General features: G+C 66.6%; 59 protein-coding genes (2 of these 59 cut by a window edge). 29 read left to right on the top strand and 30 right to left on the bottom strand.

Translation table 11 applies throughout. The features are described from left to right. The 4 genes in view from LH19_RS01150 to LH19_RS28975 are tightly spaced (at most 37 nt apart) and all read right to left on the bottom strand, a layout consistent with a single transcriptional unit that may run on beyond the window. Nucleotides 1-483 carry the beginning of a mechanosensitive ion channel family protein gene (locus tag LH19_RS01150; RefSeq protein ID WP_054724195.1) on the bottom strand. It extends 717 nt beyond the left edge of the window, so only the first 483 of its 1200 coding nucleotides appear in the window; it begins with the start codon at nt 481-483; its stop codon lies beyond the left edge, outside the window. Between the two features lie 21 nt (nt 484-504). Continuing rightward, a complete protein-coding gene (locus tag LH19_RS01155; protein ID WP_054724197.1) occupies nt 505-1515 on the bottom strand; it encodes a DNA topoisomerase IB in 1011 nt (336 codons plus the stop codon). A gap of 37 nt (nt 1516-1552) precedes the next feature. Continuing rightward, nucleotides 1553-2935, bottom strand: coding sequence for a putative O-glycosylation ligase, exosortase A system-associated (locus LH19_RS01160; protein ID WP_054724199.1), 1383 nt, complete (start codon nt 2933-2935; stop codon nt 1553-1555). Then, nucleotides 2928-3089, bottom strand: a complete 162-nt coding sequence (locus tag LH19_RS28975; RefSeq protein ID WP_167346263.1) for a hypothetical protein — start codon at nt 3087-3089, stop codon at nt 2928-2930. The genes LH19_RS01160 and LH19_RS28975 overlap by 8 nt, the downstream gene beginning before the upstream one ends. 109 nt (nt 3090-3198) lie before the next feature. Here LH19_RS28975 and LH19_RS01165 point away from each other — a divergent pair, with 109 nt between their 5' ends. After that, nucleotides 3199-4422, top strand: a complete 1224-nt coding sequence (locus tag LH19_RS01165; RefSeq protein WP_054724201.1) for a TIGR04063 family PEP-CTERM/XrtA system glycosyltransferase — start codon at nt 3199-3201, stop codon at nt 4420-4422. 47 nt (nt 4423-4469) lie between these two features. Next, nucleotides 4470-5348, top strand: a complete 879-nt coding sequence (locus LH19_RS01170) for a hypothetical protein (RefSeq protein ID WP_054724203.1) — start codon at nt 4470-4472, stop codon at nt 5346-5348. A 4-nt stretch (nt 5349-5352) separates the two neighbouring features. Here the strand turns inward: LH19_RS01170 and LH19_RS01175 are convergent, their stop codons facing one another. After that, nucleotides 5353-5679, bottom strand: coding sequence for a hypothetical protein (locus LH19_RS01175; RefSeq protein WP_082395366.1), 327 nt, complete (start codon nt 5677-5679; stop codon nt 5353-5355). Continuing rightward, nucleotides 5676-5939, bottom strand: a complete 264-nt coding sequence (locus tag LH19_RS01180; protein WP_054724204.1) for a hypothetical protein — start codon at nt 5937-5939, stop codon at nt 5676-5678. Before LH19_RS01180 ends, LH19_RS01175 begins: the two co-directional genes overlap by 4 nt. A gap of 127 nt (nt 5940-6066) precedes the next feature. Here LH19_RS01180 and LH19_RS01185 point away from each other — a divergent pair, with 127 nt between their 5' ends. Then, complete coding sequence (locus LH19_RS01185; protein ID WP_054724206.1) at nt 6067-6735, top strand: S24 family peptidase; 669 nt, start codon at nt 6067-6069, stop codon at nt 6733-6735. Between the two features lie 162 nt (nt 6736-6897). On the opposite strand, the gene LH19_RS01190 is transcribed toward LH19_RS01185, so the two are convergent. Then, nucleotides 6898-7203 carry a hypothetical protein gene (locus LH19_RS01190; protein ID WP_082396182.1) on the bottom strand — a complete coding sequence of 102 codons (306 nt, stop codon included), beginning with the start codon at nt 7201-7203 and terminating at the stop codon, nt 6898-6900. Between the two features lie 175 nt (nt 7204-7378). Between LH19_RS01190 and LH19_RS01195 the strand changes: the two genes are divergently transcribed. Together LH19_RS01195 and aqpZ are read left to right on the top strand one after the other, a co-directional pair. Continuing rightward, nucleotides 7379-8668: a methyl-accepting chemotaxis protein gene (locus tag LH19_RS01195; RefSeq protein ID WP_234716047.1), complete on the top strand. Its 1290-nt coding sequence runs from the start codon at nt 7379-7381 to the stop codon at nt 8666-8668. Nucleotides 8669-8794: 126 nt separating this feature from the next. Next, nucleotides 8795-9520, top strand: a complete 726-nt coding sequence (gene aqpZ, locus LH19_RS01200; protein ID WP_054724210.1) for an aquaporin Z — start codon at nt 8795-8797, stop codon at nt 9518-9520. 40 nt (nt 9521-9560) lie between these two features. Here aqpZ and galU read toward each other — a convergent pair whose 3' ends face one another. The 6 genes from galU to LH19_RS01230 form a co-directional block, all read right to left on the bottom strand. After that, nucleotides 9561-10427: a UTP--glucose-1-phosphate uridylyltransferase GalU gene (gene galU / locus LH19_RS01205; RefSeq protein WP_173585636.1), complete on the bottom strand. Its 867-nt coding sequence runs from the start codon at nt 10425-10427 to the stop codon at nt 9561-9563. A gap of 171 nt (nt 10428-10598) precedes the next feature. Then, nucleotides 10599-11096, bottom strand: a complete 498-nt coding sequence (locus LH19_RS01210) for an OmpA family protein (RefSeq protein WP_054724212.1) — start codon at nt 11094-11096, stop codon at nt 10599-10601. A gap of 22 nt (nt 11097-11118) precedes the next feature. Further along, nucleotides 11119-12348, bottom strand: coding sequence for a diguanylate cyclase domain-containing protein (locus LH19_RS01215; RefSeq protein WP_054724214.1), 1230 nt, complete (start codon nt 12346-12348; stop codon nt 11119-11121). Continuing rightward, nucleotides 12345-12890, bottom strand: a complete 546-nt coding sequence (locus LH19_RS01220; protein ID WP_054724216.1) for a YfiR family protein — start codon at nt 12888-12890, stop codon at nt 12345-12347. The genes LH19_RS01215 and LH19_RS01220 overlap by 4 nt, the downstream gene beginning before the upstream one ends. 131 nt (nt 12891-13021) lie before the next feature. After that, a complete protein-coding gene (gene msrA / locus LH19_RS01225; RefSeq protein ID WP_054724218.1) occupies nt 13022-13558 on the bottom strand; it encodes a peptide-methionine (S)-S-oxide reductase MsrA in 537 nt (178 codons plus the stop codon). Nucleotides 13559-13614: 56 nt separating this feature from the next. Continuing rightward, nucleotides 13615-14604: a M48 family metallopeptidase gene (locus tag LH19_RS01230; RefSeq protein WP_054724220.1), complete on the bottom strand. Its 990-nt coding sequence runs from the start codon at nt 14602-14604 to the stop codon at nt 13615-13617. Between the two features lie 88 nt (nt 14605-14692). Between LH19_RS01230 and LH19_RS01235 the strand changes: the two genes are divergently transcribed. The 4 genes from LH19_RS01235 (at nt 14693) to rpsI (ending at nt 17694) form a co-directional block, all read left to right on the top strand. After that, nucleotides 14693-15745 (top strand): COX15/CtaA family protein, encoded by a 1053-nt coding sequence (locus LH19_RS01235; RefSeq protein ID WP_054724222.1) that lies wholly within the window; start codon nt 14693-14695, stop codon nt 15743-15745. Next, nucleotides 15742-16545 carry a hypothetical protein gene (locus LH19_RS01240; RefSeq protein WP_054724224.1) on the top strand — a complete coding sequence of 268 codons (804 nt, stop codon included), beginning with the start codon at nt 15742-15744 and terminating at the stop codon, nt 16543-16545. The genes LH19_RS01235 and LH19_RS01240 overlap by 4 nt, the downstream gene beginning before the upstream one ends. A 172-nt stretch (nt 16546-16717) precedes the next feature. Beyond that, nucleotides 16718-17197: a 50S ribosomal protein L13 gene (rplM, locus tag LH19_RS01245; RefSeq protein WP_054724225.1), complete on the top strand. Its 480-nt coding sequence runs from the start codon at nt 16718-16720 to the stop codon at nt 17195-17197. Further along, nucleotides 17197-17694 carry a 30S ribosomal protein S9 gene (gene rpsI / locus LH19_RS01250; protein WP_054724226.1) on the top strand — a complete coding sequence of 166 codons (498 nt, stop codon included), beginning with the start codon at nt 17197-17199 and terminating at the stop codon, nt 17692-17694. The genes rplM and rpsI overlap by 1 nt, the downstream gene beginning before the upstream one ends. Before the next feature lie 279 nt (nt 17695-17973). On the opposite strand, the gene LH19_RS01255 is transcribed toward rpsI, so the two are convergent. From LH19_RS01255 to LH19_RS01275, 5 genes are read right to left on the bottom strand one after another with little or no spacing between them, the layout of a single operon-like run. Continuing rightward, nucleotides 17974-18486 carry a hypothetical protein gene (locus LH19_RS01255; protein WP_201258404.1) on the bottom strand — a complete coding sequence of 171 codons (513 nt, stop codon included), beginning with the start codon at nt 18484-18486 and terminating at the stop codon, nt 17974-17976. Next, nucleotides 18483-19526 carry a phosphotransferase family protein gene (locus LH19_RS01260; RefSeq protein WP_054724228.1) on the bottom strand — a complete coding sequence of 348 codons (1044 nt, stop codon included), beginning with the start codon at nt 19524-19526 and terminating at the stop codon, nt 18483-18485. Before LH19_RS01260 ends, LH19_RS01255 begins: the two co-directional genes overlap by 4 nt. Continuing rightward, nucleotides 19523-20611, bottom strand: a complete 1089-nt coding sequence (locus tag LH19_RS01265) for a hypothetical protein (RefSeq protein WP_054724230.1) — start codon at nt 20609-20611, stop codon at nt 19523-19525. The genes LH19_RS01260 and LH19_RS01265 overlap by 4 nt, the downstream gene beginning before the upstream one ends. A gap of 60 nt (nt 20612-20671) precedes the next feature. Next, nucleotides 20672-21520, bottom strand: a complete 849-nt coding sequence (locus LH19_RS01270; protein WP_054724232.1) for a metallophosphoesterase family protein — start codon at nt 21518-21520, stop codon at nt 20672-20674. After that, complete coding sequence (locus LH19_RS01275) at nt 21517-22347, bottom strand: diacylglycerol/lipid kinase family protein (RefSeq protein WP_054724235.1); 831 nt, start codon at nt 22345-22347, stop codon at nt 21517-21519. The genes LH19_RS01270 and LH19_RS01275 overlap by 4 nt, the downstream gene beginning before the upstream one ends. Nucleotides 22348-22586: 239 nt before the next feature. Between LH19_RS01275 and LH19_RS01280 the strand changes: the two genes are divergently transcribed. Both LH19_RS01280 and LH19_RS01285 read left to right on the top strand, forming a co-directional pair. After that, on the top strand, nt 22587-23501 hold the full coding sequence (locus LH19_RS01280) for an alpha/beta hydrolase (protein ID WP_234716048.1): 915 nt from the start codon (nt 22587-22589) through the stop codon (nt 23499-23501). After that, nucleotides 23498-24283, top strand: a complete 786-nt coding sequence (locus tag LH19_RS01285) for a nucleotidyltransferase family protein (RefSeq protein WP_054724237.1) — start codon at nt 23498-23500, stop codon at nt 24281-24283. Before LH19_RS01280 ends, LH19_RS01285 begins: the two co-directional genes overlap by 4 nt. On the opposite strand, the gene LH19_RS01290 is transcribed toward LH19_RS01285, so the two are convergent. The 3 genes from LH19_RS01290 to LH19_RS01300 all read right to left on the bottom strand — a co-directional run bounded on the left by LH19_RS01290 (nt 24262) and on the right by LH19_RS01300 (nt 27312). Continuing rightward, the gene (locus LH19_RS01290) at nt 24262-24951 is read right to left on the bottom strand and encodes a nucleoside/nucleotide kinase family protein (RefSeq protein WP_082395367.1); all 690 of its coding nucleotides are present in this window, start codon (nt 24949-24951) and stop codon (nt 24262-24264) included. The two genes, LH19_RS01285 and LH19_RS01290, sit on opposite strands and share 22 nt — an antisense overlap. 4 nt (nt 24952-24955) lie before the next feature. Continuing rightward, on the bottom strand, nt 24956-25696 hold the full coding sequence (locus LH19_RS01295) for a methyltransferase family protein (RefSeq protein WP_054724239.1): 741 nt from the start codon (nt 25694-25696) through the stop codon (nt 24956-24958). Nucleotides 25697-25779: 83 nt separating this feature from the next. Beyond that, the gene (locus LH19_RS01300) at nt 25780-27312 is read right to left on the bottom strand and encodes a lipopolysaccharide biosynthesis protein (RefSeq protein ID WP_054724241.1); all 1533 of its coding nucleotides are present in this window, start codon (nt 27310-27312) and stop codon (nt 25780-25782) included. Nucleotides 27313-27437: 125 nt separating this feature from the next. On the opposite strand from LH19_RS01300, the gene LH19_RS01305 reads away from it, so the two are divergent. The 4 genes from LH19_RS01305 to zapE are packed head-to-tail and all read left to right on the top strand — an operon-like array spanning nt 27438 to nt 30821. Continuing rightward, complete coding sequence (locus tag LH19_RS01305) at nt 27438-28220, top strand: succinate dehydrogenase iron-sulfur subunit (RefSeq protein ID WP_054586561.1); 783 nt, start codon at nt 27438-27440, stop codon at nt 28218-28220. Then, nucleotides 28220-29200, top strand: a complete 981-nt coding sequence (locus LH19_RS01310; RefSeq protein WP_054724243.1) for an MBL fold metallo-hydrolase — start codon at nt 28220-28222, stop codon at nt 29198-29200. The genes LH19_RS01305 and LH19_RS01310 overlap by 1 nt, the downstream gene beginning before the upstream one ends. Then, the gene (locus LH19_RS01315; RefSeq protein ID WP_054724245.1) at nt 29197-29694 is read left to right on the top strand and encodes a PaaI family thioesterase; all 498 of its coding nucleotides are present in this window, start codon (nt 29197-29199) and stop codon (nt 29692-29694) included. Before LH19_RS01310 ends, LH19_RS01315 begins: the two co-directional genes overlap by 4 nt. Then, nucleotides 29691-30821, top strand: coding sequence for a cell division protein ZapE (zapE, locus tag LH19_RS01320; RefSeq protein ID WP_054724247.1), 1131 nt, complete (start codon nt 29691-29693; stop codon nt 30819-30821). Before LH19_RS01315 ends, zapE begins: the two co-directional genes overlap by 4 nt. Before the next feature lie 226 nt (nt 30822-31047). Here zapE and LH19_RS01325 read toward each other — a convergent pair whose 3' ends face one another. Both LH19_RS01325 and LH19_RS01330 read right to left on the bottom strand, forming a co-directional pair. Next, complete coding sequence (locus LH19_RS01325) at nt 31048-32091, bottom strand: polysaccharide deacetylase family protein (RefSeq protein WP_054724249.1); 1044 nt, start codon at nt 32089-32091, stop codon at nt 31048-31050. 71 nt (nt 32092-32162) lie between these two features. Then, the gene (locus LH19_RS01330) at nt 32163-32714 is read right to left on the bottom strand and encodes a phosphatase PAP2 family protein (protein ID WP_082396185.1); all 552 of its coding nucleotides are present in this window, start codon (nt 32712-32714) and stop codon (nt 32163-32165) included. A gap of 282 nt (nt 32715-32996) precedes the next feature. Here LH19_RS01330 and mdh point away from each other — a divergent pair, with 282 nt between their 5' ends. The 9 genes from mdh to LH19_RS01375 all read left to right on the top strand — a co-directional run bounded on the left by mdh (nt 32997) and on the right by LH19_RS01375 (nt 43802). Further along, nucleotides 32997-33959: a malate dehydrogenase gene (mdh, locus tag LH19_RS01335; protein ID WP_054724251.1), complete on the top strand. Its 963-nt coding sequence runs from the start codon at nt 32997-32999 to the stop codon at nt 33957-33959. A gap of 406 nt (nt 33960-34365) precedes the next feature. Beyond that, nucleotides 34366-35256 (top strand): succinate--CoA ligase subunit alpha, encoded by an 891-nt coding sequence (gene sucD, locus LH19_RS01340; RefSeq protein WP_054724253.1) that lies wholly within the window; start codon nt 34366-34368, stop codon nt 35254-35256. A gap of 84 nt (nt 35257-35340) precedes the next feature. Next, nucleotides 35341-38163: a 2-oxoglutarate dehydrogenase E1 component gene (locus LH19_RS01345; protein ID WP_054732837.1), complete on the top strand. Its 2823-nt coding sequence runs from the start codon at nt 35341-35343 to the stop codon at nt 38161-38163. Nucleotides 38164-38258: 95 nt separating this feature from the next. After that, nucleotides 38259-39503: a 2-oxoglutarate dehydrogenase complex dihydrolipoyllysine-residue succinyltransferase gene (gene odhB, locus LH19_RS01350; protein WP_054724255.1), complete on the top strand. Its 1245-nt coding sequence runs from the start codon at nt 38259-38261 to the stop codon at nt 39501-39503. Between the two features lie 31 nt (nt 39504-39534). After that, nucleotides 39535-39861, top strand: coding sequence for a hypothetical protein (locus LH19_RS01355; protein WP_054724257.1), 327 nt, complete (start codon nt 39535-39537; stop codon nt 39859-39861). Nucleotides 39862-39908: 47 nt separating this feature from the next. Continuing rightward, nucleotides 39909-41306, top strand: coding sequence for a dihydrolipoyl dehydrogenase (gene lpdA / locus LH19_RS01360; RefSeq protein ID WP_054724259.1), 1398 nt, complete (start codon nt 39909-39911; stop codon nt 41304-41306). Nucleotides 41307-41310: 4 nt separating this feature from the next. Further along, nucleotides 41311-42198, top strand: a complete 888-nt coding sequence (locus LH19_RS01365; protein ID WP_054724261.1) for a hypothetical protein — start codon at nt 41311-41313, stop codon at nt 42196-42198. Next, nucleotides 42195-42812 (top strand): trimeric intracellular cation channel family protein, encoded by a 618-nt coding sequence (locus LH19_RS01370; RefSeq protein ID WP_054586574.1) that lies wholly within the window; start codon nt 42195-42197, stop codon nt 42810-42812. The genes LH19_RS01365 and LH19_RS01370 overlap by 4 nt, the downstream gene beginning before the upstream one ends. An 87-nt stretch (nt 42813-42899) precedes the next feature. Continuing rightward, nucleotides 42900-43802, top strand: coding sequence for an alpha/beta fold hydrolase (locus tag LH19_RS01375; RefSeq protein WP_054732840.1), 903 nt, complete (start codon nt 42900-42902; stop codon nt 43800-43802). 28 nt (nt 43803-43830) lie between these two features. On the opposite strand, the gene sppA is transcribed toward LH19_RS01375, so the two are convergent. The 6 genes from sppA to LH19_RS01405 all read right to left on the bottom strand — a co-directional run bounded on the left by sppA (nt 43831) and on the right by LH19_RS01405 (nt 50627). Next, nucleotides 43831-45810 (bottom strand): signal peptide peptidase SppA, encoded by a 1980-nt coding sequence (gene sppA / locus LH19_RS01380; RefSeq protein ID WP_082395368.1) that lies wholly within the window; start codon nt 45808-45810, stop codon nt 43831-43833. Nucleotides 45811-45885: 75 nt separating this feature from the next. After that, nucleotides 45886-46797, bottom strand: a complete 912-nt coding sequence (locus LH19_RS01385) for an NAD(P)H-binding protein (protein WP_234716163.1) — start codon at nt 46795-46797, stop codon at nt 45886-45888. A gap of 2 nt (nt 46798-46799) precedes the next feature. Then, on the bottom strand, nt 46800-47903 hold the full coding sequence (proB, locus tag LH19_RS01390) for a glutamate 5-kinase (protein ID WP_054724263.1): 1104 nt from the start codon (nt 47901-47903) through the stop codon (nt 46800-46802). Between the two features lie 43 nt (nt 47904-47946). Further along, nucleotides 47947-48744, bottom strand: a complete 798-nt coding sequence (locus tag LH19_RS01395) for a MipA/OmpV family protein (RefSeq protein WP_145923320.1) — start codon at nt 48742-48744, stop codon at nt 47947-47949. 50 nt (nt 48745-48794) lie between these two features. Further along, complete coding sequence (obgE, locus tag LH19_RS01400) at nt 48795-49844, bottom strand: GTPase ObgE (RefSeq protein WP_054724267.1); 1050 nt, start codon at nt 49842-49844, stop codon at nt 48795-48797. A gap of 174 nt (nt 49845-50018) precedes the next feature. Then, nucleotides 50019-50627, bottom strand: a complete 609-nt coding sequence (locus LH19_RS01405) for a TetR/AcrR family transcriptional regulator (RefSeq protein ID WP_054724269.1) — start codon at nt 50625-50627, stop codon at nt 50019-50021. 57 nt (nt 50628-50684) lie between these two features. On the opposite strand from LH19_RS01405, the gene LH19_RS01410 reads away from it, so the two are divergent. Beyond that, on the top strand, nt 50685-51575 hold the full coding sequence (locus tag LH19_RS01410) for a metal-dependent hydrolase (RefSeq protein WP_054732849.1): 891 nt from the start codon (nt 50685-50687) through the stop codon (nt 51573-51575). On the opposite strand, the gene LH19_RS01415 is transcribed toward LH19_RS01410, so the two are convergent. Continuing rightward, nucleotides 51576-51965: a hypothetical protein gene (locus LH19_RS01415; RefSeq protein WP_054724271.1), complete on the bottom strand. Its 390-nt coding sequence runs from the start codon at nt 51963-51965 to the stop codon at nt 51576-51578. A gap of 101 nt (nt 51966-52066) precedes the next feature. Between LH19_RS01415 and LH19_RS01420 the strand changes: the two genes are divergently transcribed. The 4 genes from LH19_RS01420 to LH19_RS01435 form a co-directional block, all read left to right on the top strand. After that, nucleotides 52067-52615, top strand: coding sequence for a hypothetical protein (locus tag LH19_RS01420; protein ID WP_234716049.1), 549 nt, complete (start codon nt 52067-52069; stop codon nt 52613-52615). Between the two features lie 31 nt (nt 52616-52646). Further along, nucleotides 52647-53177 (top strand): GNAT family N-acetyltransferase, encoded by a 531-nt coding sequence (locus LH19_RS01425; RefSeq protein ID WP_054724274.1) that lies wholly within the window; start codon nt 52647-52649, stop codon nt 53175-53177. A 72-nt stretch (nt 53178-53249) separates the two neighbouring features. Then, nucleotides 53250-53813, top strand: coding sequence for a hypothetical protein (locus LH19_RS01430; protein ID WP_054724276.1), 564 nt, complete (start codon nt 53250-53252; stop codon nt 53811-53813). After that, nucleotides 53810-54361, top strand: the 5' portion of a protein-coding gene (locus tag LH19_RS01435) for an OmpA family protein (protein WP_054724277.1). The gene runs 48 nt beyond the window's last position; 552 of the gene's 600 nt are visible here — the first part of the coding sequence; its start codon is at nt 53810-53812; its stop codon lies beyond the right edge, outside the window. The genes LH19_RS01430 and LH19_RS01435 overlap by 4 nt, the downstream gene beginning before the upstream one ends.

Here is a 54361-nt window from a genome sequence, read left to right on the forward strand (position 1 = left end):
GATGATGCCCATCGCATTGACGAGCGTCTCGTTATGTCCGTCGGACGCGCGGCGCTGGATCAGCCCGAGAATGATCTCGCGCACCCAGATTGCGACCTGCAACACCACGGCGATGGTGAAGATCGTCTGGATGAGCTGCATGATTACGGCCGGCGGCTGCGCATAGCCCGCGACCGCGCGGATCGCGACGATCGCGAGCACGACCGACTTGGTCTTGTGGATGACGCGCCCGACAATGTCGGTCAGGGTGAATTCGCCCGGCGCCGATTGCGCCCGCTTCAGTGCAAAACGGCGGATCATCGACAGGATGAAATAGATGGCGAGGCCCGCGCCGATGGCGATGCCGATCTGCAGCCAGTGGCTGTTGATCCAGGCGACGCTCGCGTCCCACCAATAGCGGAGGTCGGCGAGTGGATCGGTCGCGGGCCTGGGGGCCGTCTTCGGCGCGGCGGTCTTGGCGGCGGCAAGGATCGAGAAAGTCATGGGGGCCTTTGGGTCCTCGGGTCAGGCGGAACGCAGTAACGCCGCGGCATCGGGCGCGCGTTCGAGATAGGTCAAAAATCCGCGCTCGTAACGCGAAAGATATTTGGTCGCGCGCGGCAGCGGTCCGGCAGCGGATGCGAAGTCGCCGCGTTCCTGCGCCGCGGCGATCATCGCCGGGTGGATATAGGCCTTGCGCGCGATCGCGGGCGTATTGCCGAGCCAGTCCGAGACGTGCGCGAGCAGCATCTTGAGTGTTGGCGGTTCGTCGGCGTCGTAAAGGAAGGCAAAGGCTGCGACGCTGGCAGACCAGGTACGGAAATGCTTGGCGCTGAACTCCTCGCCCATCGCGTCGCGAATGTATGCGTTGACGTCTTCGGAGGCGACCGCGCAGAGTTCGCCGTCATCGTCATATTGGAACAGCTTCTGACCGGGGAGGTCCTGAAGGCGGCGGACGAGCGTGGTCAGGCTGCGGTCGCTGATCGTCACCACCCGCTCGGCGCCGCCCTTGGCGCGGTAATTGAGGCGGAGCGTGCGGCCGGTCAGGCTGGCGTGGCGCTGGCGCAATGTCGTCGCGCCGAAGCTCTTGTTCGCGGTAACATACTCCTCGTTGCCGACGCGCAGCGCGGCGAGGTCGAGCAGCCGCACGACGGCGCCGACGACGCGTTCCTGGCACAGGGTGCGCCGCGCGAGGTCGTCGGCGAGACGCGCACGCAGCAGCGGCAGCGCGTGGCCGAAGGCGGCGCAGCGGTCATATTTGTCGGCTTCGCGCGCCAGCCGGAATTCGGGATGATAGCGATATTGCTTGCGCCCGCGCGCGTCGTAACCGGTCGCGAGGATATGGCCGTTCGGGGCGGGGCAGAACCATGCATCCTCATAGGCGGGGGGCAGGGCGATCGCGTTCAGCCGTGCGATCTCGTGCCGGTCGCGGATGAGCTTGCCCTTCGCGTCGCGATAGCGCCAGCCATCGCCGGCACGTTCGCGGCCGATGCCGGGCAGGCTGTCGTCGACATGGATCAGGCGGACCGCGGACATGGCGCTATAGCGCCCCGGCCGCAAGGAAGGTTCCGCGTCAGCCGGGGTTCGGCGTCGGGTGGCGGGCCGGTACCTGCGCGGGGCGCGCGGTCAGCGGGCGCCAGCCGGCCTCGCGCTCGCGGCGGCGGCAATAGGTCGAAAGCCCCATCTGCAGCGCGAGCATCATGTAGATGAAAGGCTGGAAGGCGATGCCGACGAACAGCGATCCGATCAGATAGGTGACATGGCCGTTTTGCAGCGCGGTCGCGAGCGGCGCGATCCATTGTTCCTCGGCGCGCCGCGTCTTGAGATAGCGATGGCGGAGCCGCTCCATCTGGATCAGCCCGGTGAGGTGGAGGAGGAGCCACATAGCGAGCCCCGGATAGCCCTGTTCGCCGAGCATTTCGAAATAGCTCGAGTGATAGGCGCGCGAATGTTCCTCATAGACCGAGGCTTCGGCGTTTTGCGGCGCATTGGGGTCGTAGGCGGTCGCCGCCTTTTCGACGCGGACGCGGTTCTGGATATAGGCATTGAAGCCGCCGCCGAACGGATTTTCCTTGGCATATTCCCACGTCCACATCCACACCGCGACACGCGTCGAGGCCGACTGGTCCGACTTGTGGTCGCGGATCGTTTCCATGCGCTGCGTGTAGCTTTGTGGCAGGAAGGGGACCGCGGCGGCGGCGAGCAGCCCGGCGCCCGCGATATAGAGGAAGCGGTGCTTCACCGAACGCAGCGACAGGACGGCGAGCACGACGAGGCACACCAGACCCGTCCGCGCCTGCGTCCCGATCGGCAGCAGCGCGCAGGCGAAGACCAGCGCGAAACAGAAGAGCGAGACGCGCCAGTCGGGCGGAAAGATGGTGCCGTGACGCCGGTACCAGAGGATGAGCGGGATGATCGCGATGCCGACGGTCGACATGATCGAGCCTTCGTAAAGCCCGAAATTCTCGTTGAGCAGCAGTTGCAACGTCCCGTAGCCGCCGCCGCCCGCCGCGGTCTTGATTCCGCCCGCGATCGCGATCGATGCGGCGGAGAGCAGCATGATCACGATCAGCGCCTCGATACGCAGCTTGGTGCGCAAGGTCAGCGGCAGGAAGATCGCCCAGACGAGCGCTTTCCACACCCAGCTCCATTTGTCCGCCGCCTCGACGGGGAAATCGGCCTGGATTGTCGTAATCCAGCAATAGATGAGGATCGCGAGCAGCAGGAACTGCCGCCCCGACCACCTTGTATCGCGCTTGTCGTCGATCGCGAGCCAGCCGAAGATCGCCAGCCCGAAGACGATCAGCGAGATCGGAATCGAGTTGATCAGGAAATAGCTGAGACGTTGCGGCGCAACGATATCGATGTAGCAAAAGCACAGCACGAACAGGAACGGCTTGCGAAAGCCGATCCCGATGAAGGCGAAGAGAAAGGCGACGAAGGCAATGTCACGCATCGCCGTCGGCCTCCCGCCTGGCTTCGGCGTCCTTGCGCTGTTGCCACAGCACGCGCGGGCTGACTTCGCGGTCGAGGTCGTCGCGATGCAGCAGGCGCCACAGCGCGATCGCCATCAGCACATGGGTGAGGCCAATCGAGAAATTGTCGACCATTCGGGCCCGACCTTGTCCTTTTCCGGCCCGGAAAGAGGGCCTTGTCACAGGCGCGTTACGATATTGGGGTTGACGCCGCGTTAAGCCTTGTCTGCCAATAGGCCGCATCATGACCCGGATATTGCACGTCCTCGATCATAGCCTGCCCGCGCACAGCGGCTACACCTTTCGCACGCGCGCGTTGATGAAGGCACAGGTCCGGAACGGATGGGAGGTCGCGGGCGTGACCGGCGTCCGCCATCCGGAACCCGGTCCGGACGGCGAGACGGTCGACGGGCTCACCTTCTATCGCACGCCGCCGATCGCGCCGGCGCGTTCGCCGATCCGCGAATGGCGCGAGATCGGCGCGCTGGCCAGACGGGTCGAGGCGCTGGCGCATGACTGGAAACCCGACCTGCTCCACGCCCATTCGCCGGTGCTCGACGGGCTTGCGGCGTTGCGCGTCGGCAAGCGCCTGGGAATCCCCGTAATCTATGAAATCCGGGCTTTCTGGGAAGATGCGGCGGTCGGCAACGGAACGGGGCGCGAAGGCAGCGCGCGTTACCGGCTGACGCGGCAGCTCGAAACCTGGGCCGCGAGGTCGGCCGATGCGGTCGCGGTGATCTGCGACGGGCTGCGCGGCGACCTGATCGCGCGCGGCATTCCCGCCGACAAGATTATCGTGTCGCCGAATGGCGTCGACCTCGACCTGTTCGGCGATCCGCCGCCGCGCGATACCGGCTTGGCGGCGAAGCTCGGTCTGGCGCCCGACGATGCGGTGATCGGCTTTATCGGCAGCTTCTACGATTACGAAGGCATCGACGACCTGATCGCGGCGATGCCGGAGCTGGTCGCGACGCAGCCCAAGGCGCGGCTGCTGCTCGTCGGGGGCGGTCCGATGGAAAGTGCGCTGAAAGCGCAAGCCGCGGCATCGCCGGTGGCCGGCCATATTCACTTCGCCGGCCGCGTTCCGCATGAAGAGGTCGAGCGTTATTATTCGCTGATCGATATCCTTGCCTATCCGCGCAAGAAGATGCGACTCACCGACCTTGTCACGCCGCTGAAGCCGCTCGAGGCGATGGCGCAGGGCAAGCTGGTCGCGGCGTCGGACGTCGGCGGCCACCGCGAACTGATCGAGGATGGCGTCACCGGCAGCCTGTTCGCGCCCGACGATCCGGCCGCGATTGCCACAAATCTGGCCGCGCTGCTCGAAAATCGGGACATCTGGGACGAGCGGCGGCGGACGGCACGTATTTTTGTCGAAACCCATCGTAACTGGTCATCAAACATTTTACGTTACGAGCCTGTTTACCAGCGATTGCTGCAACGGGGCGGAAGCCCGCGCGCAGCATAGCGAGACGGAAGGACGCCGCGCAGCGCGGCGGCGGATTTGGAAGCGATATGGACGACGCCAGCGAAAAGACCGGAAAGGCCGTATGGACCGCGCTGCTGCGCGGGCTGCGCCCCGCCGTGCCGGCGGTGATCGGCGCCGCGGCGCTGACGTTCCTGTTCGCCGCGGTGATGCCGCTCGCCTGGGTCGCGGGAATCAGCTGGAACCTCTACCTCGATCGCCTTTCCGACCTCTTTCTGCCGCCGATCGGCAATGGCGGACGGCTGGCGATGGCGCTCGGCATGGCGGCGATCGCCGCCGTGGTCGCGGGCATCATCGCGCTGATGATCGCCGAGCCCGAAGCGACCGGGGTCGCGTCGCTGCGCCGCCGGATTCGCCGCCGTTCCGAAATCGACGAGGATACGGACGAGGTGTTGCGCCGCCGCCGCGTCGACCTGCACCCCGACGATCCGCCGCGCCCGCCGATCCGCGCCGGGCGCGACCTCCCCGCCGAAGGGCTGGGCCCCGTCGGTGTCCACGATGCCGCGACTGCTGCGGACGATGAAGCGGCGTTCGACCTGTCCTTTGCCGACCGGGCGGTGGAAGAACCGGCCGACGATTTCCCGGCCGGTGACGGCGATGAACTCGTACTTGCCGAACGCGCGCCCGAACCCGCAGCCTATGAATCGACGGGCGACGAGCCCTGGCTGCAGCCCGCCGAGCTGGCCGCGCCGATCATGCCCGACCCCGCCGACAAGAGTCTCGGCGCGATGGTCGCGCGTTTCGAGGCCGGGCTGGCGCGCCGTCGCCAGCCGTTTGCAGAGCCTGTTGCGGTTCCCGGTGCTAGCGTGCCCGGCGCAGCCACAGCCGACGAAGAGCCCGAGGTCGATTTCGCGCTCGAGGCCGCGCTCAGCACCTTGCAACGGATGAGCCGCAGCGCCGTCGGCTGACGGGTCAGTCCTCGACCGTCAAGATCTCGATCCGCAAGGCATCGGCCGCGCCCGCCGGCTCGACCGCGATATCGGCGACGATATGCCCGGCGAGTGCCCATTCGATCGCCGATAGCCGCTCGCGCAGGGCCCGGCAAAGCAGAGGAATGTCGCCCACCGCGGCGATGCATGGAAACAGGTGCCGCGCCCCGACGAAGTTGGCGCTCGCCCACGGCCGCAGCGTCGAAGCGCCGAGCGTCAGGCCGTGCGGCAGCTCGCGGGCGAGCAGGCGGAACAGCCGGCGGTGCGGGCAGCCGGGGCGGGCGGGTGCGGCGGGCGACCAGCGGATCATGCCTGCGCTCCCGGATTGAGGGCGCGAGCGGCGCGGGTGCGGCGATCGCCCTGCGGCCGGACCCGGCCCGCACGGCGCTCGGCGCGCCATTTGTTCATGAAATGTTCCACGCGACACCGGACATCGAGCCCGGCTTCGCGTCCGCCGCGCAGGTCGCTGACCAGCCGCGGATCGTGCACCGCGGCGCGCCCGAAAACGCTCGGCGGCATCGCCGATTCGTGCAGGAAAGCCTCGATCCGTTGCAGCAGGCTGCGCTCCATAATTTCCTCCCTGTTCCGCCCCTCCGAAGGGCGACTCGTCCAATAGGATATTTCCTATCTGAGCAGATTTTTCCTACTTGTCTAGGAAAAATCCTATTGCTAAAGACGAAATAGGAAGGACCAACCAGTGGCCGATTTACCCGACGATCCCCGCGTGGCGCTCGACCGGCTCTTGCAGGAAAAGGGCGTCGATTATGCGCAGCTTTCGGCGCGCATCGGGCGCAACCCCGCCTATATCCAGCAATTTATCAAGCGCGGCTCGCCGCGGCGGCTGGCCGAACAGGACCGCGCGCGCATTGCCGCCTATCTGGGAGTGTCGGAAGCGTTGCTCGGCGGCGCGGTACAGCGCGTCGCGGCGCCGTCGCGCGCGCGCGGTGCCGATATGGTGCTGGTGCCCAAGCTGGCGATCGGTGCCTCGGCGGGCGCCGGGGCCAGCGTCGACGGCGAGCCGGTCGAGGGCGAGGTGGCGTTCGACCCCAAATGGCTGCGCGGGCTCGGCGCCGATCCGCGTGCGCTCAGCATCATCCGGGTCGAAGGCGATTCGATGGCGCCGACGCTGAACGACGGCGACGACATATTGGTCGACGGCGGCGATGCGGCCGGCCGGCTGCGCGACGGCATCTATGTGCTGCGTATGGACGATGTGCTGATGGTGAAGCGCATCGCCCGCGCGCCGGGGCAAGGGCGGATTGCGGTGATCAGCGACAATCCGCATTATCGGAGCTGGGACGACCTGCCGATGGCGGCGGTGCAACTGGTCGGGCGCGTCGTGTGGACGGGACGGCGGGTACGCTGAGTGTTAGCGCCGAGACAGACTTGGCTTCATCGTCACCCCGGACTTGATCCGGGGTCCATGGCCTCGATGCCGCAGTGGAACCCGGATCAAGTCCGGGATGACGAAAATGGGTGGCGCAACGTCCACTCGCCGTTCCCAAAGCGGCTTCGCGACAGGGAGGATTTAATAAGGCGCCGCCATCTCCGCTTCGATCTCGTGGTCGAGCACTTCGGCGCGCTGGCATTGCGCCTGATCGCCGTTCCGGCATTTCTGGGTCGCCTTGTCGCGCTCGCGTGACAGCTTGCCGACGCGCTCCTCACGCTTGCGCAGTTCGCGGCCGCGGTTGCGGTCGGATTCGTCCTGGCTCGTCGTCGACCAGTCGGCGACCTGGCCGACCGCCTTGACCGGCGCGGTAACGACCGATTTGACCGCCCCGACGCAGCCGCCGAGCAGCGGCGCCATCAGCACAGCGATAATCAGGGTGCGCATTTCGTCCTCCTCGGTGTCGGTCGGCCATCGCATAGCAGCGTCGATGTGAACAGGATATTGCGATGAGCAGCCCGCCGCGCCTGCATCTGTCATATCACTGAAACAATTGGTTAAATTTCTGTTTACCAGCAAAGGCTAGGCGGTGTGCGAACCCGTTGCCGCAGACCGAAGAGACATGATGATCCCCGCGCTCCCCGACCTTGTTCCATTTCCCAGTCACAGGACGGCGGTCGGCGTCGATGCGCATCTGTCCGAGGTCATCGACATTTTTCGCGGCAATTCGCAGCTTCGCATTCTGGCCGTGCTCGACAAGGACGATCGGCCGGTCGGTATCGTTCGCGAGCAGCGGGTGCGCGAATTGCTGTTCTGTCCCTATTGGTTCTCGCTGATGCAGAATCCGACGATCGGCGGCTCGATCGCCACGATGATCGAGCCCTGCCTGACCGCGAGCGTTACCGAATCGACGGCCTGCCTGCTGCGCATATCGTCGGGATCGCCCGGGCATGAAGGGTTGGTGCTCGTCGATGACGGCCGCTTCGTCGAGACGCTCGACAGCGGCCAGATCGCCCGGCTGGCGATGCTCCGCGAAATCGAACTGGCGCAGGAACGCACCGCCCGCGCGGGCCGGGTCGGCGATGCCGGACGGCAATTCCAGCAGGAAATCGCGACGCTCACCGATGCGCTTTCCGATATGGCGCGCGAGGCCGAGGCAGTGGCGCTGCACCTGTCCGAACGTGCGCAGCGGACCGGCCGCGATGCGGTTTCGGTCGCGGGCGCCACGGCACAGACATTGGCGGGGCTCAAATCGCTCGGCGAGCGCGGCCATGCGCTCGCGGCGGCGATGGCGCAGATCGTCGACGACGGCCGCCGCGCGCGGGGCGCCCGTCAGGAAGCGCGCATCACCATCGCACAGGCCGGCGACCGCGCCGCAGCGCTCCGGGCGGCGAGCCAGTCGATCGAACAGATGCTGGCGCTGATCGTCGATATGGCGAGCCGGACGAACATGCTGGCGCTCAACGCCGGGATCGAGGCGGCGCGTGCGGGCGATGCGGGCCGGGGCTTTGCCGTGGTCGCGACCGAAGTGAAGACGCTGGCGCGCCAGACGCGGTCGGCGGCGGGCGACATAACCCGATATGTCGATCGCATCCGCGCCGTCATCGACGAGGTGAACGACGGTTTCGACGAGGTCGAAAGGGCGATCAGCGCCAACAACGGCTTTTCCGACGCGATCGACCGCGCCGTCGACGGCCAGAGCGCGACGACGCTGACGATCGCAAGCTATGTCGAGCAAGCGCTGTCGGCGGGCCGCGAAATCGACATCCGGGCGCTCGATATCAGCCGCGGTGCACTTGCCGTGGAAGGCGGCGCCGAAACGCTTGGGCAACTCTCCTCGCGCCTGACGCATGCGGTGCAGTCGCTGCACCAGCGCACGCACCGCTTCATCGACACGGTGGCCGCCGCCTGATCGCTGCGCCCGGCCGCGGCCGGGCCCGAAGGCCTGTCGTTACAAGGGCTTGCCGCCTCGTTTCCTGCTGCTAGACTGCGCTCCGCGCCGGGGGCGCTCATGGCCGCCGGCGGGGAGGAGGGTCATATGACGAATATGCAAAAGGGCTTGGCCGAGTTTATCGGCACGTTCTGGCTTGTCTTCGGTGGCTGCGGCAGCGCGGTGCTGGCCGCCGCTTTTCCCGACGTCGGCATCGGTTTGCTTGGCGTCTCGCTGGCTTTTGGTTTGACGGTGGTCACGATGGCTTATGCGATCGGCCATATTTCGGGCTGCCACCTCAATCCCGCGGTGACCGTGGGCCTGTGGGCCGGCGGGCGTTTCGACGCGCGCGACATCCCGCTTTATGTGGTTGCACAGGTGCTCGGCGCCGTCGTCGCGGCCTTTCTGCTCTTCTATATCGCCAGCGGTACGCCGGGCTATGATCTCGCGACCAATGGCCTTGCCGCCAACGGGTTCGGCGAAGGGTCGCCCGGCGGCTACGACCTCTGGTCGGGTCTGCTGATCGAGGTCTTGCTCACCGCTTTCTTCCTGTGGATCATCATGGGGTCGACCGACGGCCGCGCGCCGGCGGGGTTTGCGCCGATCGCGATCGGGCTTGCGCTGACGTTGATCCACCTGATTTCGATCCCCGTGACCAACACCTCGGTCAACCCGGCGCGCAGCACCGGACCGGCTTTGGTCGTCGGCGGTCTGGCGCTGCACCAGCTCTGGCTGTTCTGGGTCGCGCCGGTGATCGGCGGGCTCGCCGGGGGCTGGCTGTATCGCACCGTCGGCGCGGATCGCTTTCCCAAGCCGAATATCGAAGGCGAGTAAAAGGCGGAGCGCCGGCCGGGCCGTTTCCGGCCGGCGCCGCTTATTTCAACAGATCGATGGCGAAGGCGCGGACGTCGGCCGCCATGTCGGGCCGCGCGAGGGCGACGGCCAGATTGGCCTGGATATAGCCCGCCTTCGATCCGCAGTCATAGCGCGTGCCATCGAAGGTCACGGCGTGGAAGGGCTGTTTGCCGATCATGGTCGCCATCGCGTCGGTGAGCTGGATCTCGCCGCCGGCGCCCTTTTCCTGCCGTTCGAGCACGCGCATCACCTCGGGCTGGAGGATGTAGCGGCCCGAGATGATGAGGTTCGACGGGGCGTCGGCGACTGCGGGCTTTTCGACGAGCCCGGTGACTTCGGTCAGCGCGCCGTCGGCCTTGCCGGGCGCGATGACGCCGTAGCTCGAGACCTGCGCGCGCGGTACTTCGAGCACCGAGATCAGGTTGCCGCCGACGCGATGGTAGGCGTCGACCATCTGTTTCATGCAGCCGGGCGAGCCGTGCATGAATTCGTCGGGCAGAAAGATCGCAAAGGGTTCGTCGCCGACGATGTCGCGCGCGCACCAGATGGCATGGCCGAGCCCCATCGGTTCCTGTTGCCGGACATAGGCGCAATTGCCGGGACCGAGCCGGGTCGGTTCGAGCACCGACAGATCCTTGCCGCGTTCGGACATCGTCTTTTCGAGTTCGAAGGCGATATCGAAATGATCCTCGATCGCGCTCTTGCCGCGGCCGGTGACGAAGATCATCTGCTCGATCCCCGCCTCGCGCGCTTCGTCGACCGCGTACTGGATCAGCGGCCGGTCGACGACGGGCAGCATCTCCTTCGGGATCGCCTTGGTCGCGGGCAGGAATCGCGTGCCGAGACCGGCGACGGGAAAGACGGCTTTGCGGATCGGCTTCAGCATCGACAGCGGCTTAGCCGCGAACGCCGGGCAAGAAAAGGCCGGTGCTTTCGTCGAAGCGGCGCCGGCCCGCTCCCCCACCCGGCCTCCCTAGGTTACTATCGTCGGGGAGGCCCTTCGACGCCACGCGTCGTCGTCGGGCGGTGGGGGAGCGGGCCGGTGCCGAAACGCTGGTTACGGCGTGACGATCACGACGACGCGGCGATTGTCCTGACGCCCTTCGGCGGTGGCGTTGCTCGACAGCGGCAGCGTTTCGCCGCGGCCGACGATCTGGTCGGCGGTCAACTGCATGCCGTTGGCCTGCATCGGTGCCGCGACCGCCTGGGCGCGCGCCTGCGACAGTGTCAGATTATAGGCAGCGGTGCCGACTGAATCGGTATGGCCTTCGACGCGAGCGGTCATGATCCCGACCGAGACGAGCCGCGCCGCCATCGCGCCGATCCGCCGTTGCTGGTCGTCAGAAATGCCGCTTTCGTTCGTCGCGAAGAGCAGTCGCTCGGGCATGTTGAGCTGCCAGTCGAGGCCGGTTTCGACGAAGCCCTCGGACTGGAGCACGGCAATCTGGGCAGGGCTGAAGCCGGTCTGTGGCGGCGTGCTTTGGCAGGCCGCCAGCAGCAACGCGAAAGAAGCAATGAAGAAGAGGCGGATGTTGTACGCAAAGGGGTAAGTCACGATTATACTCCGTTGGTCCCTGTCATCGGATCGAACGATTGGTCAGCTTGTCGGCATACATGGCGGCGTCGGCGGCGGTGAGCAGCGCGGTCGCATCGCTGCCGTTGTCGGGATAGACGGCGACGCCGACGCTGACCGAGGCGCGATACTTCTCGCCGCCCGGCAGCGCGACGGGTTGGGCGACGCAGGCGCGGATGCGCGTCGCGAGGTCGCCCGGAACGGTTTCGCTGTCGAGCGGGTCGATGATGACGACGAACTCGTCGCCGCCGATCCGCGCCGCGAAATCGCCCTTGCGCAGCGTGTCCTTGATGCACGCCGACAGCGCGACGAGCACGGCGTCGCCCGCGGCATGGCCGAAATTGTCGTTCGCGGCCTTGAAATTGTCGGCGTCGATGAAGAGCAGCGCGAAGCGGCCGCCGCGGCGTTCGGCGGCTTCGATCCGCCGCGCGAGCTGTTCGTCGAAGGCCGCGCGGTTGGGCATTTCGGTCAGCGGATCATGCGAGGCGCGGTGCGCGAGAATCGCATGCTCGCTTTCCATATGACCCTGCCACCCCTGTAACTCGTCGAGCAGCGCGTTGATGTCGCTGCCGAGCCGGTCGAGTTCGGCGATGCCGAGCGGCTGGACGCGCTTGTCGAACCGGCGATGGAGGCGGACGTCGTGCGCGACGGTGGCGATTTCGTTGAGCGGCTTCACCAGTTCATATTCGAACCGGCGCGCCAGCGCGATCGTCCCGAAGGCGGTGATGAGGAGGCAGATCAGGCCGGCGAGCAGGCCGATCCGGACATAATCGGTGAGCGTCGAACTGTCGCCCCACACCTCGACCTTGCCGACCGCCGAACCGTTGCGCCGGACCGCGACGGCATAGGGTTCGGGGAAGAAGATGCGCGTCAGCAGCGGCGCCGGATCGTCGGCGGGCGACGTCCATTCGATCAGCGGCCGGCCGCGATCGTCGAGCACGCGCAGCCGGGCGATGCCGGGAATTTGCGTCAGCGGCTCGATCCCTTCGCGGGCGGCCTGCGGATCGTTGAAAATCAGCGCCGGTTCGACGCCATAGGCGCCGAGCTGCGCGGCCAGTTCGATATTGCGGTCCGCATAACCGCGCAGCGCCGTGACCCCGGCAAGCAGGATGGTGATGCCCGACAGCGCGACGGCGAACAGCGTGATGCCGAAGTGAAAGCGCGACAGCAGCTTCTGCAGCGTCGTGCGCGCGCCGATGCGTTCGCCAGTCCGCCCGGGCGTGCGGCCGGTCATGGCGCGCCCTCCCCGTCGCGGCCGATCTTGAGCACGCGCGGATCTATGCGCAGCGGCCCGCGGCCGATCGCGTCGAGGTTGACCGAAAAGCTGAGCCCGGCCTGCCGGCTGGCGAGGCAGAACATGGCGCCATAAACACAGGCGGCGTCGTCGTCGGTGATCGTCAGCGCGGGGCGGCCGCGCACCCAGCCGATCAGCCGCTGGCGATCGGCGACCGGCATGCGCCCGAGGAAGACGATGTCGCAGTCCGCGCCGCTCGTCACGCTATCGACCGTCATGCGGCGGACGGTCACGGCTGGGCCGCCCGGCACGACGGGCGCCATGCGGTGGGTCAGGCGCGGCGCTCCGACAAGGCACATCGTCCTGACCGCGCCGCGCTGGCCGTCGGGCCAACGGGCATAGCCGATGATGCCGCCGAGCATGCGATTGACAGCGCGCGCTGTTCCCCCGGCGCTGTCCTCGACAATCGTCTGGCTGGCGGCCTGGACCGACATCTGCGGCGTCGTGAACAACGAGCCGATCAGAAACAGCGATGCCAGCACCTTGCAGTGACCCCCAACTGCGTGTTCGGGGCCATCCTGCCCCAGCGAGGGGGCGTCCGCTAGTTAAAAGAGTATGAAAGTCAAGGAAAAGTAGCGGCATGCAACCTTATTGCAACACCTGCGGCGAGGCGTCAGCCGGTGCGCAGACGGTCGCTGAAGCCCTTGCGGAGCTTGGCGAGCTTCGGCGGGATGACCGCCATGCAATAGGGATTGCGCTGCCCTTCGCCGTCCCAATAGGACTGGTGGTAGTCTTCTGCCGGATACCAGTCGCTGGCCGCCTCGATCGTCGTGACGATCGGCGCCGGCCAGTCGGCCTGCGCCCGTTCGATACCGGCGCGCGCGGCGTCGCCCTGTGCGGCGTCGAGCGGGAAGAGTGCGCTGCGATACTGGGTGCCGATGTCGTTGCCCTGACGGTTGAGGGTCGTCGGATCGTGCGTCGCGAAATGGACGTCGAGCAGGTCGTCATAGGAAATGGCCGAAGGGTCGAAGACGATGCGGATCGCCTCGGCGTGCCCGGTGTCGCCGCCGCACACCTGCTTGTAGGTCGGGTTGGGAACTGCACCGCCGATATAGCCGCTCTCGACGCTCTCGACGCCGGCGAGCGACTGGAACACGGCCTCGGTGCACCAGAAGCAGCCTCCGGCGAAAATGGCGGTCTCACGGGTCATGGCGTCGATCCCTTTAGAAAAGGAGGAAGATGCCTCCAAAATAGGATGGCGCCGTCCTATTCCAAGGGCGGCGGCGTTGCGATCAACGGCGGATCGAGCGGTTTGCCCGATGCCTCGGCGGTGTGGATCGCCGCGATCTCGGTTTCGAGCGCGCGGACGCGGTCCTGCCAGCGCGGGTGGGTGCCCGCCTGGAACAGCACCGGTCCGTTGCGCTGGCCGAAGCGCTGCCAGAAGCGCACCGCGGCATCGGGGTCGTAGCCGGCGGCGCGCATCAGCCATACCGACAGCCGGTCGGCTTCGACCTCGGTCTGGCGGAACAATTTCGCGCTGCGCCCGAATTGCTTGCCAAGGCCGCGATCGACCCCGGCGGCGTCGAGCCGGGCGCGGTGGCGGAGGATGTTGTGGGCGAGTTCGTGCGCCACCGCCGCCGCCAGTTCGTCGTCGTCCGCCGCAAAGCGCGCGAGCCCGGCGCTGATCAGCACCAGCCGCCCGTCGGCCTGTCCCGCTGCCCGGTCGCGTGCCTCGACGCGAAAGTCGCTGACGCAGCCGGGTACTGGGCGCACCGCGATGCGGCGGCCATCGCCCGGGTCCACCTCGATGGTCCTGGCGGCATCCTGCGCCCCGAGCCGCGTTTCGAGCGCCGCGATGCGGGCGAAGGCATCGCTGCCTTCGGCGGCCGGGACAAAGCCATCGACCGCCTGGACCGCCGTACCGACGCGCAAACCCGCCGTCGCTGCGGGCGAGCCGGGCGCGATCGCGGCGATATAGGGTGTATCGGCATCGCTCGCGCTATAGGCGGCGCGGGCTTCGGTGCGGTTCGATGCGTCATAGAGGCGGGGATCGCCCCAGATCCACCCGAACTGTGGCTGCAGCTTGGCGCAATGGCTCGCATTGGCGGTGGTCAGGCGAAAACCGACTGCGGCAACGCGCGCTTCGAGCGCCGCCAGCACGGCATAAGGCGATGCGTCGGCCGGGGCGGCCGCGGTCGCCGGTGCCGCGAGCAGCGCCGCCATGGCGGCGAGGAACGATCGTGCGAAACGGGGCATTGCGGCGCCCTTATCAAGGCGGACCTGTCGCGGCCATGAATTTTCGGCCTCTTGCCTATCACCGGGCAAGCGCCGATAGGGCAGGGCGATGACCGACGCCTCGACTCTCTCGCCTTCCGTTCATCCTTCCGTGCCGCGCCCCGCCGCCCTTGCGCGCTGGCTCTGGGCAGTCGCGCTGCTCGTGATCGCCGTCGTTGCGGTGGGCGGCATCACGCGCCTCACTGAATCGGGGCTGTCGATTACCGAATGGAAACCCGTCTCGGGCGTGCTGCCGCCGCTGACCGAGGCGGGCTGGCTCGCCGAGTTCGAGAAATACAAGCAGATCCCAGAATATAAGGAAATCAATGCCGGGATGTCGCTCGCGGCTTTCAAGGGTATTTTCTTCTGGGAATGGCTGCACCGCATCCTCGGCCGGCTCGTCGGCATGGCGCTGCTCGTGCCGCTGGCCTTCTTCGCCTGGCGCCGCGCGATCCCTGCCGGATATGGCTGGCGGCTGTTCGGCCTCGCCGCGCTGGTGGGGCTGCAGGGCGCGATCGGCTGGTGGATGGTCGCCTCCGGCCTCGTCGACCGGACCGACGTCAGCCACTTCCGGCTGGCTCTCCATTTGCTGACGGCGCTGTTCCTGCTCGCGGCGCTCGTCTGGACCGCGCGCGATTTCGCGCTGATGGCGCATGATCGCGCCGCGACCAGGCCGCCGCTGACCCGGACGGGGGGCGTGGTGATCGCGGTCCTCTTCTTCCAACTGCTGCTCGGCGCGTGGGTCGCGGGGCTCAACGCGGGTTATGTCGCGAGCACCTGGCCGTCGATGAACGGCCATTTCGTTCCCGAGGGGATCGACTGGTCGCATGGTGCGTGGTTCGCCTTCACCAACGATCCGTTCCTCATCCACTTCATCCACCGCTGGTGGTCGTGGGTCGCGGCGCTCGCGCTTCTCCTGCTCGCGCGCAGCCTGTCGCGGCGCGGCGCGCGGACCGAGCCGACGCTGCTCGTCGCCGTCGTCGCGGCGCAGATGACGCTCGGCATCCTGACCGTCGTCACCGGCATGTCGATGTGGATCGCGGTGCTGCATCAGGTGACCGGCGCGGTGCTGGTCGCGGTCACGGCGGCTTCGCTCCACCGGCTGGGTCGCTCCGGCGCATGATCGCTGCGGCGGGGCTCGGCGGCGCGCTGTTGCTGCTGGCGGCGCAGCCTTCCGTTTCGCCTTCGCCCGTGCCGGCGCCCGCTGTGGCGCCGGCTTCGCAATTCGCACCGCCGCTGGGGCAGCCCATGGCCTATCGCGTCACGACGCGGCGGCTGGGCCGCGACGGGAGGCTGATCAGCTTTTCGCTGACCTATGCATTGCAGTGGCAGCGCGCGGGGCGGGGCTACCAGCTCGTCGCGACGCTGCAGCGGATCGACTCCGACGCACGCCCCGAAGTGGCGCGCGCGCTGACCGCGGTGCTCCAGCCGCTCGTCGGGGAACCGATGGCCTATCTGGTCGCGCCCGACGGCAGCCGCATCGAGCTGGTCGATGCCGAGGGTTTGTGGGAACGCGCGATGGCGCGGACGCAAGCGCTTGGCGCCACGGCCGGGCAGGCGGAGGCGCAGCAGATGGCCGCGCTGATCGCCGCGCTGCCCATCGAACAGCGGAACGAGATGGCGAGCGCCGATATCCGCGCGCTGGTGGCGGCCGCGAACGCCGCGATCCCGGCTTCGGGCGGGGCGAGCGTTTCGATCCGGCGCGACGGCGCGATGCAGATGGTGGCGCAGGTCGAGCGCGAATCGCTTGCCGCCGGTGGTGCGGAGCAACCGCTCGAAACCGACAATCTGTGGACGATCGATACCGCGACCGGCCTTGTCGTGCGCGACCAACGGCAGAGCTGGATCGTCGAACCCGGCAGCGCTGCGCGGACGCTCGTCGAGGAGCGGGTTCGCGCGCTGGAGCCTGCGGCAAAAGAATGAAGGTATCATAATACCCGTCAGCAAAGCCGCGATATGCTTGACTTTGCGCCCCGGAAAGGTCATTGGCCCGCTCCGAAGCGCCGCTGAGTCCCTTCCCGGATCAGGCGGCGCGGTTTGTTTCGGGCGGCGGCATCGCCGTTCGTCCTAGTCCATCTCTGTCAAGGAGCGTGCCATGAAGGCGCTGACCAAGACCACTGTTTCGGCAAACGCTGCCACGGTCGAAAAGAAATGGGTGCTGATCGACGCCGACGGTCTCGTTGTGGGCCGCGTTGCTTCGATCATCGCCAACATCCTGCGCGGCAAGCACAAGCCGTCGTTCACCCCGCACGTCGATTGCGGTGACAATGTCATCGTCATCAACGCGGAGAAGGTGGCGTTCACCGGCAACAAGCTGCAGGACAAGCGTTACTACAAGCACACCGGCTATGCCGGCGGCATCAAGGAAACCAGCCCGGCGAAGATCCTCGAAGGCCGTTTCCCCGAGCGCGTGCTCGAAAAGGCCGTCGAACGCATGATCCCGCGCGGTCCGCTCGGCCGCCAGCAGATGCGCAACCTGCGCATCTTCGCCGGCACCGAACATCCGCATGAAGGGCAGAACCCCGAAGTGATCGACGTCGCGTCGATGAACCGCAAGAACAAGGTGGGTGCATAATGGCTGACGAACAGACCATGACCGATCTCAAGGACCTCGCCGGCGCCGTTGAAGGCACTGTTGCGGCTCCCGTTTCGAACGCGCCGCTGCGCGAAAAGATCGTCGACAAGCAGGGCCGCGCCTATGCGACCGGCCGCCGCAAGGACGCCGTCGCCCGCGTGTGGGTCAAGCCCGGCACGGGCAAGATCACCGTCAACGGCCGCGATCAGGAAATCTATTTCGCGCGTCCGACGCTGCGCCTCGTCATCAACCAGCCGTTCGGTCTGACCGAGCGCGTCGGCCAGTATGACGTCATTGCGACCGTCAAGGGTGGCGGCCTGTCGGGCCAGGCGGGTGCCGTGCTGCACGGCATCGCGCAGGCGCTGACCCGTTTCGAACCGGCGCTGCGCAGCCCGGTCAAGGCGGCCGGCTTCCTGACCCGCGACAGCCGCGCCGTCGAGCGTAAGAAGTACGGCAAGGCGAAGGCCCGCCGCAGCTTCCAGTTCTCGAAGCGCTAAGAGCTTTTTCCGCCGACGGGTGGAAAAGAGAAGGGCGGTCCGGCAACGGGCCGCCCTTTTTCGTTGGCCGTCCAACGATCGTGACTCAAGGGAGAGATGGCGGTTTTGGGGCGGTTTCCAGACTGTCCCGTTTCCGTTCGTGTCGAGCGAAGTCGAGACACCCATCGAGGTTGTGCCCAGCCCGAGGGGCATCTCGACTTCGCTCGATGCGAGCGAATAAGAGTTGGCCTAACGGCAACCACCGGCCGATTCCGGACGCTCTGTCACGAGGCCAGCAGGTCAAATAAACGGATCATAGGCCCATTGCAGCAGCGCCTGTCGCTGGCGCGGGCGGCAGAAGATGTTGCCGGGCTCGCAATTGGCGCGAATTTGCCCGGCATGGCGCGAAAAGCCGCGCCAGCGCTTGATCTGGATCGCATCGATGTCGGGAAGGCGGCGGCCCATATAATAGCGGCAATACCATTGGAACCAGCCGCGCGGGTCGGGACCGTAAATCCAGCCCTTGTCGCGCCAGACCGACAGCGGTTGCCGGCTTTTGACGCCGAAATAATTGAGGCTTTCGTCGGCGATGTCGGCCGTCTTTGCCTTGCCGAACCATGATTTCGGAAATTCCGCCGTGCAGTCGTTGCAATATTTGCCTTCGAAAACGCCCATCTCCAGCATTTCCTGCGGGGTGAAATGCGGGGTGAAATCGGGATCGAAATCCTGTCCGGGGCGCGCCGTCAGGCGATAGCTGTAATCCGACTGCATCCTGTCGCGGACATGGACCAGCCGGCCCTTCTTCTCGCTCACAGCAAATCCAGACTTCCGAGGGCCAAGGCCTGCCGCGCCGGGCGTTCGGCCATGACCGCAAACATTTCGTCGCCCCGCGCGGTGCGCTCGACGCTCATCGATGCGAAGACCGCCATGAAATAGCCGCTGAGCGCACCGATGCGATAGTCGGTCCATAACGCTTCGCCATCGGTTTCGATGCCCCGCGCATCCAGTGCGGCGATCCAGTGATCGAAGGCCGGGCGATCGGCCGCCGCGCGTTCGGCCGGATCGGCGATGCTGGTGCCGACCAGATAGGCGAGGTCGCTGGCGCCGCTACCGCGCCCGAGCGTTTGCCAGTCGACCAGCCAGCAGCGCGTCCCGTCGGGGGCGAAAAGGATATTATCGATGCGGAGGTCGCCGTGCACGATCGTCCGCGCCGCAGGCGTCCGCGCGAGATAGGCATCGAGCCGCGCGACGATCCCTGCGCCGAGGTCGAGCAGCTCGGGCGCGAGCCGCGCGGCATAGCGCTCGCGAAAGCCGAGATAGAATTGCGGGAAGAGGCTGCGGATCAGGTCGCCATTGTCGCGCGACAGCCAGGGCAATGTTTCGAGCCGCGCGTCGTTCCAGAGCAATGCGTGGAGCCCCGCCGCGGCGTCGATACAGGGTCGCAGCCCCGCAAGACCGGTACCGGCAAGCTGGTCGCCCTGCCGCGCCGGGGCGAGGTCCGAAAGAATCAGGACGAAGTCGACGTCGTCGTCGGCAATTTCGGCATGATAGCAATGCGGCGCCGCAACGCCGCTCCCCTCGGCGAGCTCGCGGTACCAGCTCACTTCCTTGACATAGGTGCCGGTAAGCTTGGCGATGTTGCGGCTGGCCTCGTCATGGCTCGGGCATTTGGCGACGACGCTCGCGGGGGCTTCGACGCCGTCCGCCCAGTCGAGCGCCAGCCGGAAGCTGTCGCACATCTGGCCGGTGCCGACGGGGGTTGCCGTAAAGCCGCGCAGCGCGCCCGGTTCCTGTCCCAGCTTCGCCGCGAGCCACGCCGGGCTCATCGCGCCGGGCGCGGTCGGAAAGCTCAAGGTGCGGGGTCCATCAGGCCCGCGAGGCCGGTGGGTGCGTGCGGGCCGACGAACAATTGCTCGAGCACGCCGACGCCGGTGTCGCGGCGGTCGCCGTCGGTCAATTCGGCGCGCACCAGCGCCTGGACATGCATCGCGAGCGGATTGCCCCACGCGCGATCCGCTTCCGACAGGCTGTCGTGCGCGACCTTCAATCCGCCATGGTCGAAGCCATGGCCCCAGACGGGGTGGGTGTAGCCGAGCCCGCTCATCGCGAACATCGGCCCGGTCGGCGTCAAGGTCAGCCGGGTTGCGGCGTCGAAATCGGCGGTCAATTGGCTCAGGCGGCGCGTCCCCGGCTGCCATTCGGCGGCGAAGCCGGGGTCGGCATAATGGCGTTCGCCGCCGTTGGCGCCGACGATCACCGCCCGGCGGTTCCACGGGCTGCCCGCGCCGTCGTCGTTGCTGTGAAAGAAGAGCGAGCGGCCCTCGAAATTGCACGGCGTCCACAGCCAGAAGAATTGGCTGAAATTACCCTCGGGCGGCGGCTGCGGTTCGGCGGCGCCGACGGGGCGGATGCCCCAGCTCCGGTCGCGCGTTCCGGCCCAGCCGGCATCGGCATCGACGCGCGTGCCGTCGACCGAAAGCCAGCCCGACCAATGGCCGTTCTGCGTCATCCGCGTATAGTCCATGAACAATCGCGTCCCGTTGCGGCGCGTGAAGCGCGGTTCCTCGATCGGGAAATGGCGCGCGGTGAAATGGAGTTCGGCGGCAAGCGGGCCGTCGTTCGCCGCGATGCGCAAGCTCAGCCGTTCGAGCGGCTCGTCGATGGCGATCGCGATCGGGCCGACCGCCAGATCGAGCCGCTCGCCTGCCGAGCGGCGGCTGGCGCGGAGGTTATGCTGTACGCCGTCGACGATGACGCAGAAGGCGGCATCGACGATGCCGAGCTGCGGATAGAAACCCATCGCGGCGGCAAAGAAGACCGACCCGTCGGGGCTGTAGCCGTTGAAGAAATAGCGATCGTAGAAATTGCGATCGGTGCCGGCGAAGGCAATCGGCTCGGCACTCTGGTGCAGCGGGAAATCATCGCCCTTGGTCAGCATCGTTCCTCATCCCGTTTTTTGTTGCAACCTAACGGGAAGCGCGTCGGCGTCAATGCAGCGTCAATGTACGGGGGGATCGACCGGCGGTATCGCGCGCACCGGCGCGACGGGCTCGCCGGGTTCGCGCGGCGGCAGCGCATCGGATGGCACGTCGGGGATTTGCATGTCGGGGGTGGCAATCTTTTCGACATTGCGGACGCGCACCGCAAGCGTGCCGTCGGCGAGACGTAGCTCGTTGAAGCCCGGCGGGGTCGAACGGATGCGCTGCGACAGGGTGCCCGCGCCGATCATGCGGATCGGGCCGGCCGGGGTCGGCTGGACGAGGTCGAAGGCATCGTGGACATGCCCGGTCAGCACCGCCGCGACGCCGCGCGCGGCCAGCGCGCGCAGCGCGCGGGCGCCGCCGCGGGTGAGCGCCCGGCCGCGGGTTCCGGCCTCGACGAGCGGATGGTGCGCGGTGACCAGTGCAGCAGTCCCGGGAGGAAGCGCATCGATGGCAGCGAGCGTCTTGGCTAGCGCCTTCTTCGTCACCCAGCCCTTCGACCAGTCGAGCCGCCACTGCGCGCGCGCCGTCGTCTTGAGCGGGACGATCGCGACGCCGGGCAGATCGAGTTCGCGCTCGACGAGCCGCTCGATGCCGCGAATGCGGCGATAGGGATAGAAGAAGCGGGCGAGCGGATTGAAATAGGGCAGGTCATGATTGCCGACCTCGACCGTCACCGGCACATCGAGCGCGCCGATCCAGTCGCAGGCGGCGGCAAACTCGTGCGACCGCGCGCGCATCGTCAGGTCGCCGGTGATCAGGATCGCGTCGGGCCGGTCGCGGCGCACGATATCGCGGAACCAGTCGAGCGCGGCGCAGTCCTCCAGCCCGAAATGCAGGTCGCTGATATGGAAAAGCAGCGTCATTGCGTCGCGATGAAATCGACTTCGCTGGCGCCGAGGGCGAAGCGTGCGGGCGAGGCAAGCTCGGCGAGTTCGCCATCATATTCGAGGCTGATCAGCCGCGCGCTTTCGAGGATGATCGTTTCGCCCACCGCGATCTCCTCGCTCGGCCCGTCGCGAAAATCGCCGCCGAGCCAGGCGAGACCGTGGCGCAGCACGTCGGCGGTGCCTTCGGTCAGGATGCCGTCGGCGCGGACGCCCTGTTCGGTCGGGGTCAGGATGATCGCGGGATAGGCCTTCTGCTGCCCCGCGACGCGGACGCCGGGAGCGTTGATCATCGCGTCGAGCGCGTCGGGCGCGGCGCCGGCCGCCTCGATGATGCCGTCCTGCCGCATCGTCTCGCGGACTTCGGCCCAGCGTGTCGCGGGGCCCGCGACGATGGTGATGAAGGCCGTGCCGGCCTCGCCGCGGACGATCGGTATTGCTTGCCGCCGGCCCTTGCCGGCGAGCGCGTCGGCGAGGATGTCGGGCGCCGCCCGGTCGCCGTGCAGGGCTTTCGACAGCAGGTTGAGCGTCCCGCCCGGAAGGGGCAGGACCGCACCGTTCCACCCGGCGGCCCCGGTTGCGGCGGCGTTGATCGTTCCGTCGCCGGTCCAGACGAGCAGAAGGTCGATGTCCTGCCGCTTGAGTTTGGCTGCATCGGGAATCGCGTCGTCGGGTAGCGCAAAGGTCGCGGCGAGCGGCGCGCCGGCGGCGCGGCAGCTTTCCACGATCTGTTCGAGCACGGCTTCGTCATGGCTGCCGGACTGGCTGTTGCAGACGAGCGCGGGGCGGGCGAAGGGGCTGGTCATGCCCTTTCCTACGCACGAAGACCGAAAAAGTGACGATCCCTTGTCGTCACCGTCGTCACCCCGGACTTGATCCGGGGTCCACCGCTGCGGCGCTGGAATGGAACCCGGATCAAGTCGAATGAGCCACGTGTCTCGTTCGAGGGTGACGAAGTAGGGAAGGCGCACGGCCGATCCATCTTGTTCGCCGCCCCACGTCCCTGTAGGGCGCAGACCCTGTGGCGATGGCTAAGAGAAAGCGCTTGATCAAAATCCTCATCGTTGTCGGACTGCTGATCCTGCTGTTCGGCGGCGGCGGGCGGATGATCCTTGCGGGCGGCGCAAAGTCGCTCAACCTCGGCGACCGGCTGCTCGGCGACGGTGACGGGGCGACGCTGCAGGTGGCGGGACAACCCTATGGCCCGGGCGAGCGACACAAGCTCAACATCTGGGTGCCGACGGGGACGCAGAAGACCGACCGGCTGCCGGTGATCGTCTGGCTTTATGGCGGCGGCTGGTACAGCGGCGCGCGCGACGATTATGGTTTCGCCGGGCGCGCCTTTGCCAAGCAGGGCTTTATCGTCGTGATCCCCGACTATCGTATCGTCCCCGAAGGTCATTGGCCGGACTTCCTGCAGGACAGCGCTGCCGCGGTCGCGTGGACCGAAAAGCATATCGCTGAACATGGCGGCGATCCCGGCCGTATCGCGCTGTCGGGCCATTCGGCGGGCGCCTATAATGCGGTGATGCTCGCGCTCGACCCGCAATGGATGCGCGAAGCGGGGAGCGATGCGTCGGCAATCCGTGGCGTCGCGGCGCTTGCGGGCCCCTATGACTTCCTGCCGTTCGAAAAGGGCGGGCGGGCCGACGTCGCGATGGGCGATATCCGTCCGGCCGAGCGGACCCAGCCGATCCAGTTCGTTCGCGCCGATGCGCCGCCGCTGTGGCTTGGCCATGGTACCGCCGATACGGTGGTACGGGTGCGTAACAGCCAGAATCTGGCGGCGGCGATGCACAAGGCCGGCGGAACCGCGATGCTGCGCACCTACGACGGGCTCAGCCATAACGACCTTGTCATGGCGCTGACCGGGCCGCTCGCCTACAAGGGGCCGATCCTTGCCGAGGCGACCGACTTCCTGCGCGGGGCGACCGCGCGCCGGCTGCCGCCCGCCTCATGATCGACCCGATCCCCGCCATCGTCATGGCCGGCAGCCGTCCCGGGCCCGACCCGTTGCTGACGGGCAGCGGCGCGTCGACCAAGGCGCTGCTGCCGATTGCGGGGCAGCCGATGCTCGTCCATGTCGTGCGCGCGCTCCGCGCTTCGCCAGGCATCGGGTCGATCGCGGTGCTGGCGCAGAACAGCGCCGAGCTTGCCGCCGAGCCGGGGCTGGCGGGGCTTGCCGACCTGCATTTCGCCGATTCGGGCGCCGGGATCAGCAGCTCGCTCGCCGCCGCGCTGCCGCCCGGCGACGATCCGGTACTGGTAACGACCGCCGACAATGTGCTGCTGACGCCGGCGATGATCGCCGAGTTTGTGGCGGGAGCCGAGGGCAGCGACGTCGCGGTGGCGATGGTCGAAAAGGATGTGCTGCTGGCGCGCTATCCCGAATCGAAGCGCACCTGGCTGAAATTCCGGGGCGGCTGGTGGTCGGGCGCGAACATGTTCCGGCTGCGCGGGCGGCGCGTGCTGCCGCTGCTCGACTTCTGGGGGCGGATCGAGCGTGATCGCAAAAAGGGGCTGAAGATCATCGCCGCCTTCGGGCCGTGGCTGTTGATCGGAGCGTTGCTGCGGCTGTTCACGATCGAGCAGGGGATCGCCCGCGCCGGACTGCGGTTCGGGCTGAAGGCGACGGTCGTGCCGATGTCGGAGGGCGAGGCGTGCATCGACGCCGACAAACCCGTCGACATCGAACTGATCGAGAAGATCATGGCGAGGCGTCAGGCCGAAGCGAGCGCCTGATCCGCCGCAGCGATGGCGATCGCCAGTTCTTCCTCATAAGGGATCGTCGCGTCGATATCGACGATCGGGGCGTCATTGAAGGTCAGCAGCGGCACCGTTTCGACCTTGCGCGTGATCAGCGCGCGATCATGGTCGGGCTTGCGCGCCATCACCGTGTCGACGTCGACGTGTAGGCGGATCACCAGCGTCGGCACATAAGCCGACATTTCGGCATAGAGCGCGCGTTCCTCGGCCTGCATCGCCGTCAGGCGCGCGTTCGTCGCACGGCCGGCAAGGATCGGGCCATCGTGGAGGCCGGGCACCTCGAGCTGCGGATAGCGGTCGGTGACGATGGTGATGCCGGCGCGGCGTGCGCCAAGCAGGCTTTCGAACTTGGCGCGGCGCTTCTTCGACTTGTTCAGCGCATAGCGCGCCGCGAGCAGCCCGGGGATCGGCTCGCCGGGTTCGCGGAGCCGGTCGGCGATGCCGTCGAGGAAGCGGTGCAGCGGCGGGCCGATGACCGGCCAGCGCCCGATGCGCCGTCCCTGTTCGCCCGAGCCGAGGCCGAGATAGCCGCTCTCCGCCTTGCGCGTCTGCTGGATATGCGCGAGCAGGTCCGCCGACAGGGTCGACTTGCCCGACCCGTCGCTGCCGACGACTGCAATCAGGGGAGCGAGATCGCTCCCCATTTGATCAGCTCAGTTCCTTGAAGAAGCCGACCATCTTCAATCCGCCGATGATGAAGCGGACGACGACGAGCGCGCCAAAGGCATAGACCCAGGTCCACTGCTGCGGCGTCAGCACGTCGAAGTTGAAATCGAGCCGCGCGAACCAGGTCAGGAAGACCGTCGTCGCGAGCAGGAACAGCTTGTTCTGTTCGCGCCAGATCATGCGCTTCCACCAGAAGGGATATTTGGGCTTCACCCAGCCGTGGAGGCGCGGGAGGAGCGCGGGGACGTCCTTTGCCCATTCGGCATGTGCGGCGCCGAACTTTTCGCGCAGGAATTCTTCCTCATAGATCGAGATGCGTTCGTAGATCAGGATCGCGAGCAGGAAGACGATCGCGCCGAACACCCAGCTTCCCGACAGCATCGCGAGGCCGGTGAAATTGAGAATGCGCCCGACATAGAGCGGGTTGCGCACCAGGCTGTACGGGCCGGTGGTGTTGAGTTCGCTCGCCTCGGCGGCAACCTTGGCGCGGCCCGAGGTGCCGAGCGCGGCCCAGCCGCTGGTGAAGACGCGGACGATCGCGCCGGCGCTGGCGACGCCGAGCGACAGCCAGAACCATGCGCAGTCGCCGAAAGCCGTCTGGAACGGACCCCAGTCCTTGCTGCACCAGGCGATCAGCACCGAGATGGCGATGGTGATGTAGATATAGGTGCCGCGAATGAAAAAGAGGCGCTTGCCGCTGCGGGCGAGTTCTTGCTGGTACATGGATATTCCGCCTGTTGGCCGCAGGTGCGGCAATTATGTGGCGTCCCCTCTAACCGTTTTTGCGGCCAAAATAAGACCGAAAGTTACACGAGCCGCAGCTTGCGCGCCGTCTTGCCCAGCGAAGCGCGGTCGGCGTGGGGCAGGGCGAAACGCAGCGACGACCAGATCGCGGCGGCGGCGATGACGACGATCAGCGGCAGCGCGACCGGATCGGGCAGCCGGCTGACGACCAGCGCGAGCCCGCCCGCGGCAAGGGTGATGAACAGGCCGCGCAGCGCCACCGTCGGGAATTGATGATCGAAGGGATGGAGTCGCTCCGCGGTGGCGAGCTGGACCATCGGGATGCCGGCCATCACGACCAGGCCGATCGACATGGCGAGCGTGACGCCGGTCAGTTCATCCATATGGCCGACGATCAGCCAGCCCGAAGCGAGCGCGACGATCACGCCGAAGATCGCGGCGGTGAGCTGATGGCGGAAGGCGGCGACAACCTGGAGCACCGGCATCGAGATGCCGAGCACCGCCTCCAGCGCGCGCGCGAACAGCAGGATGACGACGGCGCCCTGCGCAACGTCGGCCTGATGCCCGAACAGACTGAGCAGCGACGAACTGCCCGCCGCCAGCACCGCCGCGAGCGGCAGCGCGATCGCCGCGATCAGCCGCGTCGCATAGGCATAGATGTCGGCGACTTGTGCACGGTCTTCGCGCTCGGCGCTGGCTGCCAGTGGCGCCATGACATAGACGAAAGCGATACGGACGAGCTGGACGACGCTGGAGAGCTTGCGCGCGATCGTGAACAGCGCCGACGCGCTCGCGCCAGCGGCACCGGGCAGCAGCAGGTTGAGGATCAGCGCGGGGGCATCGCCGAACAGCCGCGCGATGATGTTCGACGGCAGGATCGACAGCCCGGCCCAGAAGGTATTGCGCGCGGTTTCGGTGACCAGCGGCCCGCGCCCTAGGTCGGCAAAGCTGTAATAACGGCGGAGCAGGCGGACGCAGAGGAGCGCGGTGATCGCGAGCGAACAGAGATGCGCGATGAACAGTCCCTTGAGCCCGAGCCCGCCGGCAAAGAACAGCCCCGCGAACACCAGCCGCATGATCTGTTCCCAGACGATGCGCAGGCGGATTTCGGCGCCGAACACCATGCGGGCACGCATCGCCGAGGTGGCGATCTCGACGAAGGCCCAGAGCGGCAGCGCCCAGACGAAAAGCTGAATCGCCGGGGTGACGAGCGCCCGGTCCTTTTCGGCGACGTTGAGCAGCGGGCCAAGCTCGGCGGCGAAGATCGCGATCAACGCGGCAACGATAAGGCACGGACCGACGCCGAAGATCATCGCGGTGCGCAGCGCGGCCGCGGCCTCGGCGTCGCTCGCCGATTGTGGAACGGTGCGCTGCATCGCGCTCGTCATCCCGGTGTCGAAGATATTCTCGAGCAGGTTGATCGTCGCCCACAGCACTGCGTAGAGGCCGTAACCCGCGAGCCCGAACATCAGCACGTAGAGAGGCTGCGCGACGATCTCGACCACCGCGCCCAGCCGGGCGAGGATCGTCGTGCCGAGCCCGCGCGCGACGCTGCGGCTGGTAACGGCGGGCTGGGCGGCGGCGTCTTCGCTCATCCTTGCGCCCCTAGCGGCTTGCCATCATGGCTACCAGCGGCTTTCGCGCTTTTGCGCCATCCACCCCTTGCCGACTCCCTCAATCGGGTCTAGTCGGACCGCGATTGCATAGGGGAAACCGCGATATGGCCGAATTCCGTCTGCCCAAGAACAGCCGCCCGCAAAAGGGTGGCAAGGTCCACAAGGCCGAAGGCGCGGCCGCGGTCAAGACGTTCAAAGTCTATCGCTACGATCCCGACAGCGGCCAGAATCCGCGCTTCGACACGTTCGAGATCGACACCGAAAAATGCGGCCCGATGGTGCTCGACGCGCTCATCAAGATGAAGAGCGAGCAGGACAGCACGCTGACCTTTCGCCGTTCGTGCCGCGAGGGCATCTGCGGCAGCTGTTCGATGAACATGAACGGCAAGAACGGCCTGGCCTGCACTACCGCGATCGAGGATCTAAAGGGCGACATCACGATCACTCCGCTGCCGGCGATGGACGTGATCAAGGATCTCGTCCCCGACTTTACCCATTTCTATGCGCAATATGCCTCGATCGAGCCGTGGCTGAAGACCAAGACGACGACCCCGAGCGGCAAGGAGCGGCTGCAGTCGCCCGAGGAGCGCGAGAAGCTCGACGGCCTGTACGAGTGCATTCTTTGCGCCTGCTGCTCGACAAGCTGCCCGAGCTACTGGTGGAACAGCGACAAGTTCCTTGGTCCGGCGATTCTGCTCCAGGCCTATCGCTGGCTCGCCGACAGCCGCGACGAAATGACCGGCGAACGGCTCGACGAGCTGGAAGACCCCTTCCGCCTCTATCGCTGCCACACGATCATGAACTGCTCGAACGCCTGCCCCAAGGGGCTGAGCCCGGCGCGCGCGATCGCCGAGATCAAGAAGCTGGAAGCCGAGCGGCAGGTCTGATGCGAGGCTGGCTGCCGGCGCTGGTTGCGCTGGCGCTGGCCGGCTGCGCAGCAAATCCCGCCGTCGAAGCGGTGCCCGCGCCGCGTGCCTATGCGCATGGCATCGGCGGCGCGACCTTCCTGATCGGCGGCAGTTTCGCGCCCGGCCGCTCGCCCGACGGCAACAGCCTGATCCTCTATGGTCCCGAGGGGGCGTTCGTGATCGACAGCGGCCGCCACGCCGAGCATCTCGCGCTGATCAAACAGGGACTGAGCGGGATCGGCATGACGCCCGTCGCGATCGTCAACACCCACTGGCATCTCGATCATATCAGCGGCAATCCGGCGCTGAAGGCGGCGTTCCCGGACATCAAGGTCTATGGCACGTCGGCGATCGACGGGGCATTGACGGGTTTCCTTGCGGCAAGCGCCGCGTCGTCGCGCAAGGCGCTGGCCGAAGGCGCCGTCCCGGCGAGCGCGGTTGCGGATGTCGAGGGCGACCTTGCGACCATCGCGCGCGGCGCGGAACTGCGGCCCGACGTCGTGGTCGACGAGACGCGCGACGTGGCGATCGCCGGCCGGCCGCTGTCACTGCGCGTCGCGCACCATGCGGTGACGGAGCGCGACCTTTGGATCTACGACGCGGCCGAAAAGCGCGCGATCGTCGGCGACCTCGTGACCGTCCCCGTGCCCTTCCTCGACACTGCCTGTCCCGAGGGCTGGATGAAGGCGCTCGACGACGTGGCGGCGTCCGGCGCCGAGCAGATCGTTCCCGGGCACGGCCCGATCATGTCACTCGCGGATTTCGAGCAATGGAAGCGCGCCTTTGCCGATTTTATCGCTTGCGCGAAAGGGACGGGCGCGCTTGAGGCTTGTTCGGCGGGCTGGCTCGCCGGCGCTGCACGCTGGGCCGACGACGACCGGCCGCGAACGAAGGCGATGGCGGATTATTATGGCGAGCTGGTGCGCTCGGGCAAACTGGATGGATATTGCAAGGCATGAATGACGGGATCGAGGAACCGAAGCGCCGCGACAATTTCAGCGCCGAGGAACTGGCGGACGGATGGGTGAGCTGGAACCTCAAGGACCCGAGCCGTTTCAACGCCTTTATCGAGCCCCTGTCGGTGCGCGCCGAACCCGACACGTCCGACGGCCGCCCGCAGGCCCGTGTCCGCATGATCCCCGAACGCAAGCACAGCAATCTTGGCGATAATGTCCATGGCGCGGTAACGCTGGCGCTCGTCGACATCGCGCTGTTCGCGGCGTCGCACCAGTTCGGTTCGTTGAATGCGGGCCATTCGGTGACGCTCGACCTGTCGACCCAGTTCGTCGGCGCGGGCAGGTTGGGCGAACCCCTCGACGCCGTGGTCGAACTGGTGCGCGAGACCGGCCGGCTGATCTTCCTGCGCGGGCTTGTCGTGCAGGGAGTGAATGACGAGCATATCGTGCTGACCTTTGCGGGCACCATTCGCAAGGCGAGCAAGGATCGCGGCTGATGTCGGTGCTCGCCGAATATGATGCGCTGGTCGCTGCGGGCGAACTCAGGCCCGACCCCGAACAGCGTGCCGCCGCAGAGCGGCTGAACCGGCTGCAGACCGAGCTTGAAGCATCGCCGCCGCGCGGCAGCCTGCTGTGGCGCCTGACCGGCCGCAAGCCCGAGGCGCCGCGCGGGGTCTATCTGTGGGGCTCGGTCGGGCGCGGCAAGTCGATGCTAATGGACCTGTTTTACGAAGCGCTGCACATCCAGCGCAAGAAGCGCGTCCATTTCCACGCCTTCATGCTCGACGTCCATGCGCGGATGCGCGAGGTGCGGAAGAGCGAGAGCGGCGACCCGATTCCGCTCGTCGCCGACGCGCTGGTCGAAAATGTCCGCTGCCTCGCGTTCGACGAGATGGTGGTCAACAACAGCGCCGATGCGATGATCCTGTCGCGCCTGTTCACCGCGCTGATCGAGCGCGGCGTGACGGTGGTTGCGACTTCGAACCGGCCGCCGAAAGATCTGTACAAGGACGGGCTCAATCGCGAGCATTTCCTGCCCTTTATCGCGCTGGTCGAGGAGCGGCTGGATGTGATGGGCCTCAACGGTCCGACCGACTATCGCCGCGACCGGCTCGGCGATGGGGCGCGCTGGTTCGTACCCGCCGACGCGGAGGCGAGCGCAGCGCTGTCGGCCGCTTTCTTCCGTCTCACCGATTATCCGCCCGAAGATCGCTCCAAAGTGCCGACGCTCGACCTCGACGTCGGCGGCGGACGGACGCTGCACGTGCCGAAGGCGCTCAAGGGCGTAGCGGTCTTCTCGTTCAAGCGGCTGTGCGGCGAGGCGCGCGGGGCGTCCGACTATCTCGCGGTCGCGCGGCATTTCCACACGGTGATCATCGTTGGCATCCCGCGTATGGGGCCCGAGAACCGCAACGAGGCGGCGCGCTTCGTCACGCTGATCGATGCGCTTTACGAATATAAGGTCAAGCTGCTGGCGAGTGCGGCGGCGATGCCCGACGACCTTTATGTCGCGGGCGACGGGGCGTTCGAGTTCGAGCGCACGGCGAGCCGGTTGTCGGAAATGCAGTCCGACGATTATCTTGCGTTAGGCCACGGACCCGCCGATGGCGCGTTCGAGGTTTGAAGCGATTTTGCTCAGGGCAAGGAAGCAAGACGAAGGCATATGAAAATATTCCGAGGCTTGCTGACGCGGCCATGGGCAAAATCGATCAAATCCCGCAGGGACGTCAAATGGCTTCGATCTTGGGCCCGTGCGGCCTTGCGGGTAGCGATGCTACCCGCGGCGTCCACCCGAACCCAATATCTTCGCCATTTCGACGCCTCGAACGCGCCATCGGCGGGTCCGTGGCCTAAGCCACGGCCAGGAGGATGCCGCCTAGGATCTTGCCCCAGCGCGAGGAATTGAGCGTCACGGAGACGACATCGCGGACATAGCGGACTTCGTGTGCGAGATGCCCGACGCCCTGTTCGATTTTCCGGCGCAGCGTGCGCAGCGGTTTGGGCGCCGCGATACCGATCCGTCCCGGGCGCGCGGGCGGGGCAGGCAGCGTTGCCAGACCGCCGCTCGTCACCCGCGCGTCGTCCGCGACGGCGCGGCACAGCGCCTCCATGCGGGCGACGGCGAGATGGTTCGGCACCTCGCGGTCGCGGCTCAGCAATTCGAAACTGTGGCTGAACGCCGAAAACTGGATCGCGCCGCTCGCCGCGCTATGGTCGAGCGCGTCGCGCATCTCCTGTTCGGACATCGCGCAAAGCTGGGCCGGGCGGAAACTGTTGGCGCGGTCCATCAGCCCGCTGACCGGAACCTCGACGACGCCCAAATGTTCGCGCATGCCAAGATTGCCTGCATCGAGCGAAATGGCGCAGCCGTGGGCGAGATAGGCGCCGTTGAAGCTGCTGTCGAAACGAAAGCCCAGCGCTGCGAGCGCGCGGAGCGTGTCGTCGTTGGCGCCGAAATTGCCGGCGCGAAACGCGGTCGGGCGCGGCGCGCCCGCCCCGACCAATATATCGCGGGCAAAGCCGATCAGCTTTTTCTGCGCCGCCAGCGGGAAATCGCCGATATTGCGCCCGGTGAGGTGGCCGGCCGGGTTGAACGTCGCGAATTTCAGCCACTCGGTGTGGATATGAAGCTGTACCTCGTGGCCGCGGCGGACGATCGGCTGGACTATCGCGTCGATGATTTCGGGGCCGTAAACCAGCGCGGGCATCGGATCGACGAAATAGACCCCGGTCAGGCCATGGCGATCGAGCATGTCCATCTGGAAATGGATCCCGAAATCGCCGTCGCGGCAGCGGCCGAGGATCGAGCTTTCGAAATTGGCGCGCGCATCGGCACCCCGTTGATAGAGGCGCGCCGACAATTCGGTGTCGAAGCTGATGATGGCCCGCGTCATGGCAGCAAGCCTAGCCGCAGCGGGGTATAGGTACGGTTAATCGGCTGCTGTGGCGATGCCGGCCGGGCTGGTCAGAAGCGGAAACTGACATCGACCCCGGCCCCCTTGGTGTCGCCCCACGGAAAAATCTGCACCCGTTCGTTCGCTTTGCTGGTGATGAGATGCCCGGTCGCCGTCCCGATCGCCGCGCCGACGAGCACGTCGCCGACGCGGTGCTTTTTCGCCTCGACGCGCGACAGGCCGACGAACGAGGCGACGAGATAGGCGGGCAGCCCGGCTTCCCAGCCATGGCGGTTGTGAAGCGTCGCGGCGGCGGCAAAGCTCGTCGAGGTGTGCCCCGAAGGAAAGCTCTTGTTGTCGCTGCCGTCGGGGCGGCGCGAGGGGAAGGCTTCCTTCATTCCCTGCGTGATCAGCATCGTGCCGCCGATGCTGCCGCCGGCCTGCAACACGCCCTCCCAGTCGCCTTCGACCGCCGGCACCGCGAAGGCGGCGACGACGAGCGCATTTTTGGCGATCGTACCGGCGTCGTCCCAGCCGTCTTCGCTGGCGCGGACCGGCGCGGCGAGGCCGAGCGACAGTGCGATCGCGAACACGGGAACAAAGCGCGGCGAGATTTGTTTCATGCGCAGCGAGCTTATGCCGCTGTCATGCAAAGGCAAGGAAAAGCCGTCAGGATGGCGCGAAACCATCCGGCGAAGCGCATGCTGCCACCTCTCCCATCTTTCTTAATGTTATTGCGAACTATTATCAAAAAAAGGCGGATTTTCGTCCTTTTCGCTGTTGTTTCCTTAAGGGAATCGGCGTAGGGCGTCGCCAGTCTTGGGACCGGCAAGGGGCTGTAGCCCGTGCCTCCGCCGGTCTGTGAACCAATTGCCGGGCTTGCCAGGAAGGGAGTGCCGCGCGCCATGGGACGCAAGAAGATCGCTTTGATCGGAGCCGGGAATATCGGCGGAACGCTGGCGTTGCTCGCCGCGCAGAAGGAACTGGGCGACGTCGTCCTGTTCGACGTCGTCGAAGGCGTGCCGCAGGGCAAGGCGCTCGACCTGTCACAGGTCGGCCCGATCGCGGGCTTCGACGCGAAGATCACCGGCACGAACGACTATAAGGATATTGCCGGCGCCGACGTCATCATCGTCACTGCCGGTGTCGCCCGCAAGCCGGGTATGAGCCGCGACGACCTGCTCGGTATCAACCTCAAGGTCATGAAGGCCGTCGGCGAAGGCATCAAGGCCAACGCCCCCGACGCTTTCGTCATCTGCATCACCAATCCGCTCGACGCCATGGTGTGGGCCCTCCGTGAATTCTCGGGCCTGCCGCACAACAAGGTCGTCGGCATGGCCGGCGTGCTCGACTCGGCGCGCTTCAGCCACTTCATCGCCGACGAATTCGACGTGTCGGTGAAGGATGTGAACACCTTCGTGCTCGGCGGTCATGGCGACACGATGGTCCCCGTCGTCCGCTACTCGACGGTCAACGGCATCCCCGTTCCCGACCTCGTCAAAATGGGCCTGTCGTCGCAGGACAAGATCGATGCGATCGTCAAGCGTACCCGTGGCGGCGGCGGCGAAATCGTCGCGCTGCTCGGCACCGGTTCAGCCTTCTACGCCCCCGCAGCGTCGGGCATCGCGATGGCCGAAGCCTATCTGGGCGACCAGAAGCGCATCCTGCCCTGCGCCGCTTTTGTCGACGGCCAGTACGGCCTCGACGGGCTGTACGTCGGCGTGCCGGTGCTGATCGGCGCCGGCGGCGTCGAGAAGATCGTCGAGATCGAACTCGACGATGCCGACAAGGCGGGCCTGCAGGTCTCCGTCGACGCGGTCAAGGAACTGCTCGACGCGTGCAAGGGTCTGGATCCGAGCTTGGGCTGAATTGATTGGTGGGGCCTCTACGTTGCGCTGGGGAAGAAGAACTTTGAGCAGTCAATGTATCTTGAGAACCAGCGCAGAGGGCCTGTGTCAGGCGCTCGCCTGCGAAATGTTCCCGGCGTTTAAATCGTGGTTCGACTCGCACCCGGAATTGCGTCCCTTCAATGGACCATTTCCAGATATTGCCACGACGAGACTGACAACTATCCCAATGCATTACAAACGCCCAAGCAAGCTTGCGCCATTTGGATTTACGGCAGAGATTCCAGCGGAAATTACAGATAATTACCCCGAAATCCGACTTTCTTGCACAGGTGAGATGGGCGGTACGTCCGGCAATCACCTTAGCGAGATCATGTTTAACGGCGAGTCTCGGACTCCCAACTCTAACGAGAATTGGACCTTCTGAATGAGCATTCTCATCGACAAGAATACCAAGGTCATCACGCAAGGGATGACCGGTGCCACCGGCACCTTCCACACCGAACAGGCGCTCGCCTATGGCACGCAGATGGTCGGTGGCGTGACGCCGGGCAAGGGCGGCACGACGCATATCGGCCTGCCGATGTTCAACACCGTCGAAGAAGCCAAGCATGCGACCGGCGCGACCGCGTCGGTCATCTATGTGCCGCCGCCGTTCGCCGCCGACTCGATCCTCGAGGCGATCGACGCCGAGGTCGAGCTGATCGTCGCGATCACCGAAGGCATTCCGGTGCTCGACATGGTCAAGGTGAAGCGCGCGCTGTCGGGTTCGAAGTCGCGGCTGATCGGCCCGAACTGCCCCGGCGTGCTGACACCCGACGAGTGCAAGATCGGCATCATGCCCGGCAACATCTTCAAGAAGGGCAGCGTCGGCGTCGTCTCGCGCTCGGGCACGCTGACCTATGAAGCGGTGTTCCAGACCTCGAACGTCGGGCTTGGCCAGACGACCGCGGTCGGCATCGGCGGCGATCCGGTCAACGGCACCAACTTCATCGACGTGCTCGAACTCTTCCTCGCCGACGAAGCGACCAAGTCGATCATCATGATCGGCGAAATCGGCGGCGATGCCGAGGAACAGGCCGCCCAGTTCCTGATCGACGAAGCCAAGCGCGGCCGCAAAAAGCCGATGGCCGGCTTCATCGCGGGCCGCACCGCGCCTCCGGGCCGCCGCATGGGCCACGCCGGCGCGATCGTGTCGGGCGGCAAGGGCGACGCCGAAAGCAAGATCGCGGCGATGGAAGCCGCCGGCATCAAGGTGTCGGCGAGCCCGTCCGAACTCGGCACGACGCTCGCCGAAGTGCTCAAGGAACGCGTCTGAGCAGGCGGCCTGCCGGCGCGATTTGCCGGCGGGCCTCCGCTCCCCATATATGATGACAACCCTTTCCTCCCCGTGGAAAAGCAGATGAACCTCGAACGACAAAGCTTCGACATCGACGAGCCGCAGGCCGGCCCGAGCTGGGCACCGAAGAACTGGCCGAGTATCGACAGCGACGACCTGACCGCCGCGCTCGATCCGCAGCAGATGCAGGTCGCGGTGAAAGCCGCCGCCGCGAAAGCCGGCGCCCCGCTGTCGAACGCTGAAGTCGAGCGCGCCGCCGATGATTCGATCCGTGCGATGATGCTGATCCGTACCTACCGCGTGCGCGGGCATCTTGCCGCCAACCTCGATCCGCTGGGGCTCAGCCAGCGCGAACTGCCCGCCGACCTCACCCCCGAATATCACGGCTTCGCAGGCGCCGATCAGGATCGTCCGGTGTGGCTCGGCGGTACGCTCGGCCTCGAACGCGCGAGTGTGCGCGAGGTCGTGGCGATCCTGCGCGCCAATTATTGCGGCAATGTCGGCCTCGAATATATGCATATCGCCGACATCGAGGAGCGCCAGTTCCTGCAGGAGCGGATGGAAGGCGCCGACAAGATCATCGAATTTTCAGTCGAAGGCAAACGCGCCATCCTGAACAAGGTGATCGAGGCCGAGGAGTGGGAGAAATTCCTCGCGCGCAAATATGTCGGCACCAAGCGCTTCGGCCTCGATGGCGGCGAATCGATGATCCCGGCGATGGAATCGATCATCAAATATGGCGGCCAGTACGGCGTCAAAGAGATCGTCTATGGCATGGCGCATCGCGGCCGGCTCAACATGCTCGCCAACGTGCTCGCCAAGCCGTACCAGGTGATCTTCCACGAATTTTCGGGCGGCAGCGCCAACCCCGACGATGTCGGCGGGTCGGGCGACGTCAAATATCACCTCGGCACCTCGACCGACCGCGAGTTCGACGGCATTTCGGTGCATATGTCGCTGGTTCCGAACCCCTCGCATCTCGAGGCGGTCGATCCGGTCGTGCTCGGCAAGGTGCGGGCGCAGCAAGTGGCGCGCGGCGACCTGACCGAACATGCGCAGGTGCTGCCGGTGCTGATCCACGGCGACGCGGCCTTCGCGGGGCAGGGGATCGTCTGGGAATGCCTCGGCTTCTCTGGGATCCGCGGCTACAACACCGGCGGCTGCATCCACTTCATCGTCAACAACCAGATCGGCTTTACGACCAGCCCGCAGTTCGCGCGCTCGTCGCCCTATCCGTCGGACGTCGCGAAGGGCGTGATGGCGCCGATCCTGCACGTCAACGGCGACGATCCCGAAGCGGTCACCTTCGCCTGCAAGCTGGCGATCGACTTCCGCCAGCGCTTCAAACGCGACGTCGTGATCGACATGTGGTGCTATCGCCGTTTCGGCCATAACGAGGGCGACGAGCCTTCGTTCACCCAGCCGCTGATGTACGCCAGCATTCGCCAGCATCCGCCGGTGTCGCAGCTTTGCGCGGCGAAACTCGAAGCCGAGGGCGTGATCGACGCCGGCTGGGCCGACGCGCACCGCGCCGAGTTCGTGGCGCGGCTGGAAGGCGATTTCGAGGCAGCAAAGAGCTACAAGCCGAACAAGGCCGACTGGTTCGCCGGGCGCTGGTCGGGGCTGCACTCGCCCGCCGATCCCGAGAATGCGCGCCGCAACATCGCGACCGGCGTGTCGGACAAATTGTTCGATTCGATCGGCCGCACGCTGACGACGATCCCCGGCGACCTCGAGGTGCACAAGACGCTGCGCCGCGTCATCGACGCGCGGGCGGCGATGTTCGCCGACAAGAGCGACGATGAAGTCTTCGACTGGGCGACCGCCGAAAGCCTCGCTTTCGGGACCTTGCTCAGCGAGGGTTATCAGGTCCGCCTGTCGGGTCAGGATTCGGGGCGCGGCACCTTCAGCCAGCGCCACGCCGTCTGGGTCGATCAGAAGGACGAGCATAAATATATCCCGCTGACGACCGTCCCGCACGGCCGGTTCGAGGTGCTCGACAGCCCGCTCTCCGAATATGGCGTGCTCGGTTTCGAATATGGCTATGCGATGGCCGACCCGAAGAGCCTGGTGCTCTGGGAAGCGCAGTTCGGCGATTTCGCCAACGGCGCGCAGATCATGATCGACCAGTTCATCGCGTCGGGCGAAGCCAAGTGGCTGCGCGCCAACGGCCTCGTGCTGCTGCTCCCGCATGGTTATGAAGGGCAGGGCCCCGAACATAGCTCGGCGCGTCTCGAGCGCTTCCTCCAGCTCTGCGCGGGCGACAATATCCAAGTGTGCAATATTTCGACGCCGTCGAACTATTTCCACGTCCTGCGCCGCCAGATGCTGCGCCCGTTCCGCAAGCCGCTGATCATCATGACGCCGAAGTCGCTGCTGCGTCACAAGCTGGCGGTGTCGCAGCGTTCGGATTTCATCGGCGAGGCGCATTTCCGCCGCATCATGTCCGACCGCACGCCGCCCGAGGACAAGGCGATCAAGCGGGTCGTGCTCTGTTCGGGCAAGGTCGGTTACGACCTGATGGAGGCGCGCGATGCTGCGGGGCTGACCGACACGACGGTGATCCGCATCGAGCAGCTCTATCCCTTCCCGGGCGAGCCGCTCGCGATCCGGCTGAAGCGCATGCCGAACCTCGAAGAGGTGGTGTGGGCGCAGGAAGAACCGCGCAACAACGGTAGCTGGTTCTTCGTCAACGAACTGATCGAGGACGCACTGACCGAGGCGGGGCACAAGGGCATGCGTCCGCGTTATGCCGGGCGCGCTGCCGCCGCGTCGCCCGCGACGGGGCTGATGAGCCGCCACCAGACCGAACAGTCGGCGCTCGTCGCCGATGCGCTCGGCCTTTCGGTCCGTGCCGAAATCCGCCGCGCCAAGAACAAAGCATAGGTTTTTTAGGTGTGCCCCTGCGAAGGCAGGGGCCCATCTCCGACCGTTTGATGATGGACCCCTGCCTTCGCAGGGGTACGGAAAGAGAAGAGACGATGAGCACCGAAGTCAAAGTCCCCACGCTGGGCGAAAGCGTCACCGAAGCGACGATCGGCGAATGGCTGAAACAGCCGGGTGAGGCGGTCGCGGTCGACGAACCGATCGCCAGCCTCGAAACCGACAAGGTCGCGGTCGAAGTGCCGTCTCCCGTCGCCGGCGTGATGGGACAGCAGGTCGCGGCGGTCGGCGACACCGTCAACGTCGGCGCGGTGATCGCGACGATCGAAGCGGGCGCGGGCAAGGCCGCGGCGCCTGCTGCTGCTCCGGCTGCGAAGGCAGAGGCGGCGGCGCCTGCTCCCGCCGCCACCGCCGCGCCTGCGCAAGCAGAGGAAGGCGTCGACACCGTCACGACGATGTCGCCCGCGGTGCGCCGTCTGGTACTGGAGCATGGCGTCGACCCGACCAAGATCAAGGGCAGCGGCAAGGACGGCCGCCTCACCAAGGAAGATGTGCTCGCGGCCGCCAATTCGGCGCCCGAAGCTGCCGCGCCGGCTCCGGCTGCAGCGACTGCCGCGGCGCCCGCAGCTAGCGGCGCGCCGGGTCGCCGCGAGGAACGCGTCAAGATGACGCGCATGCGCCAGACGATCGCCAAGCGGCTGAAGTCGGCGCAGGACACCGCCGCGATGCTGACGACGTTCAACGACGTCGACATGTCGGCAGTGATGGCGACGCGCGACAAATATCGCGAAAGCTTCGAGAAGAAGCATGGCGTCCGGCTCGGCTTCATGAGCTTCTTCACCAAGGCGGTCGCGCTTGCGGCGCACGATATTCCTGCGGTGAACGCGCGGATCGACGGCGACGAGATCGTCTATCACGACTATCTCGACGTCTCGGTCGCGGTCAGCGCGCCCAACGGCCTGGTCGTGCCGGTGGTGCGCAATGCCGACAGCCTGTCGTTCGCGGACATCGAAAAGGCGATCGCCGACCTCGGCAAGCGCGCCAAGGACGGCACGCTGACAATGGAGGACATGACCGGCGGTACCTTCACCATCTCGAACGGCGGAGTGTTCGGCGGCCTGATGTCGACCCCGATCATCAACCCGCCACAGTCGGCCGTGCTCGGCCTCCACCGCATCGAAGACCGGCCGGTGGTGCGGAACGGCGAGATCGTGATCCGTCCGATGATGTATATCGCGATGAGCTATGATCACCGCCTGATCGACGGCCGCGAGGCGGTGACCTTTTTGAAGACGATCAAGGAAGCCATCGAGGATCCGACGCGCCTGCTGATCGATCTTTGATCCTTCTTCCCTTCACAGAGGAGCGCAGCCCATGACGCCTTTCCCGATACGCCCGATCCGGGCAGCGAGCCTGTTTCTGACGGTGTTCGCGCTGGCAGGTTGCGGCGAGGGTGCGAGCGATATGGGAAAGGGGTTCGAGGACGGTTTCAAGAGCGAATTCGTCGAGAAGTTCGATAATTCCTGCCGTGGCGCTGCCGCCGGCGGCGGGGCGCCGGCCGACAAGGTTGCCGAAGTCTGCAATTGCGCGGCCGACGAATTGGTCAAGAAATATAGCGCATCGGAACTGATGAGCCTGTCGCCCGAAGCGGCGATGCCGGTTATGAAAGAATGCGCGGTAAAATCCGGGCTGCCGGTCTGAGCGGGTCCGCTCCGCGGCGGCAGGCAGTATATTGAGGTAGATTGAACATGGCTGATTACGACTACGACGTCCTTGTCATCGGTGCCGGCCCCGGCGGCTATGTCGCGGCGATCCGCGCGGCGCAGCTGGGCCTCAAGACCGCGTGCGCCGAAGGGCGCGAAACGCTCGGCGGCACCTGCCTCAACGTCGGCTGCATCCCGTCGAAGGCGATGCTGCACGCGTCGGAATATTTCGAAGCCGCGGCGGGCGGCGCGATGGCGGCGATGGGCATCAAGGTAAAGCCCGAACTCGACCTCGGTACGATGCACGGCCAGCGCAAGGATGCGGTAAAGGGCCTGACCGGCGGCATCGAATTCCTGTTCAAGAAGAACAAGGTCGACTGGCTGAAGGGCTATGCGCAGTTCACGTCGAAGGACAGCGTCGAAGTCGCGGGCAAGACCTATCGCGCCAAGAATATCATCATCGCCACCGGATCGTCGGTGACGCCGCTTCCCGGCGTCGAGGTCGATAACGACAAGCAGGTCATCGTCGATTCGACCGGCGCGCTCGAACTGGCGAAGGTGCCGGGGCATATGGTCGTCATCGGCGGCGGGGTGATCGGGCTCGAACTCGGCAGCGTGTGGCGCCGCCTCGGCGCCAAAGTCACCTGCGTCGAGTATCTCGACCAGATCCTGCCCGGCATGGACGGCGACGTCCGCAAGGAAGCGAACAAGATCTTCAAGAAGCAGGGCATCGAGTTCAAACTCAAGACCAAGGTCACCGGCGCGACGGTCAAGGGCAAGAAGGCCGTGCTGACGCTCGAACCCGCGGCCGGCGGCGATGCGGAAACGCTCGAGGCCGATGTCGTGCTCGTGTCGATCGGCCGCAAGCCGAACACCGACGGGCTCGCGCTCGACAAGGCGGGCCTCGCGGTCAACCAGCGCGGCCAGATCGAAACCGATCATGATTTCAGCACGCAGGTCCCCGGCATCTGGGCGATCGGCGACGTCATCCCCGGCCCGATGCTCGCGCACAAGGCCGAGGATGAAGGCATTGCCTGCGCCGAAAATATCGCGGGGCAGACGGGCATCGTGAACCACGACGTCATCCCGTCGGTCGTCTACACCTGGCCCGAAATCGCCGGCGTTGGCCTCACCGAAGAGCAGGCGAAGGAAAAGGGCGAGGTCAAGGTCGGCAAGTTCCCGATGCTCGCGAACAGCCGCGCCAAGACCAACCACGAGCCCGACGGCTTCGTGAAGGTGATCGCCGATGCCAAGACCGACCGCGTGCTCGGCGTGTGGTGCATCGCCAGCGTTGCCGGCACGATGATCGCTCAGGCGGCGCAGGCCATGGAATTCGGCGCGACGTCGGAAGACATCGCCTACACCTGCCACGCGCATCCGACGCACAGCGAGGCGATCAAGGAAGCCGCAATGGCGGTGACGGGCAAGCCGATCCACATCTGAGGCGATGCCGGCGCCGCGTCATCGCACGATGCCGTGCGCGCCGGTCTGGCTCGCGGCAGCGGCGCTGGTCGCGGCAGTTGCGAGCGGGCTTTTCTTCTTCCACGTCGGCGGCGCTCCGGCAGCCTATCTGCCGCTCAATGCCGCGTCGCTGCTTCTGGCGTTGATCGCGATGTTCGCTGTCTCCGCCGGGCGCCTGGGCGGTCGGGGCGCAGCGTGGGTGGTTGCGCTGTGCCTCGCCGGGATGGCGGCAACATTGGTCAGCGGCTTCGATCTCGACGGGGTTCGCCGCTGGCTGCCGCTGGGCCCGGTTCGGCTTCACGCTGCGATGCTGCTTTTGCCGGCGATGATCGCTGCCTTGCCGCGCCTCCCGGACCGCTGGCAACTGGCGGCGGTGGCTGTGGCGGCCGCGGTCGCCGTACTCCAGCCAGACGTCGCTTCCGCGCTGGCCCTCGGCCTCGGCTTCGTCGCTTCGCACTGGCAGCGCCGGCGCGCGCCGTCGATTGCCGCGGGACACGCGGTGGTGGCGATCGGCATCATCGCGAGCGCCTTTCGTGCCGATCCTCTGGCGCCCGTTCGCTTTGTCGAAAATGTCGTCGCCGATGGCTGGGGCCTGCATCCGGGCATCGGTATTCTGATCCCGGCGGCGTTGCTTTTCGCGATCGGCGCGCCCGCCCTGATGCGAAGATTGCATCGCGATAGCGCGCTCGGCGTCGCGGGCGTCTGGACCGGCTTCGCGGCGGCGTCGCTGATCGGGCCTTATCCGACCCCGCTCGCGGGTTATGGCGCGGCGGCGATTCTGGGCTATGGTCTGGCGATAGCGGTGCTGCGCGGCCTGCCCGTGCGTGACTGGCCGCGCGGTGATGGCACCGGCCGATCCGGGGAAGATGATTGACGAGCGATACCATCATCCGCCTGCTCGACCTTTCCGGTATCGCGGTCTTCGCGCTGTCGGGCGCGCTGATGGCGGTGCGGCTGCGCCAGACTTTGGTGACCGCGAGCTTTTTTGCGCTCGTAACGGGGGTCGGCGGCGGCAGCGTGCGTGATCTCCTCATCGGCGCTCCGGTCTTCTGGGTTCAGGACGGTGCGATTGCCGCCGTCTGCATCGCCATCGCGCTGATCGTGTGGGTAACGCCCGAACGCTGGTGGCCGGGGCAATTGCTCGAATGGGCCGACGCCGTGGGGCTTGCCGCCTATGCCGTTTTCGGGACGGCGAAGGCTTTGGCCTGGGGCGTACCGCCCTTTCCGGCGCTGATGATGGGGGTGATCACCGGCTGCGTCGGCGGTACGATCCGCGACATCCTTGCCGGGGTGCCGTCGATCATCATGCGCCCCGAAGTCTATGTTACCGCTGCTGCGCTCGCATCGGGCCTTTTCCTGCTCCTGCAATGGCTGGGGACGGGAACGCCGGTGGCGGCCGTGGCGGGTGCGGTTGCCGGCTTTGTCCTGCGCGGCGCCGCGATTCACTGGTCGCTCGCGCTCCCCGCATATCGCGGGCCCAAAAGCTAGGCCGCGCGCCGGGCTTGCCAAATCGCGAATCTGTGGCAGGTTCGGCTTGTGAACATCGGTGTCAGCACCTTCCAGCGCGGAGATTCCATGACGACAGAACAGGCGACCGCCAACGGCATCAGCATCACCTATGAGGACAAGGGGCCGCGCGAGGCGCCGGTGATCCTGCTGGTGATGGGGCTCGGCGGCCAGTTGACCCTATGGCCGGACGAGTTCGTCGAGGCGCTGAACGCGCATGGCTTCCGCACCATCCGCTACGATAATCGCGACGTCGGCTTGTCGACGCGCTTCGACGCGGCGGGGGTTCCGAACCTCAAATGGATGTTCGTCAAGGCGGCGATCGGCCTGCCGGTGCGTCCGGCCTATACGCTGGCCGACATGGCGGCCGACGGCATGGCGCTGCTCGACCACCTTGGCGTCCAGCGTGCGCATATCGTCGGGGCGTCGATGGGGGGCATGATTTCGCAGCATATCGCCGCGCGCTATCCCGACCGCGTCCTGTCGCTGACCTCGATCATGTCGACCACCGGCAACCGCCGCCTGCCGCGTGCGAACAAGGAGGCGATGCAAGTCCTCGCGAACCGGCCGATGAGCGGCGGCAAAGAGGATCTGATCGCATACTCCGTGCGCGCCGCGCGGGTGATCGGCAGCCCCGGCTATCCGGCGACCGAAGAGCGGCTGCAGCGCCGGGTGCGGAGCGATTTCGAGCGGGGCTGGTACCCGCAGGGCGTCGCGCGGCAGATGGCGGCGATCGTTTCCGACGGCGACCGGCGCGCGATGCTGAAGGAGATCAAGGCACCGACCCTGGTCATCCACGGCGAGGCCGACCCGCTGGTGCCGATCGCCGGTGGACGCGACACGGCGGAGAATATTGCGGGCGCGCGGTTGCTGACGATCCCGGGAATGGGACATGATCTGCCGCTGGCGCTGGTCGATACGCTCGCCGACGCGATTGCGGAACATGCGCAAAGTGTCGCCGTAGCGGCCTAGCTTTCCCCTCCCGCGTACGGGAAGGACGCTATTTCAGTAGCAGCGCCAGCGTTCCCAGCCATCCCTTCGCTTCGGCCTTCCCGGTCAGCGGGATCGCCGGCAGATAGGCGCGGCAATCGAGGCACGACGCCTGGATCGATCCGGCCTGCGTCAGCAGCGACAGGTCCTGAAGCAACCGCCGTTCGGCGAGCTGGCGATTCATCGCCGCGATGCCGAACCAGCCGCGCGGCGCCGCGGCTGCGGGCTCCTCGACCCCCGCCCAGCTTGCCAGCATCTTCGAGAATTCGCTCGGCTCATCCTCGAAATATTTGGCGTGATATTCGCCGTCGATCTTGGCGAGCTTCGCCGCCGCGGCCAGCGCGTCGGGCAGGCCGCCGAACTGGTCGATCAGGCCGATCTGGCGCGCTGTGCCGCCGGCCCAGACGCGACCCTCCGCGATCGCCTGGATCTTTTCGAGCGGCTGCTTGCGGCTCTTGGCGACAAGCCCGGTGAAGCGCGCATAAACATCCTCGACGCTGGCCTGCGCCATCGCGTTGAATTCGTCGCTGACCCCGCCGAGAATGTCGGGCTGGCCCGACAGCGGCGTCGTCTGGATGCCGTCGGTGGTAACGCCGACCTTGGCGAGCGTCTGTTCGAAGCTCGGCAGGATGCCGAACACGCCGATCGAGCCGGTGATCGTCTCGGGCTCGGCAAAGATGCGGTCGGCGGGGGTTGCGACCCAATAGCCGCCCGAGGCCGCGACATTGGCCATCGACACGACGATCGGCAGCTTCTTCGCCTTGGCGGCGAGCGTTGCCTGGCGGATCTGTTCGGACGCGAGCACCGAGCCGCCCGGCGAATCGACGCGCAGGACGATCGCCTTCACACTGCTGTCTGCGGTTGCATCGAGGATATGCTGCGCGACGGTCTCGCCGCCCGCCGTCCCGTTCGCTGCTTCGCCGTCGACGATTTCGCCGACCACGGGCACGACCGCGATGCGGCTGCCATTTTCCTTCGGCGGATTGGCGGCGACCCAGTTTTCGAGCGGGATCGCGTTGAATGTCCACGGCTGGCTGTCGTCCGGTGCACCGCTGATCTCGGCGACGCGGCTGTCGAAAGCCATGCGACCGCCGACCTTGTCGATCAGTCCGGCGTCGAGCGAGGCCTTGCTGAGATCATTGCCCGCCGCGCGGATCGCGCCGGCAGTGTCGGCGATAAAGGGATCGATCTTCGCCTTGGGCCGCGCCTTCTTGACGTCGCTCAGCCAGTTTTCCCAGAGCGCGCCGGCATAGGCGAGGTCCGCCTCTTTCGCTTCGGGCGACTGATCGGCGCGGAGATAGGGTTCGACGGCGCTTTTGAAGGTGCCGACGCGATAGATATGCGCGGTGACGCCCAGCCGGTCCATCAGCCCCTTGTAATAGAGGCGCGATCCGCCGGGGCCCGCGATGGCGACGCCGCCGATGCCGTCGGCCCAGATCTCGCTGGCGTGCGCCGCGACCTGATAGCTGTCGGTGGTATAGGCGGTGGCATAGGCGAGCACCGGCTTCTTCTTGGCGCGCACCTTGTCGATCGCATTGCCGATTTCGGCGAGCGACACCTGCCCACCGCCGAGGAAGCGGTCGAGGTCGAGCACGACCGAGGTCACGCGCTTGTCGTCGGCGGCGGTTTCGAGCGCGTGGACGACGTCGCGCACCCGAATTTCCTTGAGGTCGTTGCCGCCCGACAGCGCCGCGAGCGGGTCGATCTCGGCCGGCTGTTCGGTGACGATACCGTCGAGGTCGATAACCAATGCGCCTTGGGCGACCGGCAGACCGGCATTGGGGCGCCCCGCGAGCAGGCCGAAGAGCAAGGCGAAGAACATGAGCAGGAAGACGAGCGCGAGGCCGTCCTTCAACGCGACGAGCAGGTGCCACACCTTGCGCGGAAAGCTGGTCGTGCCTTTCGGCTTGTCCTCGCCCGGCAGCGGCCGGCGGACGGGAATGGCCCAGGGGCCGGCGGGATTGGCGGTATCGGGAGAGCTGTCGGTCATGCGGGTAAATCTAGGGAGGCGGCCCGCCCTTGGCAATGCACGCTTCGACGGGCGGCACACCCGGCTCCATGGGCGTCAGAGCCACCCCTCGCGGCGATACCAGTTCACCGTCGCGGTGAGTGCCTCACCCGTTTCGATTTCGGGTCGCCATAGCTCCGGTGGCGGACAGGCGCCTGCGGCGACCACCCAGTCGGGATGCGCGATATAGCGGGCGCGGTCGGGGGTAAGCTTCGCCCGGCTGCGGCGGACGAGGGTGTCGAGCCGGCCTCCCGCCTTGAGCAGCAACGCCGGGGTCGCGAGTGTCGAGACGTGGCGGCGCCCGACGGCGCGGCCGATAGCGCGCGCGAAGCTGCGGTGCGACCAGCCGTTCGTGCGGCCGTCGTCCGGTTCGTACGTCTGCCCAGTACTGACATCGCGGTCGGCGGCGAGGGCGACGAGCAGGCGTGCGAGCTCATCGACGTAGATCGCCGACAGGCGCCCGTTGGGCACCAGCGCAATCCCGCGCCGTGCCATGCGAAACATGTCGAGCATCTCGGTATCGCCGGGGCCGAACACCGCGGGCGGGCGGACGATCGTCCAGTCGAGCCCGCTCGCGCGCACGAGCGTTTCGGCGCGGGCTTTCGACCAACCATAATCGGAGATGCCCGGCTCGCGCGCGGCGAGCGACGAGACATGGATAAAGCGGGCGATCCCGGCGGCGCGCGCGGCATCGACGACATGGCCGGTTGCCGTGACATTCCCCGCCTCGAACGCCGCACGTGTCGGGACGCTCACCACGCCGGCGATGTGCATCACGACATCGGCGCCCGCCGCCATTTCGGCAAGGCTGCCCGGCTGGTCGAGCGCGCCGGCGATCCAGGTGACGCCGTCCTGTTCGGGCTGCGGGCGGCGGGTGAGGGCGCGGACGTGCCAGCCTGCCGCGACGGCCCGCCGCAACGTCGCGCCGCCGACGAAGCCGGTCGCGCCGGTCATCGCCAGCGTCGGCATGGTCACAGCAGCACCAGATGGTCGCGGTGCACCATGGCGACCCGCGGCGCATAGCCGAGTGCGGCTTCCTGCGCGTCGCGGCCGAGGCCGAGGATCGCGGCGGCGTCGGCGGCCGGATATTCGGCAAGCCCCCGCGCGATGACGCGTCCGTCGGGGCCGGCGATGTCGAGGATGTCACCGCGCGCGAAACCGCCGCTGGCCTCAGTGACCCCCGCCGCGAGCAGGCTGGCGCCGCCATGGAGCGCCTTCACCGCACCGGCGTCGATGACGAGCCGTCCCTTGGCGGTCAGTCCACCCGCGAGCCACGCCTTGCGCGCGCTCGCGCCGCGCTCGGCGGCGAACAGGCTGTGCCGCGCCGCGGTCGACAGCGGCCGGTCGATGCGGCCCGATGCGATGGCAAGGTGCGCGCCGGCGGCATTGGCGATGCGCGCCGCCGCGATCTTCGACACCATGCCGCCCGACCCCATGCCCGACGCCGATCCGGCGTCGGCCATCGCCTCGATCGCGGCATCGATGCGGTCGATGCGCGCGATATGGACCGCGCCTTCCTGCGCCGGATTGCGGTCGTAAAGGCCGTCAATGTCGCTGAGCAGGACGACGCCGCCCGCGCCCGCCGCCTGCGCAACGCGCGCGGCGAGGCGGTCGTTGTCGCCGAAGCGGATTTCCTCGGTCGCAACGCTGTCATTTTCGTTGATGATCGGCACGACGCCGAGACCCAGCAGCCGGCCCAGCGTCGCCGACGCGTTGAGATAGCGGCGGCGATGCTCGAGGTCGTCGAGCGTGACGAGCATCTGCGCTGCGGTCAGCCCTTCGGCGCCGAGCACCTCGGCCCAAACCTGCGACAGCGCGATCTGGCCGGTCGCGGCAGCGGCCTGCGCATCCTCGAGGCTGGCGCGGCCGCCCTTGGCAAGACCGAGCCGCCGTGCGCCGAGCGCGATGGCGCCCGACGAGACAACGGCGACCTGCTGCCCGGCGCGGACACGTTCGGCAATGTCGGCGGCGATCCCGGCGAGCCAGTCGCGCCGCACCGCGCCGTCGGGGTCGACGAGCAGGGCCGATCCGATCTTGACGATCAGACGGGGGCAAGAGGCGGGCGCGAACAACATGCGCCGCCGATAGCGCGCACCGCGCGCCGCGCCAATGCCTAGCTTAGCGGCTGCCGCCGAAAGTGTAGCTGAGCGCGATCCCCGCCGACGGCTGGCTACGCGAGCCGCTGTGGCGAACGATCGGCGAATCGGCGGCATCGCCGACCAGCCGGTCATAGCGGCCATAGACACCCACCCCCCAGCGCTTGCCGAGCTGGCGAAGATAGCCCGCCGTCACGCCGATCGACTGGATGCCGCCGCCGGGATCGAAGGCGACGAGGCCCGAGGCGGCCGATGCGGCGGGGGTGACGCCGAAATAGGCGCGCCGGTATTTCGCATCGCCAAGCGTCACGCGCGGGCCGATCGAAAACAGCCAGTCGTCGCCGTCGCGTGCGATATAGTCGGCGCTGACCTCGCCGACCCAGCCCTTGTGGCCGCTCAGCGCCTTGCGGCCTTCGACGCGGACGCGAAATTCGGGCGCCAAGGAATATTGCGCAAAGGCGCCCGCCTCGATCGACAAGCCGACCTTGGGCAGATTCGCCTCGACATCGGCGGCGGTGCGTTTGCCGATGAAGCCGAAAGCGGGGCCGAAGGCGAAGTTGCCCGAATGGACGAGCGGCGAACCGAAGCTTTCGTCGGGGGCCTCGAATTCGAACGGCGTGCCTTCGGGCGACCGCGACAGGTCGACATAGGGGCCGATCGCCATGTCCTTCGCGCCCGGCCATGCCGGCGAGAGTTGCGGGCCGAGGATGATGCGTGTCCGTTTCGGTGCGTCGGCCTGCTGCGCTTGGACGGCAATCGCTGGGGCAACGAGGATCGATGCGGAAAACAGCGCACGTGTGAACAGGCGATAAGCGGGCATCGGGAACTCCTTGTTGTTCCGGATGAAATCCTCGCTCGCGGCTTTCGTTCCTAGATCGGCGACCACTCGCCCGCGTCATCGGACGCATCATCGTCGTCGGCGCCGGGTTCGGGCAGACCCACCGCTTCGAGCAATTTGTCGAGCACCGCGTCGATGCCGGCGCCGCTGGCGCCCGACAGCGCCATCACCGGTTGCCCGCTTTCCGCTTCGAGTTCGGCCGACAGCGCGGCGATCAATTCGTCGTCGAGCGTGTCGACCTTGTTCAGCGCGACGATCACCGGCTTGTCGATCAGGTCGGCGCCATAGGCTTCGAGCTCATCGCGGACGATACGATAGCTGGTCGCAACATCCTCGTCGTTCGCGTCGACGAGATGGAGCAGCACGCGGCAGCGCTCGATATGGCCGAGGAAGCGGTCGCCGACCCCGGCACCTTCGGCAGCGCCCGCGATCAGCCCCGGGATATCGGCGACGACGAACTCATGCCCCTTGTGGCTGACGACGCCGAGCTGCGGGCGGAGCGTCGTGAAGGCGTAGGCACCGACCTTCGCCTGCGCATTGGTCACCGCATTGATGAAGGTCGACTTGCCGGCGTTGGGCAGGCCGACGAGCCCCGCGTCGGCGAGCAGTTTCAGCCGCAGCCACACCCACATTTCCTCGCCCGGCCAGCCCGGCCCGTGCTGGCGCGGGGCGCGGTTCGTCGAGGTCTTGTAGCTGGCATTGCCGCGGCCGCCGTCGCCGCCGCGCAGGAAGGCGATACGTTCGCCTTCCTTGGTCAGGTCGGCGAGCAGGCTGCGCTCTTCGTCGTCGTCGAGGATTTGCGTTCCGATCGGGACCTGGATCACCAGGTCGGGGCCACCCGCGCCGGTGCGGTCGCGTCCTGCCCCGGGGGTGCCGCGCTTCGCCTTGAAATGCTGGGTATAGCGAAAGTCGATCAGCGTGTTGAGCCCTGCGACCGCTTCGAAGATCACGTCGCCGCCCTTGCCGCCGTTGCCGCCGTCGGGGCCGCCATATTCGACATATTTCTCGCGCCGGAAGCTGACGGCGCCGGGGCCGCCGTCGCCGGATTTGATGAAGATCTTGGCTTGGTCGAGGAAATGCATGACGGGGCCTTTGGGGCGGGAGAGGGTGAGGCGCTTATAATTTCCGTTCGCAACGAGCGAAGTCGAGATGCCCCTCGGCCGTGCACGCCAGTTGGGTGTCTCGACTTCGCTCGACACGAACGGAATGAGGGGATTGGCGCGCCCCTAGCCCGTACCCAGCAAAAAAGCCAGCCCCTAGCCTTGCGGCTTCGCGCCCTGCTCGGCCCAGAAGGCGGCGATCCGGCCGGTGATCAGTTCGGTGGCGAGCGCCCGTGCGGTGTCACGGGGCAGCGCCAGCGCTTCGGCCATCGGCCCGCCGAGTTGCGCATCACCCATCGCCATCAGCACGAGCGCCAGCGTATCCTCGTGCATCAGGCGTTTCTCGTGCGCGTCGGGCGCCATGCCGTCGATCAGCCGGTGGATGGCGTCGATCACCGGGTCGAGCGCGCCTTCATTGCCCGTCGCCGCCATCCATGTCGCGAGCGCCCCCGCGCCGCCGCTACCGAAGGCGTCGAAGGCCAGATCGACAATCTCGCGCACATTGCGTTCCCCCGGCGCCGATTCGGTCATCTTGCGGCCGATCGTGTCGCAGACGGTATCGGCGAGATAGGCGGCGAGCGATTTTTGCAGTCCGGCGGCGCTGCCGAAATGGTGGAGCAGATTGGCGTGGGTGCGGTCGACGCGCGACGCGACGGCCTTCAGCGTCACCGCCTGCGGGCCCATTTCGATGAGGATCAGCCGCGCCGCTTCGAGCGCGGCGGACCGGCTTTCCTCGGGACTCAGGCGCTTTTTCACTATTGACATATATGTAAGTAAACCCTATTGCCGACCCCATCGCCCCTTTTCGACGGTATGACCCATATGTCCAGCCTTTCTCACTCTCCCACCCCCGCCGATCTTGCCATCACCCCGCGCGATGTGCGCTTCGGGCGCGACCAGAAGCAGGGCCGCTGGTGGCTGAACGGCGATCCGATCGCGTCGGCGTTCCACACCGCGCTGTCGGTGACTTTTCCGAAGGGCGAAGCGATGTTCATCGAAGCGGTGAAGGCGCATCGCGATGGCGTCGACGAGAAACTCGCCCGTGAGATCCGGGCCTTTACCCAGCAGGAAGTGATCCACAGCCGCGAGCATGTCGTCTTCAATCGCAAGGCGGCGGAGGCGGGTTACGACCTGTCCGAACTCGAAGCCGACGTCGACCATATCATGGAATTGATCCGGAGCCGCCCGCCGATCGTTAACCTGATGGCGACGATCGCGCTCGAACATTATACCGCGATGATGGCGGCGATCATGCTCAAGGACCCCACGATGTACGAGGGTGCCGAAGAGGAATGGGCCAACTTATGGAAATGGCACGCGGTCGAGGAAATCGAGCATAAGGGCGTCGCCTATGACACCTGGCTGCACGCGACGAAGGACTGGAGCCGCTGGCGGCGGTGGAAGGCCAAATCGCTGATGATGGTTCTGGTCACGACGCGATTCTGGCCGAAGCGCGTGAAGGGTATGAAGGCGCTCTTGAGGCAGGACGGGCTGACCGGCTGGCGCATCACGGCGCGCATCTGGTGGTATCTGCTCGGCAAGCCGGGCATCCTTCGCCGCAGTTTCCTGCCCTGGCTTGCCTATTTCATGCCGGGTTTCCACCCGTGGAACCACGACGACCGCGCGCTGATCGGCAAATATGAAAGCGACTATGCCGACGCGGTGATGCCGGCGCAGGCGTCGAAGCCCGAACTCGCCGCGGCCGCCGCCTGATCAGGCGGGAGTCAGCGCTTTGGGGGCGGTGCGATACCCCCAGATGCACAGGCCGAGCATGAAAAGGTTCGACACGAGGTCGAGCGCCATCCAGCGCGTCATTACCGGGACGACGAACACGAAATAATAGTTGAACCAGAAAAAGGGCAGCAGTGCGGCGCCGTAGATCGCGAAGGTCCGCTTCGTCCAGCGGCTGAAGGCGATGAACAATCCGCCCAGCACCGCCTGCGCACCGAAGCAGCCGATCAACAGTGCGCTCGTCGCGCTCAGATGCTGGTAATCCGGATTGATCGTCAGCCGCTCGACCATGTGCGGCGCGGCGAGACACCAGCCGCCGAGGATCAGGAAAGGAAGGGCGAGCAGGCGCTGCGGCCAAGGCGTGTCGGGCATGGCGGGCTTTTAGCTGGAACGGCCGCGATCCGCCATCCGGGGTGGACGTGCGATGCCGCCTCCCATATCCATTGCGTGAGAGGAAGCCGATGCAGCCGCATATGTCCGCGTCCGAGATCGCGCTGTTCGAAGCGCAACTGGCGGGCAAGGCGTCGCTGCTCGAATTCGGTTGCGGCGGCAGCACGGTGACGGCGGCGCGGCATGTGCCGCGGATCGTCAGCGTCGACAGCGATCCCGCCTGGCTGGCGAAGGTAGCCGCGGACCCGGCGCTGGCGGCATGCGATTTTACGCCCGTCCACGCAGACATCGGCGCTGTCGGCGAATGGGGTTATCCGCTCGAGGAGGCGCGCCTGCGCGACTGGCCGCGCTATCATGCCGGGGTTTGGCGGAGCATGACGGGAAGCCCCGATGTCGTCCTTGTCGACGGGCGTTTTCGCGTCGCCTGCCTGCTCCAGAGCCTCATCCACTGCAAACCCGACTGCGCGCTGCTGTTTCACGACTTCGGCAACCGGCCGCACTATCATGTCGTGCTCGGCCATGCCGAGATCGTCGCGCAGGCCGATACGCTCGTCGTCCTGCGCGCCAAGCCCGCGATCGACGGCAAGGCGCTGCTCCACGACCTGTTCGACCATTTCCTGATCGCCGATTGACCGGCGGGGCCGGCTTGGGCATTCCCGCGTCATGATCACCGTCCCGCCCGTCATCGAAACCGAACGGCTGCGCCTGCGTCCGGGCCGGTTGGCCGACAAGGATGTCCACATCGCGATGTGGGCCGATGCGCGCGTCACCCGCTTCATCGGCGGCGAACCGCGTGCGCCCGACATCAGCTGGGGCAAGTTTCTGAGCTCCGCCGGTCTCTGGCCGGTCATGGGTTTCGGCTATTGGGTGTTCGCCGACAAGGAAAGCGACGCGCTGGTCGGGATGGGCGGGCTCAGCTATTTCTGCCGCGGCATTCCCGAACTCGAAGGTGTGCCCGAAGCCGGCTGGGCGTTCGACGCCGATCATTGGGGCGCCGGCTATGCCACCGAGGCGATGACCGCGGCGCTGGGCTGGGCCGACGCGAACCTCGACGCGCGCGAGATACGCTGCATCATCGATCCAGGCAACGCGGCGTCGGAACGCGTATCGGCAAAGCTGGGGTTCAAGCGCATCGGCGAGAGCGATGCGCTCGGTCATATCGTCGCCATCTATGCGCGGCGACGCGGCGGGTAGGCGACGGACGTCGGGAGGAACCTTCGGTCGCGGCTGCGCGTATTCGGGCAGAGTTCGACCGGGAGGAATCTCATGCGATTGAAGATATTTGCGCTGACCGGCGTCGCGGCCGTGGCGCTGGGTGCCTGCACGGTCAAGGATGAGAAGGACAAGGCCGGCGACCCTACCGCAACCGAAAGTGCGGGCGTCACCCGCGAAGAGATGAAGGTCGAGGAGCCCGAAGGCCCGCCGGTCACACCGATGGCCGCCGCGACCGTGATCCAGTCGCAGCCCGGTCCTGACGGATCGCAAGTCGATCTGCTCTCGGTCAAGGTCACCGGCGACATCCTGACGGTGACCCTGCGCTGTTCGAGCCAGGAAAAATATAATCGCAAATCGCTGCGCGTCGCGCAGGTCAGCGTAATCGACGACGCTACATCGCAGCGCATCGGCGTGCTGAAGGACAATGAAGGCAATGCGATGGTGTCGAACCTCAGCCGCAGCGGCAATTCGGACTATGACAATATGGGCGTCGATTGCACGTCGAAGCCCGGGGTGATGTGGGCCAAATTCCCCGCGCCTCCGGCGACGAGCAAGACGGTTTCGATCAGCTTCCCAGACATCGCACCCTTCGACGGGATCACCGTCCAGCGATGAGGCGGACGATCGTGGCGCTGGGTGCCGCGACGCTGGTCGCCGCCTGCTCGGGCAATGCGCCGAAAGAACCGGTCGGCGACGATGATGCGCCGGCAGCAGCGACCGCCCCGACCGCGCCCGCCGGTGACGCCGCCGCAACACCGCCGGCGCCGGGACTCAGCGCCAAGGTCAGCCCGCTCACGGGCAAGGTGAGCGGTCTCAGCACGCGGGTGACCGAGATGGGAACGATCATCGACCTGCCGTCGGATGCGCTGTTCGAATATGACAAGGCGGCGTTGACGCCCGCCGCCGAGGCGGAGTTGCGCAAGGCGGCCGAACTGATCCGCAGCAGCCCGCCCGGTGCGATCCGGATTATCGGCCATACCGACAGCAAGGGGGACGACAGCTATAACCAGACGTTGTCCGAGGCGCGGGCGCGGACGGTTGCCGACTGGTTCGGCCAGCAGGTCGGCGTGCGCCAGCGCGAATTTCAGGTGTCGGGCAAGGGCGAGACCGCACCCATCGCACCGAACGAGCGCGCGACCGGCGGCGATGATCCGGCCGGCCGG

Source organism: Sphingopyxis macrogoltabida, from assembly GCF_001314325.1.
In the GTDB taxonomy this organism is placed as follows: Bacteria; Pseudomonadota; Alphaproteobacteria; order Sphingomonadales; family Sphingomonadaceae; genus Sphingopyxis; species Sphingopyxis macrogoltabida.

What these genes read in the sequence shown, in the direction of transcription:
- LH19_RS01155 (WP_054724197.1), bottom strand. Translation starts at nt 1,515, where the DNA reads ATGTCCGCGGTCCGCCTGATCCATGTCGACGACAGCCTGCCCGGCATC.
- LH19_RS01160 (WP_054724199.1), bottom strand. Translation starts at nt 2,935, where the DNA reads ATGCGTGACATTGCCTTCGTCGCCTTTCTCTTCGCCTTCATCGGGATC.
- LH19_RS28975 (WP_167346263.1), bottom strand. Translation starts at nt 3,089, where the DNA reads ATGGTCGACAATTTCTCGATTGGCCTCACCCATGTGCTGATGGCGATC.
- LH19_RS01165 (WP_054724201.1), top strand. Translation starts at nt 3,199, where the DNA reads ATGACCCGGATATTGCACGTCCTCGATCATAGCCTGCCCGCGCACAGC.
- LH19_RS01170 (WP_054724203.1), top strand. Translation starts at nt 4,470, where the DNA reads ATGGACGACGCCAGCGAAAAGACCGGAAAGGCCGTATGGACCGCGCTG.
- LH19_RS01175 (WP_082395366.1), bottom strand. Translation starts at nt 5,679, where the DNA reads ATGATCCGCTGGTCGCCCGCCGCACCCGCCCGCCCCGGCTGCCCGCAC.
- LH19_RS01180 (WP_054724204.1), bottom strand. Translation starts at nt 5,939, where the DNA reads ATGGAGCGCAGCCTGCTGCAACGGATCGAGGCTTTCCTGCACGAATCG.
- LH19_RS01190 (WP_082396182.1), bottom strand. Translation starts at nt 7,203, where the DNA reads ATGCGCACCCTGATTATCGCTGTGCTGATGGCGCCGCTGCTCGGCGGC.
- LH19_RS01195 (WP_234716047.1), top strand. Translation starts at nt 7,379, where the DNA reads ATGATGATCCCCGCGCTCCCCGACCTTGTTCCATTTCCCAGTCACAGG.
- aqpZ (WP_054724210.1), top strand. Translation starts at nt 8,795, where the DNA reads ATGACGAATATGCAAAAGGGCTTGGCCGAGTTTATCGGCACGTTCTGG.
- galU (WP_173585636.1), bottom strand. Translation starts at nt 10,427, where the DNA reads ATGCTGAAGCCGATCCGCAAAGCCGTCTTTCCCGTCGCCGGTCTCGGC.
- LH19_RS01215 (WP_054724214.1), bottom strand. Translation starts at nt 12,348, where the DNA reads ATGACCGGCCGCACGCCCGGGCGGACTGGCGAACGCATCGGCGCGCGC.
- msrA (WP_054724218.1), bottom strand. Translation starts at nt 13,558, where the DNA reads ATGACCCGTGAGACCGCCATTTTCGCCGGAGGCTGCTTCTGGTGCACC.
- LH19_RS01230 (WP_054724220.1), bottom strand. Translation starts at nt 14,604, where the DNA reads ATGCCCCGTTTCGCACGATCGTTCCTCGCCGCCATGGCGGCGCTGCTC.
- LH19_RS01235 (WP_054724222.1), top strand. Translation starts at nt 14,693, where the DNA reads ATGACCGACGCCTCGACTCTCTCGCCTTCCGTTCATCCTTCCGTGCCG.
- LH19_RS01240 (WP_054724224.1), top strand. Translation starts at nt 15,742, where the DNA reads ATGATCGCTGCGGCGGGGCTCGGCGGCGCGCTGTTGCTGCTGGCGGCG.
- rplM (WP_054724225.1), top strand. Translation starts at nt 16,718, where the DNA reads ATGAAGGCGCTGACCAAGACCACTGTTTCGGCAAACGCTGCCACGGTC.
- rpsI (WP_054724226.1), top strand. Translation starts at nt 17,197, where the DNA reads ATGGCTGACGAACAGACCATGACCGATCTCAAGGACCTCGCCGGCGCC.
- LH19_RS01265 (WP_054724230.1), bottom strand. Translation starts at nt 20,611, where the DNA reads ATGCTGACCAAGGGCGATGATTTCCCGCTGCACCAGAGTGCCGAGCCG.
- LH19_RS01270 (WP_054724232.1), bottom strand. Translation starts at nt 21,520, where the DNA reads ATGACGCTGCTTTTCCATATCAGCGACCTGCATTTCGGGCTGGAGGAC.
- LH19_RS01275 (WP_054724235.1), bottom strand. Translation starts at nt 22,347, where the DNA reads ATGACCAGCCCCTTCGCCCGCCCCGCGCTCGTCTGCAACAGCCAGTCC.
- LH19_RS01285 (WP_054724237.1), top strand. Translation starts at nt 23,498, where the DNA reads ATGATCGACCCGATCCCCGCCATCGTCATGGCCGGCAGCCGTCCCGGG.
- LH19_RS01290 (WP_082395367.1), bottom strand. Translation starts at nt 24,951, where the DNA reads ATGGGGAGCGATCTCGCTCCCCTGATTGCAGTCGTCGGCAGCGACGGG.
- LH19_RS01295 (WP_054724239.1), bottom strand. Translation starts at nt 25,696, where the DNA reads ATGTACCAGCAAGAACTCGCCCGCAGCGGCAAGCGCCTCTTTTTCATT.
- LH19_RS01300 (WP_054724241.1), bottom strand. Translation starts at nt 27,312, where the DNA reads ATGAGCGAAGACGCCGCCGCCCAGCCCGCCGTTACCAGCCGCAGCGTC.
- LH19_RS01305 (WP_054586561.1), top strand. Translation starts at nt 27,438, where the DNA reads ATGGCCGAATTCCGTCTGCCCAAGAACAGCCGCCCGCAAAAGGGTGGC.
- LH19_RS01310 (WP_054724243.1), top strand. Translation starts at nt 28,220, where the DNA reads ATGCGAGGCTGGCTGCCGGCGCTGGTTGCGCTGGCGCTGGCCGGCTGC.
- LH19_RS01315 (WP_054724245.1), top strand. Translation starts at nt 29,197, where the DNA reads ATGAATGACGGGATCGAGGAACCGAAGCGCCGCGACAATTTCAGCGCC.
- LH19_RS01325 (WP_054724249.1), bottom strand. Translation starts at nt 32,091, where the DNA reads ATGACGCGGGCCATCATCAGCTTCGACACCGAATTGTCGGCGCGCCTC.
- LH19_RS01330 (WP_082396185.1), bottom strand. Translation starts at nt 32,714, where the DNA reads ATGAAACAAATCTCGCCGCGCTTTGTTCCCGTGTTCGCGATCGCACTG.
- mdh (WP_054724251.1), top strand. Translation starts at nt 32,997, where the DNA reads ATGGGACGCAAGAAGATCGCTTTGATCGGAGCCGGGAATATCGGCGGA.
- sucD (WP_054724253.1), top strand. Translation starts at nt 34,366, where the DNA reads ATGAGCATTCTCATCGACAAGAATACCAAGGTCATCACGCAAGGGATG.
- LH19_RS01345 (WP_054732837.1), top strand. Translation starts at nt 35,341, where the DNA reads ATGAACCTCGAACGACAAAGCTTCGACATCGACGAGCCGCAGGCCGGC.
- odhB (WP_054724255.1), top strand. Translation starts at nt 38,259, where the DNA reads ATGAGCACCGAAGTCAAAGTCCCCACGCTGGGCGAAAGCGTCACCGAA.
- LH19_RS01355 (WP_054724257.1), top strand. Translation starts at nt 39,535, where the DNA reads ATGACGCCTTTCCCGATACGCCCGATCCGGGCAGCGAGCCTGTTTCTG.
- lpdA (WP_054724259.1), top strand. Translation starts at nt 39,909, where the DNA reads ATGGCTGATTACGACTACGACGTCCTTGTCATCGGTGCCGGCCCCGGC.
- LH19_RS01365 (WP_054724261.1), top strand. Translation starts at nt 41,311, where the DNA reads ATGCCGGCGCCGCGTCATCGCACGATGCCGTGCGCGCCGGTCTGGCTC.
- LH19_RS01375 (WP_054732840.1), top strand. Translation starts at nt 42,900, where the DNA reads ATGACGACAGAACAGGCGACCGCCAACGGCATCAGCATCACCTATGAG.
- sppA (WP_082395368.1), bottom strand. Translation starts at nt 45,810, where the DNA reads ATGACCGACAGCTCTCCCGATACCGCCAATCCCGCCGGCCCCTGGGCC.
- LH19_RS01385 (WP_234716163.1), bottom strand. Translation starts at nt 46,797, where the DNA reads ATGCCGACGCTGGCGATGACCGGCGCGACCGGCTTCGTCGGCGGCGCG.
- proB (WP_054724263.1), bottom strand. Translation starts at nt 47,903, where the DNA reads ATGTTGTTCGCGCCCGCCTCTTGCCCCCGTCTGATCGTCAAGATCGGA.
- LH19_RS01395 (WP_145923320.1), bottom strand. Translation starts at nt 48,744, where the DNA reads ATGCCCGCTTATCGCCTGTTCACACGTGCGCTGTTTTCCGCATCGATC.
- obgE (WP_054724267.1), bottom strand. Translation starts at nt 49,844, where the DNA reads ATGCATTTCCTCGACCAAGCCAAGATCTTCATCAAATCCGGCGACGGC.
- LH19_RS01405 (WP_054724269.1), bottom strand. Translation starts at nt 50,627, where the DNA reads ATGTCAATAGTGAAAAAGCGCCTGAGTCCCGAGGAAAGCCGGTCCGCC.
- LH19_RS01410 (WP_054732849.1), top strand. Translation starts at nt 50,685, where the DNA reads ATGTCCAGCCTTTCTCACTCTCCCACCCCCGCCGATCTTGCCATCACC.
- LH19_RS01415 (WP_054724271.1), bottom strand. Translation starts at nt 51,965, where the DNA reads ATGCCCGACACGCCTTGGCCGCAGCGCCTGCTCGCCCTTCCTTTCCTG.
- LH19_RS01420 (WP_234716049.1), top strand. Translation starts at nt 52,067, where the DNA reads ATGTCCGCGTCCGAGATCGCGCTGTTCGAAGCGCAACTGGCGGGCAAG.
- LH19_RS01425 (WP_054724274.1), top strand. Translation starts at nt 52,647, where the DNA reads ATGATCACCGTCCCGCCCGTCATCGAAACCGAACGGCTGCGCCTGCGT.
- LH19_RS01430 (WP_054724276.1), top strand. Translation starts at nt 53,250, where the DNA reads ATGCGATTGAAGATATTTGCGCTGACCGGCGTCGCGGCCGTGGCGCTG.